This window comes from Brevundimonas sp. FV1ye7S (assembly GCF_058680995.1).
Map to the genome: position 1 here is coordinate 57,672 of NZ_CM178726.1, position 55,843 is coordinate 113,514.

A 55,843-nucleotide genomic window follows, 5' to 3' on the forward strand; every position below is an offset into this window, starting at 1 on the left:
ACGGCGACGATCAGGACGCCGCCGATCGGCAGCAGGGCCAGGACCGCCAGGGCGATCAGGGCCGCGCGGAACCAGGCCTTTTTGCGCCCACGCGCCATTACAGGATCGCCACGCCGGCGGCGCCGTCCTCGTCGGCCCAGGCGACCTTGTCGGCGGCCGGGCTGAGGGACAGGGCGACGATGGAGGGGCCCTTCTCGGCCTTGACGAAGTTCAGACCATGAGAGGCCGGATGGGCGACCCAGACCCGGCCATCGGTCAGGCCGGCGGCCAGCAGGCCGTGCTCGGTCCGGGCCGAGACCAGATTGACCAGGGTGGTGTCGTCATAGCCGATCTCGGTCGCCTCGCGTCCCATGGGTCCGTTCGAGCCGATGAAGGGCCACAGAACCGCGCCCTGGGCGCCCGAGGTGGCCAGCAGCTGGCCGTTGGCGAGGAAGGCCAGCGACCGGACCTTGGACGGATAGCCGCCCATGCGCAGGTTCTTGGCGTCCTTCAGCCGCCAGCCGTGCAGTTGGCTGTCCTGCATGGTGGTGACCACGAAGGCCCCGTCGGGTGAAAAGGCCACGGCGGTGTGCGAGCCGGCCCAGGCCAGTTTGACCGGCTGCTGCTTCTCGATCCGGGCGTACCAGAGGGCGGCGCCGCCGTAGGTCGAGGCGGCGATACGCCGGCCCTTGGGATCGAAGGCGACGCCGGAAACGGTGCGTTCGTGCTGGAAGTCGCGGCGGAAGCCGGCGTCCTTCGGATCAATCACCGACAGGGTGCGCCCCCAGGAGAAGGCGACCAGGCCGGAGGCGGCCGAGGCGTCGATGGAGTCGATCCACTGGTTCTTTGCGGTGGCCAGGACCATGGCGTCCTCGCCGCGGCGGCTCCAGACCACCTGGCCGTCGTCGCCGCCGGTGACGACGCCCTCGCCGGTCGGATGGACGGCGGCGCAGAGCACGGCGCCGTCATGAGCCTGGACCGTCGCGCCATCCTCGAACCGGACCGAGCCGTCGCCGAGGGCGAAGACGGCGCCGGTGCTGTCGAACAGGGCGGCGGTGACCTGGGCGTCGAAATCGAAGTTCATGCGGGACGCGTTAGCGGGTTGCGGCAGCGGGGGCAAATGGGGGCTTCTTCTCCTTCCCCTTTATGGGGAGGGAGAAGATTATACCGGATCTGTGGGCTTGGGCTCGACCGGCGCCGGCGCGGCCTGGGCCTTGGCGGGTTCGTCCGGCAGGGGAATGAATTCCAGGTCGTCTTCGCTGGGCAGGGCCATGCGGCCGGCTTTCCAGTCGGCCTTGGCCTGGTCGATGCGGGCCTGGCTGGAGGCGACGAAATTCCACCAGATCAGGCGTTCGCCGACAGGCTCGCCGCCCAGGACCATGACGGTGGATTGGACCAGGGCCTTGATGGTCGGCTCGGCCGTCGGTTCCAGCACGATCATCTGGCCGTCGTGGAAGGTGCGGTCGCCGACCTCGATGGAGCCCTTGGCCACATAGAGGGCGCGCTCGCTCATGCCGCCGGCGCCCTTGCCGGGAGGCGGCGCGGTGCGGACGCCGGGCTGAAGCTCCCAGTGCACATAGAAGAGGGGGGAGGACACCGGGACGGTCGCCTTGGCGCCATAGGCTTCGCCCGCCACCAGACGGGCAAACAGACCGCCGTTTTCGTAGGCGGGCTGGGCGTCCTCATCCAGGTGATGGAAGGCGGGATCGATCTCCTCGGCCTCATCGGGCAGGGCGACCCAGGCCTGCATGCCGTGCATGGGGCCGCCGCGGCTGCGCTTCAGCGGATCGGTGCGCTCGGAATGGACGATGCCCTTGCCGGCCGTCATCCAGTTCACCTCGCCGGGACGGATGACCTGATTATAGCCGAGGTTGTCATGGTGCATGATCTCGCCCTCGAACAGGTAGGTGAGGGTCGACAGACCGATGTGCGGATGCGGGCGCACATCGATGGCGTCCGAGCCCGGCGCGAACTCGGCCGGCCCCATCTGGTCCAGGAAGATGAAGGGCCCGACCATCCGGCGTGAATGGAAGGGCAGGACGCGGCCGACCTCGAACCCGCCCAGGTCCTTGCGGCGCGCGTCGATCACCAGTTCGATCATGTTCGGCATCCCCCCGGCGGACCAGGGCCCTCAGTGGAAAGGTCCGCCGAACGGTCTTATCCGACGTGAGGGGTCACTATGCCAAGAGGCAGGGCGGTCACATTCTTCACGCCGCGCGTGACGATATGGCTCTCGCAGTCGGAGACGATGCCCAGGGCCAGCAGCTTCTCGCGCAGGAACTTGTCGAAGGCGTGCATGTCCGAGGTGATGATGCGCAGCACATAGTCCTCGCGCCCCGTGATGGTGGCGCACTGGACCACTTCCGGCCATTTGGCGACGGCGCCTTCGAAGATGTCGAGATTCTCGGCCGACGGCAGCATCAGTTTGACGATGGCGTAGACTTCGAAGTCGAGACCCAGAAGCTTGGCGTTCAGCAGGGTGACCCGCTTGGTGATCAGGCCGGAATCCTCCAGCCGCTTGATCCGACGCCAGCAGGGCGAGGCCGACAGACCGACGCGATCCGCGACTTCCGCGACCGACAGACCGGCGTCTTGTTGCAGGATATCCAGGATCCGAGCGTCAATGGGATCGAGTTCGTCCGCCAATGCGTTTCTCCGATTATCGTTATGGCGAAATAAAATACCCTAAATCGGGATTTCGCAAGGTCAAATTGAGCGAGCACCTGCTTAGGCGCCGTGTTATCAAACGTCCAGAGGAAACACGGACGGACCCCCGAACGGACATGGACGCCCGCATGAACGACAAAATGAGCCAAAAGAACAGCCGCCCGCTGTCGCTGCGCGTGCCCGAGCCTTCGGGCCGGCCGGGCGACGCGCCTGACTTCAGTCATCTGTTGATGGACGCCCCCGGCGCCGTCGAACGGCCCGAGGTGGGCACGACGCCTTACGAGATGCGCGACCTTGCGTTCCGGTTGATCCGGGTGCTGGACGACGAAGGCCAGGCCGTCGGTCCGTGGAATCCGCGTCTGGATCCGGACACCCTGCGTCGCGGCCTGAAGGCCATGATCCTGACCCGCGCCTTCGACGACCGGATGCACCGCGCCCACCGCCAGGGCAAGACCAGCTTCTACATGAAATGCACCGGCGAGGAGGCCATCGCGGTCGCGCAAGGCATGCTGCTAAGCCGCGAGGACATGGGTTTTCCGACCTATCGCCAGCAGGGGCTGCTGATCGCGCGCGGCTATCCGCTGGTCGAGATGATGAACCAGATTTATTCCAATGCTGCGGACCCGATCAAAGGGCGTCAGCTGCCGATCATGTATTCGGCCAAGGACTATGGCTTCTTCACCATCAGCGGCAATCTGGGCACCCAGGTGCCCCAGGCCGTGGGCTGGGCCATGGCCAGCGCCTACAAGGGCGACGACAAGATCGCCATCAGCTGGATCGGCGACGGCGCCACGGCCGAGGGCGATTTTCACAACGCCCTGACCTTCGCCTCCGTCTATCGGGCGCCGGTCATCCTGAACATCGTCAACAACCAGTGGGCCATCAGCTCCTTCCAGGGGATCGCCGGCGGGCTGGAGACCACCTTCGCCTCCAAGGCCATCGGCTATGGACTGCCGGCCCTGCGGGTGGACGGCAACGACTTCCTGGCGGTCTGGGCGGCGACCCAGTGGGCCGAAGAGCGCGCCCGGTCGAACCAGGGGGCGACGGTGATCGAACTGTTCACCTATCGCGGCGCCCCGCACTCGACCTCCGACGATCCCAGCCGCTACCGCCCCGGCGACGAGCACGAGAAATGGCCGCTGGGCGATCCGCTGGAGCGGCTGCGCCAGCATCTGACCGTCATTGGCGAGTGGGATGACGAGCGCCACGCCACGGCCCTGCGCGAGGCGGTCGAACAGGTCCGCGCCGCCGGCAAGGAGTCCGAGGCCATCGGCACCCTGGGCCAGTCGCGCCCCAGCGTGAAGACGATGTTCGAAGAGGTCTATGCGACCGAAGACTGGCGGCTGATCGAACAGCGCCGCGAGGTGGGGGTCTGACCATGGCTGAGCAAACCACCTTCACCGACGCCGATCGCAACGACGGCGTCGAGCCGGACATGGTCGACCAGAACGCCGCCCCCGCCTCGGAAGCGACGGGATCCGGCGTACAGCCGATGAACATGATCCAGGCCCTGAACTCGGCCATCGACGTCAAGATGAGCGAGGACGCCAACGTCCTGTCGTTCGGCGAGGACGCGGGCTATTTCGGCGGGGTCTTCCGCGTCACCGACAAGCTGCAGCAGAAGCACGGCCTGACCCGCAGCTTCGACGCACCGATCAGCGAATGCGGCATCGTCGCGACCGCCATCGGCATGGGCGCCTATGGCCTGCGCCCGGTCGTGGAGATCCAGTTCGCCGACTACATCTATCCGGCCTACGATCAGATCGTCTCGGAAGCGGCCAAGATGCGCTATCGCTCGGGCGGCCAGTTCACCAGCCCGATTACGATCCGCAGCCCCTACGGCGGCGGCATCTTCGGCGGCCAGACCCACAGCCAGAGCCCCGAAAGCCTGTTCACTCATATCGCGGGTCTGAAGGTCGTCATTCCGTCCAACCCCTATGACGCCAAGGGCCTGTTGATCGCCGCCATCGAGGACGACGATCCGGTCATCTTCTTCGAGCCGAAACGCCTCTACAACGGCCCTTTCGACGGCTGGCACGAGAAGCCGGTCTCGCCGTGGAAGGCGCAGGACCTGGCCCAGGTTCCGACGGGCAAATATGTCGAGCCCATCGGCAAGGCGCGGGTCATGCGCGAGGGGAACGACGTCACCATCCTGGCCTATGGCACCATGGTCTGGGTGGCGCTGGCCGGGGCAGAGCATGCGGGTGTGGACGCCGAGGTCATCGACCTGCGCAGCCTGGTGCCGCTGGATATCGAGGCCATCGAGGCCAGCGTGAAGAAGACCGGCCGCTGCGTCATTGTGCACGAGGCGCCCAAGACCTCGGGCTTCGGCGGCGAACTGTCGGCCCTGGTTCAGGAGCGCTGCTTCTATCATCTGGAGGCGCCCATCGCCCGCGTCACCGGCTGGGACACGCCCTACCCCCATGCTTTCGAATGGGAATATTTCCCCGGGCCGCAACGGGTCGCAGACGCCTTGAAGAGCGTCATGACCGGAGGACGCTGATATGGGTCGTTTCGTCTTCAAACTGCCCGACGTGGGCGAAGGCACCGCCGAGGCCGAGCTGGTCGGCTGGCACGTCAAGGTCAGTGATGTCGTCGCCGAGGACCAGATCGTCGCCGACGTCATGACCGACAAGGCCACCGTCGAGATCACCGCCCCGGTGTCGGGCAAGGTCATCGCCCTGCACGGCGAGCCCGGCGCCATGGTGCCGGTGCGCGGGCCGCTGGTGGAGTTCGAGGTCGAGGGGGCGGGGAATGCGGAAGAAGCGACGCCCCCCTCCCCGGCTTCGCCGGTACTCCCCCCAAGGGGGGGAGATCGCGCAGCATCCAAATCTCCCTCCTTGGGGGAGGTGGCGCCGAAGGCGACGGAGGGGGCTGACGCCGCACCCACCGGCAACTACGTCTTCAAACTGCCCGACGTCGGCGAAGGCACAGCCGAGGCCGAACTGGTCGGCTGGCACGTCAAGGTCGGGGATGCGGTCGAGGAAGACCAGATCATCGCCGACATCATGACCGACAAGGCGACGGTGGAGATCACCTCGCCCATCGCCGGAACCGTGGTCGCCCTGTACGGCGATGCGGGCAAGTCGGTGCCGGTCGGCGGGCCGCTGGTGGCGTTCGATGTGGCGGGCGCCGGCAATGTTCAAACCTCCGTTCAGGCCCCCTCCGTCGCCTCCGGCGACACCTCCCCCAGGGGGGGAGGATCCGCGCCGACGCTCGCACAAAAATCTCCCCCTCCTGGGGGGAGCACCCGCGCAGCGGGGGAGGGGGGCAAGTCCGTCGCGCCTCCCGCCCTGACCGGCCGCGCCCCCGGCGAACGCCCGTCCGCATCGCCCGCCGTGCGTAACCGCGCGCGGGATCTGGGCGTGGATCTGACCTTCGTGCCCGGCACCGGCCCGGCCGGTCGGATCACCCACGAGGACCTGGACGGCTTCATCGCGCGTGGCGGTCAGGTTCCTGCGTCCGCGCCTTCGGCCGGCAGCTCGACCTTCGCCCGTGCCGAAGGAGCCACCGAGGTCCGCATCATCGGCCTGCGCCGCAAGATCGCGGAGAAGATGGCCGACAGCGTGCGCCGCATTCCCCACATCACCTATGTGGAGGAGATCGACGTCACGGCGTTGGAGGAGCTTCGCGCCCACCTGAACGCGACGAAGCAAAAGGATCAGCCCAAGCTGAACCTGCTGCCCTTCCTCGCCCGCGCCATCGTCGTCGCCCTGCGCGACCAGCCGCAGATCAACGCCCACTATGACGACGAGGCCGGCGTCCTGACCCAGCATGCCCCGGTCCATCTGGGCATCGCCGCCCAGACGCCGAACGGCCTGATGGTGCCGGTGGTCCGCCACGCCGAGGCGCGCGACGCCTGGGATACGGCGCTGGAGATCGCCCGCGTCTCCGGCGCGGCCAAGGACGGTTCGGCCAAGCGCGAGGAGCTGTCGGGCTCGACCATCACCATCACCTCGCTGGGGACTCTGGGCGGGGTGGTCCACACCCCGATCATCAACCACCCCGAGGTCGCCATCATCGGCCCCAACAAGATCGCCGAACGGGTCGTGGTCCGCGACGGCCAGATGGTGGTGCGCAAGATGATGAACCTGTCGTCGTCGTTCGATCACCGGATCGTCGACGGGCATGATGCGGCAGTGTTTGTTCAGCGGATCAAGGGCTTGCTTGAGCAGCCGGCGACGCTTTGGATGGGGTGAAGGATGTCGGCCGTCGCTGCACTGTTCGCCATCACGTCGCTAGTCGCTGGCGATGAACCGTTGCGTTGCACGGACTTGGATATGAGCCAAGTGAGCGTCTTTACAGGTCGGGTAGAACGCCAGACGATTAGACGAGAACAGCCAGTTTGGTGGACTCCCTTTGGTGACATCTATTACGAGGTCGTTGCCACTATTCGCCCAATCCGAGTTCTCCGGGGAGCCCCGATTACACGTCCTGTTATCGTGCGGGTTGGGTGCACAGCTTCGAAGACGGATTTTGCCGGGCGACGCATATGCGCGAACCTTTTTAACCCGGGTCAAGTCGACACTTTCCAAGTCGATCGTCGAACCTATTTGGGCAGTCGGAATCCTGATCGCGATGAAGTCGCTGACTACGATCGTGCGATGGCCCATCCTCTTCCACTCTGCGAGCGTTGATGACCCAGACCCTGAAAACCAAAGTCCTGATCATCGGCGCGGGCACCGGCGGCTATGTCGCCGGCATCCGTTGCGGCCAGCTGGGCCTCGACACCGTGCTGGTGGACGGCGGCGATGGGCTGGGCGGGACCTGCCTGAACGTCGGTTGTATTCCGTCCAAGGCCATCATCCATGCGGCGGGCAAGTTCGAGACGGTGGCCAAGGCGGCCGGGGGCGGGACGCTGGGCATCACGGCGGCGGCGCCCGCCATCGATCTGAAACAGACGGTCGAGTGGAAGGACGGCATCGTCCGTAAGCTGAACGCCGGCGTCGCGGCCCTGCTGAAGAAGGCCAAGGTCAAGGTCATCAAGGGCTGGGCGGCCTTCGAGGACGCCAAGACCTGTATCGTCAAGACGGACGAGGGCGAGATCCGCATCACCGCCGAACACGTCATCCTGGCCACGGGATCTGAGCCGGTCGAACTGCCCTTCCTGCCGTACGGCGGCGACGTCATCTCCTCGACCGAGGCGCTGAGCCTGTCGGAGGTCCCCAAGAAACTGGTCGTCGTCGGCGGCGGCTATATCGGGCTGGAGCTGGGCATCGCCTTCAGGAAGCTGGGCGCGGAAGTGGCCATCGTCGAAATGGCCGAGCGGATCCTGCCGCTCTACGACAAGGCCCTGACCGATCCGGTCGCAAAGTGGCTGGAGACGCACGGCGTCGAACTGCACCTGGGCGCGCGCGCCGGCGGGTTCGGGAACGGTAAGCTGAACGTCACGACCAGGGACGGCGAACCGCTGCAACTGGACGCCGACAAGGTGCTGGTCACCGTGGGCCGTCGTCCGCGCACCCAGGGCTGGGGTCTGGAGAACATGGGCGTGGCCATGGCCGGTCCGTTCGTGAAGATCGACAACCGCTGCGCCACCTCAATGAAGAACGTCTGGGCCGTCGGCGACCTGACCGGCGAGCCTATGCTGGCCCACAAGGGCTCGGCCCAGGGCGAGGTGGTCGCGGAAATCATCGCCCATTCTTCAGGAAAGGGTGGCCACGACCGGGTGTTCGATCCGGTCGCCATCGCCGCCGTCTGTTTCACCGAGCCGGAGATCGTCTCGGCCGGTCTGGGTCCGAACGATGTCGCGGGCCGTGACGACGTGATCCAGTCGGTCTTCCCCTTCGCCGCCATCGGCCGGGCCCTGGCCATCGAGGCGGGCGAGGACGGCGGCTTCGTGCGGGTCATCGCCTCCAAGTCGGATCACCGCATCCTGGGCGTCCAGGCGGTCGGACAGCATGTGTCCGAACTGAGCAACAGCTTCGCCCAGATGCTTGAGATGGGGGCGGTGCTGGAGGATGTGGCGGGAACCATCCACGTCCACCCGACCCTGGGCGAGGCCTTCCACGAGGCGTCTCTGCGCGCCCTGGGGCACGCGATCCACATCTGACGGCTAAAGCCGGTCCAGCCGCCTGGCGTGGTTCGCCACCATGCGCAGCGCCAGGCCGTCGGGCAGGAAGCGGGCCAGGCCGGCCATCAGATTGTTCATGACGCCGGGGGTCACGCTGGGCCGGTTCGCCTCGCAGGCGTCGTAGCCGATGCGGGCGACACGGTCGGCGTCCATCCACATCCAGGCCGGATAGGCGCTGGACACCTGGTCGCGCGAGCCGTTGACGTCGTGAAACTCGGTCAAGGTGTAGCCGGGGTTCAGCACCGTGACGTGGACCCCGGTTCCCAAGGTTTCCAGATACAGGCCCTGGGACGCCTTGATCAGGAAGCTCTTTATGGGTCCGTACAGGGTGTCGCCGCCGGTCGCGGGCATCTGGCCGGCCAGGGAGGCGACGTTCAGCACCCGGCCGAAGCGTCGCTCGACCATGCCGGGCAACAACAGGCGCGACAGCTCGACCGGCGCCGTCAGCATGACCTGAATCATGGCGCGGTGGGCGGCCAGGTCGGTGTCGAGAAAGCCGGTCACGCGGCTGAAGCCCGCATTATTGACCAGGCCGTCGACGGTCAGGCCGCGCGCCGTGACGGCGGCGATCAGACGTTCGGGCGCCGCTGGGTCCGACAGGTCTTCGGGAAGGACGGTCGCGACGACGCCATGGGCGGCGGACAGGGCCTCGGCCAGGGTCACGAGCGGCCCTTCTCGCCGGGCGGTCAGGATCAGGTCCCAGCCCTCGGCGGCGTAGGTGCGGGCCAGGGCCGCGCCGATGCCGGCGGAGGCGCCCGTGATCAGCACCGTCCGCTTCATGCGTCGATCCGGCGCCGCCCAGGTCCCATGCTCATGCCGCGACGGGGCAGGAGGCGTGGGGCGTATAGGCGGCCAGGGAGAGGGGGTTCTCGTCCAGCAGGTCGGCGATGGTGATCTTGGACAGGGCCTCGGTCGCGGCCTCGTCGGCGGCGGTCAGGGCCTTGGCGACCTGGCGGGGAATATGTTCGCTGATCGGGCAGCCCTTGGCCCCAGCGGGGGGCGAACCGATGTGGGCGCAGCCGTTCACCGCCTTCAGCACCTCGTCCAGTCGGATGTCTTCCGGTTGGCGCAGCAGCCAGGACCCGCCGGTGGCGCCGGGACGGGTGGCGATCAGTCCAGCCTTGGCCAGCAGCGCCGTCACGCGCCGCACCACGACAGGATTGGTCGGGACGGACGCCGCCAGCAAGGCGCTGGGCGCCGCCTGGGCAGGCGAAAAAGCGCCCTTGTGGGCCATATAGGCCAAGGCGTGGGCGGCGACGGGGAAGCGCTGGCTGTCTGACATGGTTGTGTTCCTGTAAGGAAAATAGGCGCTCCTGGACCGAATCACAAATCCTTGTGGTGCAAGGGGAAACCGAATCCCCGCGCCCACGATTGAAGCGGGCGCGGAATGGGCCTAAAGGCTCGCCGCTTTGAAGGGCTCGACCTGTCGTCGGAGACCCGGAGGATACGCATGGCCGGGGATACTCCCCACGACGCGGGCGCTCTCCCCGCCGCGTCGAACACGCCGGACAAACCCACCCACGCCACGGGACCCGAGTCCCACGCTCCAGGGGGCCAGATCGCCAAGCACGGCGGCTTCTGGGCCCTGACCCTGGGCGCGATCGGCGTGGTGTTCGGCGACATCGGCACCAGCCCGCTTTACGCCCTGCGTGAAGCCATCGCCCACGCCCAGTCGGGCGTCGGCGGCGACCTGGCCGTGATCGGCGTCGTCTCCCTGGCCTTCTGGGCCTTGATGGTGGTGGTGACGTTCAAATACGTCTTCTTCCTGATGCGCGCCGACAACAAGGGCGAAGGCGGCACCCTGTCGCTGATGGCCCTGGCCCAGTTCGCGGTCGGCCGGCGCAGCGCCTGGATCTTCATCCTGGGCGTCTGCGGCGCGGCCCTCTTCTATGGCGACGGCATCATCACGCCCGCCATTTCGGTTCTGTCGGCCGTCGAGGGCCTGCAGGACGCGCCGGGCCTGTCGGGCAAGCTCGATCCGTTCATCGTGCCGATCTCGGCCGGAATCCTGATCGCCCTGTTCATGGCCCAGTCGCGCGGCACCGCCAGCCTGGCCAAATATTTCGGCCCGATCACCGCCGTCTGGTTCCTGTGCCTGGGCGGGCTGGGCCTGTACCACATCTTCGACGACGTCAGCGTGCTGCGCGCCCTGTCGCCCCACTATGGCGTCATGCTGCTGTTGAAGGACGGTTTCCTGGGCTTCATCATCCTGGGCAGCGTCTTCCTGGCGGTGACCGGCGCGGAGGCCCTGTATGCGGACATGGGCCATTTCGGAAAGGCCCCGATCCGCATGGGCTGGCTGGCCTTCGTCCTGCCCTGCCTGACCCTGAACTATCTGGGCCAGGGCGCCCTGATCCTCGACAATCCCGGCTCCGCCGAGAACCCGTTCTGGAACATGGTGCCGGAGTTCGCCTATTGGCCCATGCTGATCCTGGCCACGGCCGCCACCGTCATCGCCTCGCAGGCCGTGATCACCGGCGCCTTCTCGGTCACGCAACAGGCGGTCCAACTGGGCCTGCTGCCGCGTATCGACATTCGAAACACCTCCGAGACCCAGGCCGGCCAGATCTTCGTGCCGGCGGTCAATACTTTCCTGATGGTCGGGGTCCTGGTGCTGCTGGTCGTGTTCCAGAGCTCGCATAACCTGACCGCCGCCTATGGGGTGGCTGTCACGGGGACCATGCTGGTCAATACGCTGATGAGCTATTCCGTCATCACCAAGGGCTGGAAATGGCCGATGTGGGCGGTGGCGGGAACCCTTATTCCGTTCGCCTTCATCGACAGCGTCTTCCTGACGTCCAACCTGCTGAAGATCCCCGACGGCGCCTGGATGCCGCTGGTGCTGGGGGCCTGTCTGGTTTTGATCATGTGGACCTGGGTGCGCGGCACCCAGATCCTGACGACCAAGACGCGCAAGGACAGTCTGCCGCTGAACGACCTGATCGAGATGCTTCAGGCCCGGCCGCCGCACCGCGCGCCCGGCACGGCCATCTTCCTGACCAGCGATCCTGACGTGGCGCCGGTCGCCCTGATGCACAATCTCAAGCACAACAAGGTGTTGCACGAGAAGAACGTCATCCTGACCGTGCGCACCTCCGAACGGCCGCGCGTCAAGGAAGCCGACCGGGTGCGGATGGAGCCGATCAACGACGACTTCAAGAAGCTGACCATCACCTATGGCTTCATGGAGACGCCGAACGTGCCCCGCGCCCTGGGTCTGTGCCGCAAACAGGGGCTGAAGTTCGACATCATGTCGACCAGCTTCTTCCTGGGCCGCCGCTCGCTGATCCCGTCGGCGCGCCAGGGCATGCCCCTGTGGCAGGACCGGCTGTTCATCTTCCTGATGCGCAACGCCGCCAATCCGACCGACTTCTTCCATATCCCGCCCGGCCGTGTGGTCGAGCTGGGCGCGCAGGTGGCCGTATGAGTTCCGAAGGACGCGGTTCTGAAGGACGGGGCGGCGGTCACAGCTCACAGGCGCGCGGTCGCCGTATGGCGACCAAGGGCCGGCCGCGCCCGGCTCCGGTCGAGGTGGCGCAAGCTCCATCGCAGGACGACATCGGCGTTGAGGCCCGGGTGGTGGCGGGCATCCTGCTGAACGCCGCGCTTGAGAAGCGCAACGGCCTGGACGAGGCCCTGTCCCAGCCCGCCGCTCGCGCCCTGGAGCCCGTTGACCGCGCCTTCGCCCGCGCCGTGGCCATGGCCGCCCTGCGCCGCCTGGGCGAGATCGACCAGATCCTGGACCGCCGCCTGCAGAAGTCGCCGCCCGAGGCGGTCCGCACCCTGATGCGCATCGCCCTGGCCCAAACCCTGGTGCTGGAGACCCCCGCCTTCGCCGCCGTCTCCACGGCCGTGAAACTGGCCGAGCGCGATCCCAAGACCCGGCCCTACAAGAATCTGGTCAACGCCGTGCTGCGCGGCGTCGGCCGCGACGGCCCCGGCCTGACCACGGCCGAGAGCAATCTGCCCGACTGGATCGCCGCCCGCTGGAAGGCGACCTATGGCGAGGCCGCCCTGACCGGCCTGGCCCTGGCCGCCCGCGAGGAGCCGGCGACGGATCTCAGCCTCAAGCCCGGCGTCGATCCTGCCGCCGTGGCCGCCGCCGTCGAGGGCGAGGCGCTTGAGGGCGGCACTGTCCGCACCGGCCGTCGCGGCGACGTGGCGACCTGGCCCGGATTCGACGACGGCGACTGGTGGGTCCAGGACGCCGCCGCCGCCGTTCCCGGCCGTCTGCTGGACGTCAAGCCCGGCGAGACCGCCCTGGACATGTGCGCCGCCCCCGGCGGCAAGACCCTGCAACTGGCCGCCGCCGGCGCCTCGGTCGTGGCCCTGGACCGCTCGGCCCCGCGCCTGAAACGCCTGACCCAGAACCTTGATCGCACCGGCCTGACCGCCGAGGTGATCGCCGTTCCCGCCGAGGACTGGGAGGACGACCGCACCTTCGACGCCGTGCTTCTGGACGCCCCCTGCACCGCCACAGGCACCTTCCGCCGCAACCCCGAAGTCCTGCGCGCCACCAAGCCGGCCGAGGTCGCCAAACTGGCCGATGTCCAGCACCGGCTGCTCGACGCCGCCGCCGAACGGGTCAAGCCGGGCGGCCGTCTGGTCTATTGCACCTGTTCGCTGGAGCGCGAGGAGGGCGAGACCCAGGTCATCGCCTTCCTGCGCCGCAACCCCGGTTTCCGCACCGTTGCGGCGGACCCCGCGGCCCTGGGCGCCCCGCCCGAGGCCCTGACGCCCGAAGGCTGGCTGCGCATCCTGCCGTCCATGTGGCCCGAACACGGTGGCCTGGACGGCTTCTTCGCCGCCAAGCTGGAACGGGTTTCCTGAGCGGGAGCGGCTTGCTCCCGCCCGCAAGCCGTCCTATCCGAGGGGCCATGGCCGTTACCCCCCTGATCTGCCCGTCCATCCTCGCCAGCGACTTCTCGCGCCTGGGTGAAGAGGTCCGCGCGCTGGAAGCCGCGGGCGCCGACTGGATCCACATCGATGTGATGGACGGGCATTTCGTGCCCAACATCACCCTGGGGCCGGACATCGTGAAGGCGATCCGTCCGCACACCAGCCTGCCGTTCGACGTGCACCTGATGGTGGCGCCGGTCGATCCCTGGCTGGAAGCCTATCGCGACGCCGGGGCGGACCTGCTGACCGTCCATCCCGAAAGCGGGCCGCACCTGCACCGCACCCTGGGCCGCATCCGTCAGCTGGGGGCCAAGGCCGGGGTGGTGTTCAATCCGGCCACCCCCCTGTCGATCCTTGAAGAGGTGGTCGATCTGGTGGACCTGGTGCTGATCATGTCGGTCAATCCCGGCTTCGGCGGACAGAAATTCATCGACAGTTCGCTGCGCAAGATCGCCGGCGCCCGCACCATTCTGGACCGCGCCGGATCGACGGCCCATCTACAGGTGGACGGGGGCGTGACCTCGGCCAATGCGGCGGCCTGCGTCGCGGCCGGGGCCGACGCCCTGGTCGCCGGCTCCTTCGTGTTCAAGGGCGACTATGCGACCAATATCGCCGCCCTGAAGGCCGTCCCGGCCGCCGCGTGAGCCCGATCAGTCCCTTCGCCCCGCGCGGCGCCGAAGCCACGCCCGACGTGGCCTCGGGTCAGATCCCCGGTCTGGCCGGCGCGCCGGTGCGGACCCCGGTGCGGTCGGGCGAGACGGTGACGGGACCGGGCCTGTGGCCGGCCATCGCCGGACGCCTGGTCACCCGTCAACTGTGGATCGAACTGTACGGCCTGCCGGGTTACAGCCTGACGCTGAGCCCGTTCCTGGGCGGGGGCAAGGTCACGGCCTTCGCGGCCACGCCCCGCGATTTCCGGCCCCACGATCCCGCGCCGGGCAAGAATCTGCTGGTCGGTCGTTTCGTTCTGGCCGGCGCCTCGATGGAGGTCGAGGCGCCGGCGGATCCGTGGAACCGCCCCAGCCCGTCGCGTCCCTTCGCCGTAGAACTCCATGCCTTCAACTGGCTGCCGGCCTTGATGGCCCAGGGGGAGCGGGGCGCGTGCGAGGCCTTGCGTCTGACGCTCGCCTGGGCGGACACCTTCGCGCGTTGGTCGCCCTTCGCCTGGGGTCCCGAAATTCTGCCGCGCCGGGTGATCAACCTGGCCTGCGCAGCCCGCAAGATGGGCGCGGTGGCGACCGAGGCCGAACGGCTGAAACTGGCCGACAGCCTGGCGCGCCAGACCCGACAGCTGCTGCGCCCGCCCGGCGGTCTGGCGACCCGGGCCGAACGACTGACGGCGGCGGCTGTCGGCGGCTGCGTCCTGGCCGGGGCGCCGGGTCAGGCCTTGCGGCGTCGCGCCCTGTCCGGCCTGACGAGCGCCTTGAAGACCACGGTCCTGGACGACGGCGGCCATGCGTCACGCAGTCCCGAGGCCGGGTTGGAGCTGTTGCTCGACCTGCTGACCCTGGACGACGCCCTGGCCCAGCTGTCCGAGCCGACGCCAGACGCCGTGTCGGGCGCCATCGCCCGCCTGACGCAGGGCCTGCGGCTTCTGACCCTGCCCGACGGCCGCCTGGCCAGTTTCCAGGGCGGGGGACCGTCCACCGTCGCCCGTGTCGCCGCCGCTCGCGCCCATGACGAGACCGCCGCGACCAAGGGCGATCCCGCTCATCCGCCGACCGGAACCGTCGCCGGCCTGACGCGGATCGCCAGCCCCTTGCTGGCCATCATCGCCGACGCCGCCTCGCCGGCCGGGGGCGCCTGGGGGGCGTCCGCCTGCGCCCAGCCGATGGCGCTGGAGATCGCCTGCGGCAAGGATCGTTTGGTGACCGGCTCCGGCTGGACCCCGCGGGCGACGGATCGTCAGGCCCTGCGGCTGACGCCCGGCCATTCGACCCTGACCCTGGGCGAGCGGTCGCTGAACGAGCCGCTGGGCGGCTGGAAGGGCGAGCTGCTGGGTCCACGCCTGGTCGGGCCGCCCATCCATGTCACCACCGATCAGCGCGACGGCGACGGCGCCGTCTGGCTGGACATGGAGCATGACGGCTGGAACGAGGCCTTCGGCCTGAACCACCAGCGCCGCCTCTATCTGGACCAGCGGATGGACGAACTGCGCGCTGAGGAGAAGCTGTTCCCGACGCCGGGCCGCAAGGAGATGATCCGCCAGATCGCGGCCCCCTACGCCATCCGCTTCCATCTGGAGCCTGGAGTTCAGGCCTCGCTGGCGCGGGACCGTCGCTCGATCCTGTTGCGCGGCGCCTCGGGCCGGGGCTGGTGGTTCCGCACCGACGGCCCCGACGTGGCCATCGAACCCAGCGTCCATATCGACGCCGGCCTGACCCGCCGCTCGCTGCAGATCGTGGTGCGCGGCTCGGCCCGCACCGACAGCGAGAGCCGGATCCGCTGGAAGCTGAGCCCGGCGGGCGCGAGCGGCGATCCGACGTGACCGACGCCGGCCGCCTGTGGATCGTGCGCGGTCTGCATACGGCCATCTATATCGTCATGTCGGCGGCCTGTTTCGCCGTCCTCTATGCGGGGATCTCGGGCCAAAGCGGCCCCTGGCTTCACGTGGCCCTGGCCCTGGTGGCCATTGAGGTCGTGGTCTTCGTCGGCTGCGGCCTGAAATGTCCTCTGACCGCCGTCGCCGTCCGCTACGGCGCCCGCCCGGACGGCGCCTATGACACCTTTTTTCCCGAGCGACGCACGCGTCACACCTTTCGGGTCTTCGGTCCGCTGATCACGCTTGGGCTGGTCCTCAACGCGCTTCGCTGGTTCGGCCTGCTCTGATCCGTCCGCATACGGGGTGACGCACGGGCGCCCCGGTGCTAGACGCCGCGCCATCCTCCCCCAGCCTTTACGGACGCCGCCATGCCCGCCGCTCCCGACTTTCCGCCCGCCCCCGACCGGGTCAAGCCGCAACGCGCCCTGATCTCCCTGTCCGACAAGGCCGGACTGGAAGACGCCGCCCGCACCCTGAACGACCTGGGCGTCGAACTGGTCTCGACCGGCGGCACCCGCGCGGCGATCGCCAAACTGGGCCTGCCGGTCAAGGACGTGGCCGACCTGACCGGCTTCCCCGAGATGATGGACGGTCGGGTCAAGACCCTGCACCCCGTCGTTCATGGCGGCCTTCTGGGCGTGCGCGACGCGGCAGACCACGCCCAGTCAATGATCGACCACGGCATCGGCGCCATCGATATCGTCTGGATCGACCTTTATCCGTTCGAATCCACCGTTGCTTCCGGCGGTTCGTTCGAGGCGGCGGTCGAGAATATCGACATCGGCGGCCCGGCCATGATCCGCTCAGGCTCCAAGAACCACGGCTATGTCGCCGTCGCCGTGGACGGCGAGAGCATCGGCCTGATCATCGAGGCGCTGAAGGTCGAGGGTTCGACCGGTCTGGCCCTGCGCAAGCGGCTGGCCGCCCGCGCCTTCGCCCGCACCGCCGCCTATGACGCCGCCGTCTCCGGCTGGTTCGCAAGCCAAGTCGAGGACGCGGCCCCGGCCCGCAAGTCCATCGCCGGTTCTCTGGCCCAGACCCTGCGCTACGGCGAAAACCCGCATCAGACCGGCGCCTTCTACCGCAATGGAGAGGCGCGTCCCGGCGTGGCCCATGCGACCCAGATCCAGGGCAAGGAGCTGGGCTACAACAATATCGCCGACGCCGACGCCGCCTATGAACTGGTCGCCGAGTTCGAGGCCCCGGCCGTGGTCATCGTCAAACACGCCAACCCCTGCGGCGTGGCCGTGGGTAAGGACCTGTCGGAAGCCTACGCCCGTGCGCTGGAATGCGACGCCGTCTCGGCCTTCGGCGGCGTGATCGCGGTCAACCGGCCGCTGAACGGCGACGACGCCCGCGCCATCACCGGCATCTTCACCGAGGTCGTCATCGCCCCCGGCGCGGACGACGAAGCCAAGGCCGTCTTCGCCGCCAAGAAGAACCTGCGCCTGCTGATCACCGACGGCCTGCCCGATCCGCACGGGCCGGGCGAGGTGTTCCGCTCGGTCGCCGGCGGCTTCCTGGTCCAGAGCCGCGACCGGTCGCTGATCAAGCCCGAAGACCTGAAGATCGTCACGCGCCGCCAGCCGACGCCGACCGAGATCCAGGACATGCTGTTCGCCTTCACCGTGGCCAAGCACGTCAAGTCCAACGCCATCGTCTATGCCAAGGACGGCCAGACCGCCGGCATCGGCGCCGGCCAGATGAACCGCCGCGACTCGGCCCGCATCGCCGCGATCCGCGCCAAGGAGGCCGGCGAGGCCAAGGGACTGGCCCATTCCCTGGCCCAGGGTTCGGCCTGCGCCTCGGAAGCCTTCTTCCCCTTCGCCGACGGCCTGCTGGAAGCCGTCGCGGCCGGCGCCACCGCGGTGATCCAGCCCGGCGGCTCGATGCGCGACGCCGAGGTCATCGCCGCCGCCGACGAGCAGGGCATCGCCATGGCCTTCACCGGGGTGCGGGTCTTCCGGCACTGAGGATCGACCCCGGATGATCCTTATCGAGGACGCCGACCCCGACCATGCCGACGCCAAAGTCCTGATCGCCGCCCTGTCCCAGCGACTGGCGGCGATCACGGGCTCCAGCGGCCAGGCCTCGTTCGATGAGGACGATGTTCGGGGGGCGGGCGCCGCCTTCCTGCTGGCGCGGGACGAGCAGGGGCGGGCCACAGGCTGCGGCGGCCTGCGTCCGCTCCAGCCGGGCGTCGCCGAAATCAAACGCATGTATGCGGGGGTCGCCGGACAGGGCGTGGGTTCGGCCGTGCTCGCGGCTCTGGAGGCGAAGGCGAAAAGCCTCGGCTACGGCGAAATCCGGCTGGCAACGCGTCGCGTCAACACTTTGACCGTGCGCTTCTATCTCCGCGCCGGCTATCGCGAAATTCCGCCCTATGGCCGCTATGTCGGCCGACCTGAGGCTGTCTGTTTCGCCAAACCAATCGGATCGACTTCCGCCTAAGTTGACTGGACGCCCCCGGCGCGCCGTGATGGTCTGCGGCACCCCCGTTTCTGGAGCCGTCCCATGACCACCCTGATCCGTCCCGAAGGCCAGACCCCCGATGATCTGAAGCTGAGCCGCAGGGCGGTGGGCGCCCTGGGGGGGCTGCTCTTCTCGGGCTATGCGGTCGCGGCCCTGGCCAAGGAGGCCCGACCCATCACCACCGACGCCGCCGGGCTCGAGACCGCCGAGGTGACCTATCCGGCGCCGGACGGGTTCGAACTGCCGGCCTATGTGGCGCGGCCGGCGGGCGAGGGGCCTTTTCCAGTCGTGGTGGTGGTGTCCGAGATCTTCGGCGTCCACGACTATATCAAGGACATCTGCCGTCGCCTGGCCAAGCAGGGCTACGCCGCCATCGCCCCGGCCTTCTTCAACCGGGTCGAGGATCCGGCGCCCCTGTCCGACATGGGCCGGATCATGCAGATCGTCGGGGCGGCCGACTATGAGCAGGTGATGGGCGATCTGTCGGCGACCCTGGACTGGGCCAGTCAGCAGCTGTGGGCGCGGGACGGAAAGGTCGGGATCACCGGCTTCTGCTGGGGCGGCAAGGTGGTGTGGCAGGCGGCGGCGCGCTTCGCCGTCATCGGCGCCGGCGTGGCCTGGTACGGCCGTCTGGCGCCGGCCCCCGACGCGACGCCGGTGCAAATTTCATCCGGCCAGCCGTGGCCGGTCGATCTGGCCGATGACCTGAAGGCGCCCGTCCTGGGTCTGTACGGCGGCCAGGACCAGGGCATCCCCCTGGCCAGTGTCGAGCGGATGCGCGAGGCCCTGGCGCGAGCGGGCCAGACCGACAGCCGGATCATCGTCTATCCGGACGCGCCGCACGGCTTCCACGCCGACTACCGCGCCAGCTACGCCGAGGCGGACGCCCGGGACGCATGGGCGAAACTTCTGGCCCACCTCGACAAAGCGTTAAGGAGTTGAATTGTTACTGATGTGACGCATTGCGGAGGCTCTGCGTCAGGGAGGGTGACATGGGCGGTTTGCGGTTAAGCCGGGCGGTTCTGCTGGGTGCAGGCCTGTTGTTTCTTCCCCTTGCGGCCTGTGGGGGCGGGGGAGGCGGCGGCGGGGGCGTCGTAACGCCCGTCGTGCCGCCACCACCACCTCCTCCTCCCCCGCCCCCGCCCCCTCCTCCGCCGCCGCCCCCTTCGGTGTCCTCCACCGAGTATCTGCGGAACTACGGCCTGGCCAATATGAAGGCCGAGGTCGGGTGGCAGACCGGCGCCACCGGAAACGGCGTCACGGTCGCTGTGGTCGATTCCGGCGTCAGCAACAGCCAGGCCGATCTGGTCGGGCGGATCTCCACCGCCTCGACCGACGTGGTTCCGGGCCGCAACACCCCCTATGTCGCGAACGACAGCCACGGAACCCTGGTGTCGGGGGTGATCGCCTCGAACTTCAACGGACTGGGCTCGGTCGGCGTGGCCTATGAATCGACCATACTGTCGATCCGCACCGACATCTCCGACTGTAAAGATGAGGACGACGACGTCTGTTTCAGCAGTTCAGACCTGGTCCGGGCCCTGGACTTCGCCGTGGCCAACGGGGTCAAGATCATCAACATGTCCCTGGGCGGCGATGGTCGGCTGGGCTCCGCCTTCGAGGCGGCCCTGTTGCGCGCGGTCGATTCCGGGGCGGTCATCGTCGCCTCGTCGGGCAATGACGGCGAGGCCAATCCCGGCTGGCCTGCGCAATATGCGGTGGATCCCCGGTTCTCCGGCTCTGTCATCGCCGTCGGTTCGCACGGCGAGACCAATGTCATGTCCAGCTTTTCGAACCGCGCGGGGGCCACGGCCGCCGCCTATATTTCCGCGCCGGGCGAGGACGTCATCACCGGCTGCGACGGGACCCGCTGCTGGCGGATCAACGGCACCTCCTTCTCGGCGCCCCATGTCTCGGGCGCCCTGGCCCTGCTGATGGACGCCTTCCCCAATCTTTCGGCGCGTCAGGCCCTGGCCATCCTTCTCGACACGGCGCGCGACGCCGGGGACGCAGGGACCGACATCGTCTACGGCCGGGGCTTGCTGGACTTGGCCAACGCCTTCCGGCCGGTGGGAACGAGCTCGACCCCGATGGCCGACGGAGGCTCCATCGTCGCCGAGAGCGAGCCTGGCAGTTTCGTCGGCCCCGCCTTCGGCGACGCCTTCTCACGCCAGACGGCCTTGGGGACCGTCCTGTTCGATAGCTATGACCGGATGTTCGCCGTCCAACTGGGCGCGGCCTATCCGACGGCGCCGAGCCGCTCGTATCAGGCCGCGCCGTTCGCGCCGAGCCGGACGGCGACGACCCGGCTGGCCCTGCCGAACGGCGGCCGGCTGAATCTGACGGCGTCCCAGCCGGTCGAGACGCCCGAGCCCATCGCTGCGCGTTATGACCTGACCGACGCGCCCTGGCTGGGCGACGAACCCCGTCAGGAGGCCATGCTGGACCTGGAGATGGGCCGGCTGAGCTTCGCCACATGGCAGGGTCGAGGCGGGGCGCGGTCGCCCTTCGACGCGGCCGGCGACGGTTTCGCCGCCCTGGCCCAGGCGGACCATGCGGCGCGCGGCGCCCTGCGGTTCGGGTCGCTGACCCTTGCGGCCGAGAGCGGGGGCGGGGACCGGCGTATGCCGCTGAGGCGGGTCGAGGCGGAGGCTTCAAGCTACAGCCGCGCCACCCTGGCCTGGCGCGGCGTGGACGGCGGCCTGTCGGTCAGCATCGGCGGCCTGGACGAGCGTCTGGGGCCCTTGGGGGCCTTCCTGCCCGGCGGATCGGACTTCGCCCTGCCGTCGCGCACCCGCTTCTATGCGGTGGGCGGCGACTGGACCCTGAGGCCCGGCCTGGCCCTGATCGGCGAGGCCGGCGTCGGCTCGACCCGGAGCGAGGGCCGGTTCCTGTCGATGGACCAGGCCGCGATCAGTTCGAACTGGCGTCTGGGCCTGCTGACAGGGTGTTCGGTGCTCTGCGACCGGATCAGCTTCACCCTGTCGCAGCCGCTGCGGATCGAAAGCGGCGCCTTCTCGGCCTGGCTGGCGGATGTGCCGGTCGAGTATTTCGACCCCCTGACCTATTCGCGCCGCAGCTTCTCGGCCACGCCGAGCGGTCGCCAGATCGATTTCATCCTGGGCGGCGAGCGGAGTCTGTGGGACGGCTCAAACCTGACGATCCAGGCCGTGGCCAGCCGTCAGCCGCGCCACGTTGCGGACGCCGCGCCGGAATTCGCCTTGATCGGCGGATGGCGGCGGAGGTTCTGAGGGGGGAGTGACTGGTGAATGGTGAGTCGTGAGCAATAGGTGAGCGGCTTGCGGAGACACCGCAGCTCACTCCTCACCCCTCACCCATCACCACTCACGTCCTCACATCAGGCCTTGCCGTCGAAGGTCTGGCCTTCGGGCGCGGGGGCTGCGCCATAGGGGTTGGCGCCCTGCGCGCCCGATCCCTTGGCCGCGACCACGACCATGGCCGGGCGGATGGTGCGGCCGAACAGTTCGAAGCCGGACTGCATGGTCTGGAGCACGGCGCCGCCCGGAACCGTGTCCGACGGCTGTTCGATCATGGCCTGGTGCAGATGGGGGTTGAAGGCCTCGCCGGCCGAGGGCGCGACGCGCTTGAGCCCATTGGTCTCGAACGCCTGCAGCAGGGCCTTCTGGGTCATTTCCAGACCGGTCACGAGGGCCACGGTCGGGCCGTCCGTGTCCTTGGGCGCCGCCATCAGGGCGCGTTCCAGATTGTCGGCCACGCCCAGCAGATCCTTGGCGAAGCGCTGGATGGCGAAGGCGCGGGCGTCGTTCTGCTGCGTCTCGGCGCGGCGCTTCAGGTTCTCCATCTCGGCGGCGACGCGCAGGGCGCGGTCCTTCCACTCGTCGCGCTCGGCGATGACGGCGTCCAGCGGCGCGAGATTGTCCGAGGGATCGGCGTCCAGGCCGTGTTCGGCGTTCACTTCCGCCATATCGGCGTCCAGTTCGTTGAAGTCGTCGTTAAGGGGCTTGTCGCTCACTTGTCGTTCCCGTCCAGCATCCGGCCCAGCACCCGGGCGGTATAGTCCACCAACGGGATGACACGGGCGTAGTTCAATCTTGCGGGGCCTATGACGCCGATGGCGCCCAGGACCCGCTGTCGGCCGCTCATATAGGGCGCCGCGATCACGGCGGAACCCGAAAGTGAAAACAACCGCGTTTCAGCGCCGATGAAAATCCGCACGCCTTGCGCCGCATCCACCCCGTCCAGCAGGCCGATCAGTTGTTCCTTCTGCTCCAGGTCGTCGAACAGGACCCGCACCCGCTCCAGATCCGCCAGCCCCTCGCCGTCCTGCAACAGATTGGCGCGGCCGCGCACGATCAGGGCGCGCTCCCGGTCCGGCCCGCCGGACCAGGCGGCGAATCCGTCCTCGACCAGTCGGGCGGCGGTCTGATCCAGTTCACGCCGCGCGATCTCCAGCTCCTGGGTCATCTCGCGCTTGGCGTCGGCGAAGGGCCGGCCGCGCAGGCGGGCGTTGAGGAAGTTGGAGGCCTCGACCAGGGTCGAGGGCGTGACCCCGGCCGCCAGGGTCATGATCCGGTTCTCGACCGTGCCGTCGTCGGCGACGATGACCGCCAGGGCCTGATCCCCGCCCAGGGCGACGAACTCGACATGTTTGACGCCAGACTCGCGCACCGGGCTGGACACCACGCCCGCGCCCCCCGCCAGGCCGGACAACAGGTTCGACGCCTCGTCCAGGGCGGATTCGAAATTCCGCCCCCGCCCGGCCAGCCGCCCGTCGATCTCGCGCCGCTCCTCCTTCGTCAGGTCGCCGATCTCCAGCAGGCCGTCGACGAACAGGCGCAGGCCCGCATGGGTCGGGATCCGTCCCGCCGACGTATGGGGCGAGGCCAGCAGACCGGCCAGGGTCAGGTCCTGCATCGTATTGCGGATCGAGGCCGGCGACAGGGCGATCCCGCCCAGCGACAGGGTGCGTGACCCGACCGGCTCGCCGGTCTCCAGATAGGATTCGACGATGCGGCGGAAGATGTCGCGGGCGCGCGCATCCAGCCCCGCCAGTCCGGCAAGAGCCATGCCCGGGGATTGGGCGCCGTCGAACGGCGGGGTTTTGGGGGCATACAGGCTCACGGTTTCAGGATAAGCACCGCGGCCTCGGCTTCCAAGGACTCATCTCATGCGCCATTCGCAACGCACCGACGACCAACTGCGTCCCGTGACCATCGAGACCGGCGTCAACCGCTATGCCGAGGGTTCGTGCCTGATCACCTTCGGCCATACGAAGGTTCTGGTGACGGCCTCGGTCGAGGAGAGCATTCCCGGCTGGATGCGCGGCAAGGGCCAGGGTTGGGTCACCGCCGAATACGGCATGTTGCCCCGCGCCACCCACACCCGCGGCCGCCGCGAGGCCGCCGCCGGCAAACAGACGGGCCGCACGCAGGAGATCCAGCGCCTGATCGGCCGCTCGCTCCGCGCCGTTGTCGATCTGAAGGCCCTGGGCGAACGTCAGGTTGTGCTGGACTGCGATGTCATCCAGGCCGACGGCGGCACCCGCACCGCCTCCATCACCGGCGCCTGGGTCGCCATGGCCTCGGCCCTCAACTATCTGCGCGACGAGGGGGTGCTGAAGTCCGATCCGATCCTGGACCAGGTGGCGGCGGTGTCATGCGGCGTCTGCGACGGCGTGCCGGTGCTGGACCTGGACTATGAAGAGGATTCCGAGGCCGAGGCCGATTCCAACTTCGTCCTGACCGGCGCGGGCCAGATCGTCGAGGTCCAGGCCACCGGCGAGAAGCGCGGCTTCTCCCGCGCCGAGTTCGACCGCCTCTTCTCCTTGGCCGAGATCGGCTGCACCGAACTGTTCGCCCTGCAAAAGGCCGCGCTGGAGGCGGTGCGCCGATAGGGGCTTTCGCGCGTTAAGGGGACGGGTCATCGTCTGGGTGATCCCGTCCCTGCCCGGAGATGCCGATGCGCCGCCCCCTGTTCATCAGTTCCGCCTCAGCCGCCGTTCTGGCCTTCGCCCTGACGGTCGCGGCCTGTCAGCCCGGAAGCGACGCCCCCGACGTCTCTTCCTCTGACGCCTCTTCCTCTGGGACCGTTTCCTCGGCGGTCCCCAGCCCCGCCGCTCTTGGCCCCGCCCCGGCCGGGAACCCCGCAGCGCCGACGCCGGCGCCGTCGGAAGACGCTCAGGCCCGGATTCCGGAAGGGCCGGACATGAGGCCCGAGCGGATTCCCGCCAGTGAAATCCCCTGTCGTGAGCAGATCGGCGAGGCGGCGTCCGCGCGCCTGGTCGAACGCTGCATCCAGGTCAGCCCTGCGACCCACCCGCCCTGCAACGCCGCCAACCCCTGCGACCTGATCCAGGGCGAGATCGACCGGTCCTGCAAATTGTGGGCGCGCGACGGCGATCCGCCGGCGGCGTGCCGGTCTTAGGACAGGCCGCCATGAAAAAGGCCCCGCCGTCGCCGGCGGGGCCATCTCATTCAGCCGTGTGGCTCAGTCCTAGTCGCGACGGCGACGGCCGCGGTCGCCACCGCGATCACCGCCGCCTTCGCGCTTGGGACGGCCGCCGGTGTCGTCCGACAGGGGCTCTTCGCCGCGCTCGGCGCGTTCGGCGTTGATCTTGTCGGTCAGATCTTCACCCGTGGTCTGATCGACGACCTTCATCGACAGCCTGGTCTTGCCGCGATCGTTCATGCCGAGGAATTTGACGCGGACTTCCTGACCTTCCGAGACGACGTCGGCCGTTCTGACTTCGAGAACCCGGCGTCAGGCGACCATTCGCCGACGTTGCAGGTAGAGCGCCGCGGCTCCCGCAAGACTGAGGCCGAACAGGATCATCGCCCATTCGGAGATGGTCGGCACAGACGCAGGCGCCGCCGCGGCCGCATTTATCAAATTGACCGTGTAGCCCCCCTTGGCGACTTGCGTGCTCAGGATGTTATTGCCGCTCAGCGTGAATCCGTCAGAGTTAGCCGTGCCGGCCCAGAAGTTCAGGTCGGTAATCGTGCCTGAACCATTCCTGACGAGATAGAACCCGGAGAGTTGAGCACGGGTGAAGGTGGTCGTCGTGGGCGCCGTTCCCAGGTTATTCAGCGTCACGGTGGCCGCTATCAGTTCCGCAGGAAGCGTGGTGGAGGAGCCGCCATACGCGCCCTGAGCCAGTGTCACGTTGCTCAACTCCAGTTGCGCAGTACCCGTGACGCCGCCTGCGCCCGTGAAGCTGCGATAGAGGGTATAGGACTGTGCCGAGGCGCTGCCGGGCATGGCAGCCAGAGCGAGCGCCAGGAATGAACCAGACAGAGCGATCGCGAAAACTTTGAGCATTTTCATAATTTTAAGCATTTGAAGCACGATCCCCACCTAACCGGCGCTCTGTGGCAGATTGTCGCAGGGTTTGCAATAGTCCGCATGAGACGGTGGCCGTGTATGTGGCTGGGGATGAACTGAATGTTGACCGTGTGAACGACGTCTCATGCCGTCCACCGAACGCATAGGTCGCGAATGGCTCGATTTCGGCCATTGGCGTTGGCCCGGATAGCGGACATCCAGACGGAGCCGGCGCCTGATCGAGACGCCAAAGACAAAGGCCCCGCTGTTTCCAGCGGGGCCTCGTTCGTTCAGCGATCCGCCCGCAGACTAGTCGCGACGGGGGCGGCTGCGGCCGCGGTCGCCGCCGCGATCACCGCCGCCTTCGCGCTTGGGACGGCCGCCGGTGTCGTCGGACAGGGGCTCTTCGCCGCGCTCGGCGCGTTCGGCGTTGATCTTGTCGGTCAGGTCTTCACCCGTCGACTGATCGACGACCTTCATCGACAGCTTGGTCTTGCCGCGATCGTCGAAGCCCAGGAACTTGACCTTGACCTCCTGGCCTTCCGACAGGACGTCGGCCGGGTTGGCGACGCGTTCCAGAGCGATCTGGGACACGTGGACCAGGCCGTCCTTGGCGCCGAAGAAGTTCACGAAGGCGCCGAAGTCGACGACCTTGACGACCTTGCCGGAGTAGATGGTTCCGACTTCCGGCTCCGAGGCGATGGACTGGATCCAGGCCTTGGCGGCGTCGATCTTCTCCTGGTCGTTGGCGGCGACCTTGATGGTGCCGTCGTCGCCGATGTCGATCTTGGCGCCGGTCTTCTCGACGATCTCGCGGATCACCTTGCCGCCCGAACCGATCACTTCGCGGATCTTGTCGACCGCGATCTTGATGGTTTCGATCTTCGGCGCATGCTCGCCCAGTTCGGCGCGCGGCGCGTCCATGGCCTTGGACATCTCGTCCAGGATGTGGAGGCGGCCGGCCGAGGCCTGGGTCAGGGCCTGTTTCATGATCTCCTTGGTAATCCCGGCGACCTTGATGTCCATCTGAAGGCTGGTGATGCCTTCCGAAGTGCCGGCGACCTTGAAGTCCATGTCGCCCAGGTGGTCTTCGTCACCCAGGATGTCCGACAGGATGGCGAACTCGCCCGACGGCTCCAGGATCAGGCCCATGGCGATGCCCGAGACCGGACGGATCAGCGGCACGCCGGCGTCCATCAGGGCCAGCGACGAACCGCAGACCGTGGCCATCGAGGACGAGCCGTTCGACTCGGTGATCTCGGAGACCAGACGGATGGTGTAGGGGAAGTCTTCCTTCGACGGCAGCATCGGTCGGATCGCGCGCCAGGCCAGCTTGCCGTGACCGATTTCGCGACGGCCGGGCGAACCCATGCGGCCCGCTTCACCCACCGAATAGGGGGGGAAGTTGTAGTGCAGCAGGAAGCTTTCCTTGTAGGTGCCCTGCAGGCTGTCGATGTACTGCTCGTCCTCGCCGGTGCCCAGGGTGGCGACGACCAGGGCCTGGGTTTCCCCACGCGTGAACAGGGCCGAACCGTGGGTGCGCGGCAGGACGCCGACTTCCGACACGATGGCGCGGACCTTGTCGAGGGCGCGGCCGTCGACGCGGTGGGCGTTCTCGATGATGTCGCGACGCAGGACGTCGGCTTCACATTCCTTGAAGGCGGCCGCGAACTTGGAGCTGTCGACGCCCTCGGGGTTCTCGTCGGTCTTCACCAGGGCGGCGGCGGCGGTCTTCTTGGCCGCATCGACGCCCGAGCGACGGTCGTACTTGCCGGGGTGGGTGTAGGCGGCCTTGATGTCCTCGCCGACCAGCTTCTTGATCGAGGTGACGACGTCGGAGTGGTCTTCGGCCTGGAAGTCGAAGGGCTCCTTGGCGGCGTGTTCGGCCAGATCGATGATGGCGTCGATCACCGGCTGCATGCCGGCGTGCGCGAACATCAGCGCCTCGAGCATCTTCTCTTCCGACAGCTCCTTGGCTTCGGATTCGACCATCATCAGGGCGTCTTGCGTGCCAGCGACCACCAGGTCCAGGTCAGAGCCCGGGATCTGGTCGACGGTCGGGTTCAGAACCAGTTCGCCGTCGATCAGGCCGACGCGCGCGGCGCCGATGGGGCCCATGAAGGGCACGCCCGAGATGGTCAGGGCGGCCGAGGCGGCGACCATGCCCAGCACGTCCGGATCGTTTTCCATGTCGTGCTGCAGCACGGTGATGACGACCTGGGTCTCGTTCTTGAAGCCCTTGACGAACAGGGGGCGGATCGGACGGTCGATCAGGCGGGAAACCAGGGTTTCCTTCTCGCTGGGACGGCCTTCACGCTTGAAGTAGCCACCCGGAATCTTGCCGGCGGCGAAGGTCTTTTCCTGGTAGTTGACGGTCAGGGGGAAGAAATCCAGACCCGGCTTGGGCGAACGGCCATAGACGACGGTGGCCAGAACCACGGTCTCGCCGTAGGTCGCCAGCACGGCGCCGTCGGCCTGGCGGGCGATGCGGCCCGTTTCCAGGGTCAGCGGGCGTCCGGCCCACTCGATCGTCTTGCGTTTGATATCGAACATATTTCGTCTTTCGTATCCCGGACGGCGTATTCCGTGCGGGGTCCCATCATTGGGGGCGGATGCGTCGGCGTTCAGTCCTTCGATCCAGAGGTCGCCGCGCCATCGCGGTCGACCGGGAGAGGACCGGCATGGCCCTCGCAACTGCGCCGTAAGTCCTGCGGCGCACAGGTCGTCTCTAGTCGCACAACGAGGCGCGGACGTGACCGCCCGCGCCTCGAAAGCGTATTCTACACTGATCCGACGCCTTAGCGGCGCAGGCCCAGCTTGGCGATGAGCGCCTGGTAGCGACCGGCGTCGACCTTGTTCAGGTGGTCGAGCAGGCGGCGACGTTGCGACACCATCTTCAGAAGGCCACGACGCGAGTGGTTGTCCTTCTTGTGGGTCTTGAAGTGTTCGGTCAGGTTGGAGATGCGTTCCGACAGGATCGCGACCTGAACCTCGGCCGAGCCGGTGTCGCCAGCGGTGCGGGCGTTATCGGCGATGATCTCGTGCTTGCGTTCAGCAGTAACCGACATCGAAGAGTCCTTTCTTGGCCTATCGCGCTTCGCGCTACTTGAGGCCGTGGGGTCTCGGCCCTTGCCGGATGGCGCGGGCCTAGAGGTTGAAAACGCGGTCGGGTTCTAACCGGCCGGCCCGCAACTGGCAGAGTGCGACGAGGGTCTGGCCCTGAAAGGCTGAAACCGTTCGCGAACCGCCGGAAAGGCGATCCTTGAGGGTTTCCACCTGACGGGGGAGCAGAACGATCGGGCGTCCCTGCCGAAGCGAGAAGGCGTCCTGATCCGTCACGGCCAGCTCCGGGATGTCGTCCAGGGCGGTCGCAACGGGAAGCAAGCCTTCCGAGGCGGCGCCCCTATGCACCATTTCTTCCAGAGAATCCAGAGTGACGGCGTTTTCCGTGCTGAACGGGCCGACCCGCTCGCGGCGCAGGGCGCTTACGTGACCCTCGGCGCCTAGGGCGAGCGCCAGGTCGCGCGCCAGCGAGCGCACGTAAACGCCCTTGCCGGTGCGGATGGTCAGTTCGACATGGTCGGCGTCCGGGGCGTCGGTGACCTCGGCCGAATGGATGGTGACGCGGCGGGACTGAAGTTCGAACTCGACACCGTCGCGGGCCAGGTCATAGGCGCGGGCGCCGTCCACCTTGATGGCCGAGAAGCGGGGCGGGGTCTGGTCGATCTCGCCGACGAAGGCGGGCAGGGCGGCCTTCACCGCCTCGACCGAGGGGCGGACGTCGGACCGGCCGATGATCTCGCCCTCGCGGTCCACGCTGTCGGTCGATACGCCCCAGTTGATGGTGAAACGATAGACCTTCTGCGCCTCCATCATCATCGGCACGGTCTTGGTCGCCTCGCCGAGCGCTATGGGCAGGATGCCGCTGGCCAGCGGATCCAGCGTCCCGGCGTGACCGGCCTTCTGGGCGTTGAACAGGCGGCGGATGCGGCTGACCGCCTCGGTCGATCCCATCTCGAACGGCTTGTCCAGGCACACCCAGCCGTCGACGACGTCGCCCTTCTTCTTGCGGGCCATTATGCTTGGCCTACCGCGCTAGGCGCTACTTGAGGCAGCGACATCAGGAGTCGCCCTCTTCCTCGTCGCGGCGTTCCAGGTCGGCGCGGACGCGGGGGTCTTCGAACAGACGGTCGAGATGGCTGGCGGCGTCGAAGCTTTCGTCGTGGCGGAAGCGCAGGTCCGGCGTGAACTTCATGTCCAGACGCCGGCCCAACTGGCCGCGCAGGAATTTGGCGTGGACGTTCAGCGCCTTGATGATCTCGCTCTCGTGGCCCGTGGTCGGGGCGGCCTCGACGCCGGCGCCCAGGGGTTCGACGAAACAGGTGGCGTGTTTCAGGTCCGGCGACAGGCGGACCTCGGTCACGGTGACGGACACGTCGGCGAGGGCCTCGTCGTGGATGTCCTCCTCACGCAGGATGTCGACCAGGGCGTGACGGATCAGTTCGCCGGCGCGCAGCTGACGTTGGCTCGGACCGGCCGGGCCGGAGGAATTGCGGGAATGCTGTTTGTGGGCCATCGGCCGCTCCTTCTTGTTCGCCCGCCGGGGCTCGGACCCGGCCGGATAAGCGAAAGTCGGGCGGTCTAGGCGCGTGGAGCCGCCCTGTCCAGTTCCGCCGCTCTGACGGACCGCATCACCTCGCCCGAAAACGCCGAGCGCGCCGGGCGGATCGCCACCCCGCCGGCGTTCAGCGCACCGGCCGTCCAGTGGTTGCACAGGTGCAGGATCGAAAAGCTCTCCCGGCTGGCGAAGAAGCGGGCGTCGTCGCCGGCGCGAGCGGTCGCGACACGCGGCCCCCCGTCTGCGAGGTCGAGCGAGGACTCGATCCGTCCCGCCATTCGGTCGAAGGCGCCGGGCGGGAGGCGCAGGGCCGCGCGTCGATCGGCGGCGTGGCGGTCGCGGGGGTCCAGACTCTCCGGGTCCAGCATGACGACGGAGGGATTGCCGGGCCGGAAGAAGGCGCGCGCGCCGTCAGGCAGCCGGTCCGAGATCGGACTTTGATCGACATAGAAGGCGGCGTCGCCCCAGCCGATCAGAATCCAGTCGCCGGGCGCCAGGTCCGCGACGGCCTGTCCAAGCGGCCCGCCGCGTCGTTCCAGCGCCGTGCGGGGCACGGCCAGATCGGTGTGGAAGCCGTTGTCGAGCAGATAGACCGTGACCGGCGCGTCGGTGATCGACGGGATCGACGCGCCCGGCCGGGTCCAGGTCAGCAAGGCGGCGACCACGCCGATCAGAACCGCCAGGGGCAGGGCCCATCGCATCGCTGTCTCTCCGCACGCCTCTCCTGCCATGAAGATAGACGAGCAGGCGTGGCGGGCGAAAGGGCGCGCCGTCGGCGGAATGGGCTGGATCTAGGAGTCCGTGTCCGCAAACGGCGAGACCGGCGCCGTCTGCCATTCGCCGCGCCAGTCGTAACTCAGCGTCACGCAATGGCGGTAGGTCCCGTCGGCCCAGCGGCCGACCGCCTGTATCGTCAGCGGGCGGGGCGCGCGGATGCGGCTCATCACCAGCCAGACGTCGTTCGCGCCGGGACACAGGGCGCGGGCCAGACCCCGTCCGTCGCCGCTCTGTTCGATGGCATAGAGGTCGCTCTCGTTCGCCCCCTCGGGCAGGACGCGCCGCGCCTCGTTCGGCCCGCCCCGGGCGAAGTCGGCCGAACCGCGCGCGGTGGTCGAGAACAGCCGTTCCACGCTGATCGCCCCGAACAGGCCGCGCCGGACCTGGAGGGTGATCCCCTTGGTCAGGGCCTGGGTGATGCGGTCCGAGGCGTTGTAGGACAGATAGCGGGTGTCGGCGCGCGCGGGCGCGGCCGCCGACAGGGTCAGCAAGGCGATGAGAACGGGAGCGAGGGGCGAGCGCATGTCTCTTCCTTCCCCGGCCATTGCGGCGACTTTACGCCTCGCCCAGGCAGCGCAGGGCGACTTCCAGATTGCGCAGACCGTCTTCGCCCGTCACCGCCGGGGTTTCGCCGGTGTGGATGGCGCGGGCGAAGGCCTCCAACTCCTTCCTCAGCGGTTCGGCCGGCCAGGAGTTCAGCATCCGGGTGGAGTAGGAGCCGTCGGGCTGCTGGCCGAAATACTCCGTCACCTGGCGGGTGATCAGGTCGGCGACGATGAATTTGGTCTTGGTGGCGACCTGCAGGGTGCGGGTCTTGTAGGGGGTGACCCAGTTGGTCGTGATGTGGGCGATCACGCCGTTGTCCAGCCGGAACTGCAGCAGGGCCGTGTCCTCGCGCTCGGCGCGGGTGCGGGCCAGCTGCGGCTGGACCTCGACGATCTCGGATCCGGTCAGGTGGCGGATGATGTCGATGTCATGCACCGCCAGATCGATGACCACGCCGACCTCGCCCATGCGCGGCGGGAAGGGGCCGACGCGGGTGATCTGGATGGAGATGATCTCGTCGTCGGCGACGGCGCGCTTGACCGTGTCCACGGCCGGGTTGAAGCGTTCGACCTGGCCCACCATCAGGACGCGGTCGTTGGCCTTGGCGGCGTCGATCATCCGCTGGGCGTCGGCCACGGTGGCGGCGATCGGCTTCTCGACCAGGACGTGGACGCCCTTTTCCAGCAGGGCGACGCCGATTTCGGCATGGAATCGGTTGGGCGTGGCCACGACGGCGGCGTCCAGGCCGGCGTCGACGAAGGCCTGGGCGGTCGTGACCGGCGCCGCCTCATAGGCGGCGGCGACCCCATCGGCGACGACCACATCCGGGTCGAAGACCGTGGTCAGGTCGAACTCGCGCATCTCGGAGGCGACGCGCGCATGGTTGCGGCCCATGACGCCGACGCCGGCGACGCCGAACTTGAGGACGGGGGTGGTCGGCATCAGGCTTGGCCCTTGTAGCTGGCGACGGCGGCGATGACCTTGTCCTGGGTCGCCTCGTCCAGATCGGCGTGCATCGGCAGGCTGAAGACCACGTCCTTCAGACGTTCGGTCACCGGCAGGCCGCCGGCCCCTCGCGGGAAATGCGCATAGGCCGGCTGCAGGTGCAGCGGGATCGGATAATAGACGGCGGTCGGCACGTCATGGGCCTTCAGATGAGCGATCAGGCCGTCGCGGTCGGGGTGTTCGACCGTATATTGCGCCCAGTTCGAGATATTGCCCGCAGGGACGTCCGGAACCTTGGCGACGTGAGGGCGCAGGCCTTGATTGTAGCGGGCGGCGATCCGGTTGCGCCACGTGATCTCTTCACCGAACACCTTCAGCTTCTCGATCAGAACGGCGGCCTGGATCGTGTCCAGACGGCTGTTCAGGCCGATCCGCATGTTCAGATATTTGGGGTCGTGATCGAAGACGCGGTCCTTCAGGTCCACCGCCACGGCCTTGCCGTGCACGCGGACGGAATCGATCAGCTGGGCCAGTTCGTCGTCATTGGTCAGCACCGCCCCCCCGTCGCCGTAGCAACCCAGGGGCTTGGCCGGGAAGAAGCTGGTGGTGGTGATGTCGGCCCATTTCAGCGGATGTTCGCCGCCGATGGTGCAGCCGAAACCCTGGGCCGAATCCGCGATCAGTTTCAGGCCGTGTTTGTCGCAGATCGCCCTGATCGCCGGATAATCGGCGGGCTGGCCGAACAGGTCGACGGCGATGACCACGCGCGGGGTCAGGCGGCCCTCGGCCTTGATCCCCTCGATGGCGCGCTCCAGCGCGACCGGGTCCATATTGTAGGTGTCGGCGTCCACATCGACGAAGACCGGCTCGGCGTCGAACCAGGGCACGACCTCGGCGGTGGCGGCGAAGGTGAAGCTGGGCACGAAGACCGCGTCGCCGCGTCCGATTCCCCAGGCCATCAGCGGCAGGGCCAGGGCGTCGGTGCCGTTGGCGCAGCCCAGGGCGTGTTCGGCCCGGCCGAAGGCGGCGAGTTCGGCTTCGAACTGGCGGACCTGAGGCCCCATGACCCAGGCGCCGCCGACGACGGCCTCCTGAACGGCGGCCTCGATCTTGCCGGCGAGACGCAGGCGCTGGGCCTGAAGGTCGATGAAGGGGATCATGAACGCGCTCTCCACGAGGATCCGGAGGGGATCGGGGGCGGCGGGACGACGGGTCGGGCCGCGAGGGTGGCCGCCGTCCTAGCAAGATCGAACGCGGAGACCAAACCGGGCGGCGTCACTTCGCGTTGCCCATTGCAACGATCATGTTCTAAGCCGACGCCATGTCCGCTTTCGCCGCCGCCAAGACCAAGGTCTCCAACTGGTTGTTTCACCAGGCCCTGCCGTTGTGGGCCGAACAGGGCGTGGACGGCCAGGGGCGGTTCTTCGAACAGCTGGATTTCGAAGGTCGGGCGCGGACCGGACTGCGCCGACGCACCCGGGTTCAGGCGCGTCAGATCTATGTCTTCTGCGAAGCCGCCGCCCTGGGATGGGCGCCGGGGCGCGCGGTGGCCCAGGCCGGTCTGGACCGGATGATCGCCGCCTGTCGCCGCGACGACGGCCTGTGGGTCGCGGCGACCGATGACGCAGGCGCGGTCGTGGACGAGACGCCGGACCTTTATGATCTGGCCTTCGTGCTCTTCGCCCTGGCGGCCGCGCATCGGGTGCTGGGCGACGATCGGGCCCGGCCCCTGGCGCTGGAGACCCTGGGGGCGATCAATCGGTTGATGGCGGCCCCGCACGGCGGCTGGCATGAGGCCCTGCCGCCGAGTCTGCCGCGTCGCCAGAACCCGCACATGCACCTGCTGGAGGCCATGCTGGCCTGGCAGGCGGCGGCGCCCGACCCGGCCTTCGAGACGGCGGCGCGCATGGCGCTGGACCTGTGCCGCGACCGTTTCCTGATCGACGGCGCGATCCGCGAATATTTCACCGAGGATTGGCGACCGGATCCGGCCGTCGGGCATATCGTCGAACCCGGCCATTTCGAGGAATGGGCCTGGCTGTTGCGTCAGGCTGAAATCGCCGGTCTCGACGCCGGCCCAGGCCTGGATCAGGCGGCGGAGGCCCTGCATCGCCGCGCCGTCGCCCAGGGGCTCAAGGCCGGCTTCATGATCCGCGAGATGGACGCCGACGGTGCGCCGATCCACGCCGGACGCCGTCTTTGGGCTCAGACGGAGGCTGTCCGCACCGCCCTGACCTTCGGGGACGCCGCCGCCGCAGACCTGATCGAGGCGACCTTCGCCACCCATCTGGCGACAGCCGTTCCCGGCCTGTGGGTCGACAGCTATGAGGCGGACGGGACGTCGTCGGACAAGGCCGCGCCCGCCTCCAGCCTGTATCACCTGATGACCGCCTTTTCCGAACTGCTGAGACACGACGCATGACCGGTCTGCCCGCCGTCTTTCTGGATCGCGACGGAGTCCTGATCGAGGACTCCGGCTATCCCCATCTGCCCGAACATCTGAAACTGATCCCGGGCGCGACGGCGGCGGTGCGGCGGTTGAACCGGCTGGGCTATCTGGCGGTGATCGTCACCAACCAGTCGGGCGTGGCGCGCGGTATGTTCGATGAGGCCCAGATGAACGGGTTCAACGCCCTGCTGGTCAAACGCATGGCCCAGGACGGGGCTGTGATCGGGGCGGTCTACGCCTGCCCCTTCCATCCGGAGGCGCGAGACGAACGCTATCGCCATCCCGACCATCCCGACCGCAAACCCAATCCCGGCATGCTGCTGCGGGCCATAGCCGATCACGACATCGATCCGGCGAAGTCCTTCATGATCGGCGACCAGCCGCGCGACATCGAGGCGGCGCAGCGGGCGGGCGTGTCGGGCTTCCTGTTCCAGGGCGGCGACCTGGACGTCTTCGTGCGTGAACTGATCGGCGCCTGACCATCGCAATTCTTCGTGCGGTGAATTAGTTTCCTCCTTCTTGGTTGAAGGAGCGCCCCGTGACCCTCGTCGCCGCCTATGTCGAACGTCGCTGGAAATCCCCGGACGGTCTGGACCTGTTCGCGCGCGATTATGCGCCAGGGCCCGGCGTCGCGCGTCCGCCGATCATCGCCATTCACGGCCTGACCCGTAACAGCGCCGACTTCGGCGCTCTCGCGCCGTTTCTGGCCCAGAGCGGACGGCGCGTCCTGGCCGTCGATGTGCGCGGGCGCGGCCTGTCGGATCGTGCGTCTGACCCGATGACCTACCAGCCCGATGTCTATGCGAAGGATATGTTGGCCCTGATGGATCAGGCGGCGATCGACCGCGCCGTCTTCGTCGGCACCTCGATGGGCGGGCTGATCACCATGGCCCTGACGGCCTTGAAGCCCCGGGCGGTGGTCGCCGCCATATTGAACGACATCGGTCCCGAGGTGGCGCCCGAAGGTCTGGCGCGCATCGCGTCCTACAGCGGCCAGCCCGTCGAGATCGGCTCATGGGCCGATGCGGCGGCCTATGCGAAACGAATCAATGGGGTCGCCTTTCCCCACTATTCCGACGCCGACTGGGACGGGTTCGCGCGGCGCATCTTCCGCCAGCAGCCGGACGGGGAGATCGAGCTGGACTATGATCCGGACATCTCGGTTCCGATCCGGGCGGCGGGGGCCAAGGCCCTGGTTCCCAACCTGTGGCCCATGTTCCGGCGTCTGGCGAAGACCAAGCCGACCCTGCTGGTGCGGGGCGGGGAGTCCGACCTTCTCAGCCTCGCCATCGCCGAGAAGATGAAGAAGGCCGCGCCGGCCATGGCCTATGTCGAGGTCCCCGGCGTCGGCCACGCCCCGATGCTGGACGAAGCCGAGGCCAAGGCGGCGATCTTCGAATTCCTGGCGGACGTGGATTAGTCCTTCGTCGGATCGACCTGGCTGGCGTCGCCATAGGTCAGGGCCAGGAAGACGTCTTCCAGGTCCGGGTCCTCGGTGGTGATGTCGGCGATGGTCACGCCGGCGGCGCGGACGGCGTTGATGACCTGTTCCACCGACGATTGCCCCTTCTTGTAGGTCACGGCGAAGGCGCCGCCGGGACGCGGCGTGACCTGGAAGCCGTCCAGAACCGGGGGCGTCGCCTGGGGCGTCTCGGGCGTGACGACCACATTGCGGCTGTCCAGACGGCGCAGCAGTTGCGGCGTCGGCTCGCAGGCCACCACCTGGCCCCGGTTGACGATGGCGATCGTGTCGCAGAGCTCCTGCGCCTCTTCCAGATAATGGGTGGTCAGGACGATGGTCACACCCTCGGCGTTGATCTGGCGCACATAGGCCCACAGCTGGCGGCGCAGTTCGACATCCACCCCCGCTGTCGGCTCGTCCAGGATCAGGATAGGCGGATTGTGAACCAGGGCCTTGGCCACCATCAGGCGGCGCTTCATTCCGCCCGACAGGGCGCGGACATAGGCGTTGGCCTTGTCCGACAGGCCCAGCGCCGCCAGCAGTTCGTCCGAGCGGCGTTCATTCTTCGGCACGCCGTAGAAGCCGGCCTGGACCTCCAGCGACTCGCGCGGGGTGAAGAAGACGTCGGCGACGATTTCCTGCGGGACGACGCCCAGGGCCGCGGCGGCGTCGCGCGGCTCCTTGTCGATGTCGCGGCCCCAGATGGTCACCGTGCCTTCCGACTTCTTGACCACCCCGGCCAGGATGTTGATCAGGGTCGATTTTCCGGCGCCGTTGGGCCCCAGAAGCCCGAACACCGAACCGCGCGGAATGATCAGGTCGACCCCGCGCAGGGCCGTCTTGGGTGCCGACTTCTTGGAGCCGGCGTAGGTCTTCTTCAGCCCGCGCACCTCGATGGCGTTGTCGGGCAGGGTCGTCGCATCGGTCATTCGGGGCGCTTTGATCGAGAAATCGGGTCGCGCGGCGGTTTGACGCCGCCGGACGGGCCGCATAGGTATGCGCCCGACGCCTCCTCGCCAAGATACGAGCCGAATAATGCCGCCCCGCCATCCCGACGCGATCATCCCTCCGCCCGAAGAAGTCGTGGTCTCGACCAAGCGCGTCGCCTGCGACGGCGGCGGCGGCGCCCTCGGCCATCCGCTGGTCTATATGGACATGGGCGAGGACGACTTCATCGAGTGCGGCTATTGCGACCGCCGCTTCGTCCTGTCGGCCGATCCGCACGACGAGAGCGAATATCTGAGCCCCGCCGCCCGCGCGCCCGAGGCCCATTGAATACAGGCCCGCTGAGCCTGTCACCTCAGTTGAATCGTGGTTTCGCCATCTGGCGGCTATAGAGGGCGTCAACCGCGCCTCCCGGACGGAGACACACGCTTGCGTTATCTGCACACCATGGTCCGCGTACAGGACCTCGACGCCTCGTTGCATTTCTATTGCGACCTGTTGGGCCTGCAGGAGGTGCGACGCACCGAGAACGAGAAGGGCCGTTTCACCCTGGTCTTCCTGGCGGCGCCCAAGAATCTGGAACAGTCGGCGGCGGAATGCGCCCCCGAGGTCGAACTGACCTTCAACTGGGATCCGGAAACCTATCAGGGCGGCCGCAACTTCGGCCATCTGGCCTACAAGGTCGATGACATCTACGCCGCCTGCCAAAGGCTGATGGATGGCGGAGTGGTGATCAATCGTCCGCCGCGCGACGGCAATATGGCCTTTGTCCGGTCGCCGGACGGTATCTCGATCGAACTGCTGCAGGAAGGCGAGCCCCTGGCCCCTGCCGAGCCCTGGGCCTCCATGGACAATACCGGAACATGGTGATGCGTCACCTCGCACTGGTATCGACGGCGGCCCTGGCGTTGTCGGCCTGCGCCTCGACCACCGAGACCTATATCGGCCGCACCGCGACCGAACAGCTGCTGATGGCGCGGGCGTCGGACAAGGCGGTGGAGGGTTTGTCCCTGCCCCTGCCGACGGCGGCGTCGATCTTCGTCGATGAGTCCTATTTCCAGGGCGAGGGCTCGCGCTACGCCATCAGCGCCATTCGCGCCGCCCTGTCCGACGCCGGATACCGCCTGGCGCGCAACAAGGACGAGTCCGACGCCGTGTTCGAGATCCGGCCGGGCGCCCTGTCGCTGGAACAGATGCGCCGCGTCTTCGGTCTTCCGGAAATGCGGATTCCCATAAACGAGACCCTGAACGTCGTCTCGCTGCCGGAACTTTCGGTCTACAGCAATCGCGACCGGGTGGGCGTCGCCGAGTTTTCCGGCTTCCTGTACGAGGCCAAGACCGGGGCTCCCCTGGGCGCGGTCCTGCCCATGATCGGCGAGTACAGGATCCGCAGTCACAAGCTGCTGATGATCGTCAGCTGGGGTCAGCAACAGGCCCAGCCGGGACGGCGCGACCCTGGATCCAGCTGGACCGAATTCTGACGGCTGACGCGGCGGCTCCGGCCGCCTATGTTCCGGCCATGACCGACGCCTCCGCTCCCCAGACCGCCCCCGAACAGGATCGCCCCCTCACCCAGGACGGCCCCGCCCTGCGGCTGTGGATGATCGACGCCTCGGCCTATATCTTCCGCGCCTATCACGCCCTGCCGCCGCTGACGCGCAAGTCCGACGGCCTGCCGGTCGGGGCGGTCCAGGGCTACTGCAACATGTTGTGGAAGCTGCTGAAGGACATGAAGGGCGCCGACGGCCCGACCCATCTGGTCGCCATTTTCGACCACTCGGACAAGACGTTCCGCAACACCCTGTATGACCAGTACAAGGCCCACCGCCCGCCGGCGCCCGAGGATCTTGTCCCGCAGTTTCCCCTGGTGCGCGAGGCGACGGCGGCCTTTGGCGTCCATTGCGTCGAACTGCCCGGCTACGAGGCCGACGACCTGATCGCCACCTATGCCTGCAAGGCGCGCGACGCCGGGGGCGAGGCGGTGATCGTGTCCTCCGACAAGGATCTGATGCAGCTGATCGGCGGCGGCGTCGTCATGTGGGATCCGATGAAGGACCGGCGGCTGGCCGAGCCCGAGGTGTTCGAGAAGTTCGGCGTCGGCCCGGAGAAGATGATCGATCTTCAGGCCCTGATCGGCGACAGCGTCGACAATGTTCCCGGCGCCCCGGGCATCGGACCCAAGACGGCCGCCCAGCTGCTTGATGAATACGGCGACCTGGACGCCCTGCTGGCCCGCGCGGGCGAAATCAAACAGCCCAAGCGCCGCGAGACCCTGATCAATTTCGCAGATCAGATCCGCCTGTCGCGCGAGCTGGTCCGCCTGACCTGCGACGCCCCGGCGCCCGAGCTGATCGAGGATTTCGCCGTGCGCGATCCGGATCCCGAGACCCTGTCGGCCTTTCTGGACAAGATGGAGTTCCGGTCGCTGCAACGTCGTGTCGGCGACGGCAAGGCCGGCCCCAGCGAGACTTCCGCCTTCGCCCCCAAGCGCGCGCCGAACCTGAGCGCCCCGGTCGCCACGCCTCGCTACGGGCAGGTGGTGGAAGGTCCCGCCGAGGCCCAGAGCTTCGACCTCGAGGCCTACGAGTGCGTCCAGACCGAAGAGGCGCTGGATCGCTGGATCGCGCGGGCAACCGAGGCGGGCGTGGTGGGTTTCGATACAGAAACCTCGTCGCTGTCGGCGACGCATGCGGGGCTGTGCGGGGTGTCGCTGGCGGTGGGGCCGAATGAGGCCTGCTATATCCCGCTGACCCATGAGCATGAGCCCCAGGCGGGGGAAGGGGGGCTGTTCGGGGAGCCGGGGGAGGCGCGAGAGCCGCTCCAGCAGTTGGACAAGACGACGGCCCTGGCGAAGCTGAAGGGGTTATTGGAAGATCCTAGTGTATTGAAAATCTTGCAGAATTCCAAGTACGATCTTGCCGTCATGGCGCGGCGGGGGATCCGGGTCGCGCCCTATGACGACACCATGCTGATCTCATACGTGCTGGAGGGCGGGCTGCACGGGCACGGGATGGATGAGCTGGCGCGGCTGCATCTGGGGCACGACCCTGTGCCGTTCAAGAGCGTGGCGGGGACCGGCAAGAGCCAGAAGTCGTTCAGACACGTCGCCCTGAAACCGGCCACCCAGTACGCCGCCGAAGACGCCGACGTCACCCTGCGCCTGTGGCGCATCCTCAAGCCCCGGCTGGCGCGCGAGGGCCTGTCCACCGTCTATGAGACCCTGGAACGCCCCCTGCCCGCCGTCCTGGCCGAGATGGAGACCGCCGGCGTCCGCATCGACCCCGACCGCCTCAAACGCCTGTCCAGCGAGTTCGGCCTGCGCATGGCCGAGCTGGAGGCCCAGGCCCACGAGATCGCCGGCCGCCCCTTCAACATCGGCTCCCCCCGCCAGATCGGCGAAATCCTGTTCGGCGAGCTGAACCTGCCCGGCGGCAAGAAGACCGCCAGCGGCCAATGGGGCACCGACGCCAGCGTGCTGGAAGACCTGGCCGCCACCCACGCCCTGCCCCGCGTCCTGCTGGACTGGCGCCAGCTGTCCAAGCTGAAGGGCACCTATACCGACGCCCTGACCGCCGCCGCCGACCCCGCCACCGACCGCGTCCACACCAGCTACCAGCTGGCCGCCGCCACCACCGGCCGCCTGGCCAGCTCGGACCCCAACCTCCAGAACATCCCGATCCGCACCGAGACCGGCCGCGAAATCCGCCAGGCCTTCATCGCCGCCCCCGGCCATCTGCTGATCAGCGCCGACTACAGCCAGATCGAACTGCGCCTGCTGGCCCATATCGGCGACATCCCCGAGCTGAAACGCGCCTTCAAGGCCGGGCTCGACATCCACGCCGCCACCGCCAGCGAAATGTTCGGCGTCCCCGTCGAGGGCATGCCGTCCGAAACCCGCCGCCGCGCCAAGGCCATCAATTTCGGCATCGTCTACGGCATCAGCGCCTTTGGCCTGGCCGCCCAGCTGGGCATCGATCAGGGCGAGGCCGGCGCCTATATCAAGACCTATTTCGACCGCTTCCCCGGCATCCGCACCTATATGGACAAGACCAAGGCCGAGGTCCGCCAGGCCGGCTTCGTCTCCACCGTCTTCGGCCGCCGCATCCACATCCCCGCCATCCACTCGAAATCGGGCGCCGAACGCCAGTTCGGCGAGCGCGCCGCCATCAACGCCCCGATCCAGGGCGCCGCCGCCGACATCATCCGCCGCGCCATGATCCGCATGCCCGCCGCCCTGGCCGAGGCTGGGCTGACCACCCGCATGCTGCTGCAGGTTCACGACGAACTGGTCTTCGAAACCCCCGAGGCCGAGGCCGACCGCGCCATCACTACCATCAAACGCGTCATGGAAACCGCCTCAGACCCCGCCGTCGCCCTGACCGTCCCCCTGGTCGTCGACGCCCGCGCCGCCCCCAACTGGGACGCCGCCCACTAGCGGCGAACCCGCCGCGGGGAATTGACCCGAGGCTCGGCGGTTGGGGTGGTGCGTTAGTAAAGGGCGGGACTTGATCGTAACGGGTTAGCGGGGCGTCGCTTTGTTCGATGGCCTCCCTGGCGTATACTGACTGTCCCGGTCCGACCGTTTGGGAGGCTGGTCTTTTCGCGTCCCGCAACTTGGCCCCGAGGCATTGCGGTGGCCTAGGAGAGCTGGCTGACAGAGATTATTTGTGTGAGATGGAAGGCGACTCCGCTTACATGCAAAATCCCGGTGAACTTCCGAGCGACCCACCCTTTATGCTGACTTACCGTCGAACCAGTGTCATGGACTCACCAGCGCAAACGCTGGTCAACACGGTCAACTGCGTCGGTGTGATGGGCAAGGGCATCGCCAAGGCCTTTCGCGACCGCTATCCGGCGATGTTCGCTCCCTACAAGCGCCTCTGCGACGAAAAGCTGTTGCAGCCAGGAAAACTTTGGCTCTGGCAAGGTGAGGATCATGCGGTCCTCAATTTCCCGACCAAAGTACATTGGCGCAACCCTTCGCGGATCGAATGGATAGAGGAGGGGTTGCAGAAGTTCATTGAGTCTTATGAAGCCCAGCGCATTACCTCGATCTCCTTTCCGCGCCTCGGCTGCGGCAATGGTGGTCTCGATTGGGACGACGTACGCCCGCTGATGGAGCGATACTTGGCGCCCCTGCCGATCGACATCTTCATTCACGACTACGAAAAGCCGATAGGCCTCCCCGAACACCGAGAGGCGGATCTCGCCGAACGCTTTGGCGACGTTAGTCCGCTCCTCGTTTTCGAGGACTTCTTGAGCCAGATGAAAGAAGTGATTGAAGTGTCCGGTGGACGCTTCGCGATGCTCAATTCGCAGCGGCAGTTCAGTGCGAACCTCGATGATTCGGCTCTGCGCCTGACTGCTGAGGATCGAAACTCCGAGCTCGAAATGGAGGCGCTGCGCGGCGTCTGGCTAAGCCTAAGCGCTGGCCTTGTGACTACCCGGGATGCTGGCTGGTCCGACGCAAAGAGCGGGCCGATGGTCCTGTCCCTACTCAGTCTCTTGCCCCAAGTGCGTGCTTTGGAAATCCAGAAGGCTCATCATGGCGATGCCGAGATCGCGCTTGAGCTAAAGAGATACCCGACGACGGCGACGCCGGCGTCGGGAGGACAGCAGGAGATGGCATGGGGTTGACCGCTCAAGCTGCGGACGCCCACATCGCCCGTTGGCAAGCGGAACTAGGCAAGCCCTACTATCCGCACCGGGTGCACTGGCCTTCGATGCTGTTTCATCATGCCCCGATCGAAAATGCAGTCGGGATCATCCAGACTGGTGAGATTCGCTCGCGTCGGCAGTCCGAGGGCCATCGCCCGCTCGACGTCGCCGCTGCAGGCGTGATTGATAACCGGGACCGCGCGCATGAGTTCTCGCGGCTGTACTTCCGGCCTCGGACGCCGACCCAGTACCATATTGAGGGCATACGCCGGCCGAACGAGTGTCAATATGGTCCGGCCGCCCACGCTCCAGTGCTGGTGATGTTCGCTCTAGACGCTCGGTCGATCCTTACAATGCCGAGTACGCGGTTCTCGGACATCAACATGCAGAACGGCGCTGCGCGCGACGGGGATGACGACGCCTTCTTTTCCACGATCAACTTCGCCAAGACCTATCATGAGGGCGCGACGGGAGGTGATATGTCTATCATCAACCATCGGGCGGCCGAGGTGCTCTGCCAATCACCGCTGGTCCTGGCTGAGCACCTCAAATGGGTCATCTGCCGCTCGGAAGCTGAACGTGAAACCCTGATCCATATGGCCGGTCCGGCCGCTCGTTTGCTTCGTCCCAAGATCGTCACCTCGGATGACGGCAGGGTGTTCGAGAAGCGGTTCGCGTTCGTCGAGAAGGTCTACGCCTCGCCCGAGGGAGTTACCTTCAGCATCAACCCTCGGCATGACACGGCTAAACTCAAGGTGCGTGTTCAGGTGCAGACTGGCGATGATACTGTCGTGTTCGATCAGACATACAATCAGCTGCTTGCGCGACCGGAGAACGGCGGAAATTGGATTTCAAAGGTAAAGCTAATTGACGGCTTGTATCGAGTCACTATTCAGATCGACGATCACAATGCCTACGATAACCTATTCTATGTCGGTGAGGTATTGTTCTAAAAATAAGCGCAATGTAGCCGGAGAGCTTCGTCGCTCGCTCAATCTGATTGCAAGCGGTCCTTCATGGCTCGGTCGAAGCCACGGCGGGGTGAGCGCGCGTCTAAGGAGGCGGAGCTTCCTTTCCAGACCCCTAGGGACAAGCCTTGGGATGACGAAACCAGGGGGCTTGGATCGACAACCTCCGCGCCTTGTGGTCAGTGCGGCGGAGATTTGGGGGATGAGGGGTCATCATGTTCATAGCGCCGCTGCTGGCACTCGCTGTTCTGGTTCCGGATCCGGGGACGCCCAAATTGTGGGAGCAGGAGGCGCCCGCCACCAACTGGGCGCGGACGCCTGATCCCGAAGTGACCTCTGACCTGATGCCGGGGTTCGCGGCGCAGTTGGACCTGCGGGGCTGGGCCATTGTTCGCTGTTATCAGGAGACGGACGGCCATCCCTACAACTGCAGGGTCGTCGAAGAACGGCCGCAGGGCTTGGGATTCGGGTCTGCGGCGCGCGTGGTGGTCGCCAGCGGGGAACTGAGGCTAGGGCGGGTCGCCGGTATACCGATGCCGGGCGAGGTGCAGGCCAGAGTGCGTTTCCGCGTGGAGGATGAGGCGGATGAAGGCGGGTGGAGCGGGCCGGAGCCGTCCGAAATCCAGCTGAAGCTTGCGCGCCAGATCGTCGATGGCGCCTATGAGGACGGGGAGCCGGAAGAGGACAATTTCCTCGACGGGCTGGATTTTGACAGGCGGGCGGTCGTCCAGGCCTGGGTCGATGAACTGTTCGTCGAGGTGCGCGCCGAGCGGCGCGAGGCCCTGGTGTTGCAACTGGCCCGGCTGGCGAGCGAGAGCGACCTTCGTCGTCTGCTGGCCGGCGACTATGTGTCGCCGCCGGATATGGACAAGTTTGAATCGGCCTTTCCGGAATCCAAGGCCGCCAAGGCGGCGGTCGCAGAACTGAGACGCCGATACTGCGAACGGTACAGCTGCGACGCCAGCGAGGTGAAGACGGACGAGGCGGGCGGTCGGTAGGAATTGCGGGCGCTGGGCGGGCTGAACGCACGCAATTCTGGAAGCGAACGCTTTTGAAATCAGCCTGTTGAACTCCGAATTTCCCAATCGGCGCGCCTGAGGAGCGGGCGGGGTTAGGCTTCGCCGCATGGGAAAGCCGAGCAAGCTGAGCGATGAGGAATGGGAGGCCTTGTTCGACCGCGATGCGCGGGGCGAGCGGCGGTCGGATCTGGCGCGGATCTATGGGGTGTCGATCTCGACCATATGCTGGCAGGCGAAGAAGCGCGGGCGGATGAAGGGGCAGGCGCCGGATGCGGTGGATCATCGCCGGCGGCCGGCGGAGGGCTGGCCGGCGGATCATGTCTTTCCTCAGAGCCGGTCGGGCATGACGCCCGCGCGCTGGCGCGAGCTGTTGGCGCGGCGGAATGCGGGCGAGACCAGTGCGGTCCTGGAGGCCGAGTACGGGGTGACGGCGGGGGCCATCGCCTGGGCGGCGAAACGCTATGGCCTGCGGAAAATGGACACGCCGGGGGCGGTGTATCAGCCGCGCGGACCGGCGGCGGGGGCCTATGAGTATGGCCGGGGGGAGCCGGCCCTGACCATCGAGATCGACTGGAGCGATCCGGTGGGGACGGTGCGCGAGCTGCACGCCGATGTGCTGAAGCGGTTGAGCGACGGGGACGAGCCGGAGGCCGCGCGGCTGTGGCGCTGGTCCCAGAGGACGCGGGTCATGGCGGGCGTGGGGGCGGCGGATCTGCGGGCGTTCTGGAAGAGAAACGCTACTTCTCGTGGGGGCTATCGCCCTTCGGGCTACTTGAGCCCCCAGACCCCCGGTGGGTTTGAGGGCGGTCAGGGCGCTGGGGGGCTGGTTTTGCGGCCGGCGCAGCGGCCGCCGGAGGGGGCGTGGTCGACCTGGTTGTTTCTGGGCGGGCGGGGGGCGGGCAAGACTCTGGCGGGGGCGTCTTGGATCGCGGACATGGCCGAGCGGCTGGGGGCGGGCGGGCGGCTGGCGCTGATCGGGCCGACCTTGCACGATGTGCGCGAGGTGATGATCGCCGGGCCGTCGGGGGTGATGAGCCTGCCGCGCTGGACGGGTGTGGGAGGGGACGGAGAGGTGGAGTGGCGGGGGCCGGAGTATCAGCCGTCGCGGCGGCGGCTGGTGTTTCCGAACGGGGCCGAGGCCTTCGTCTTCTCGGCCGAAGACCCCGACAGCCTGCGCGGGCCCCAGTTCGCCGCCGCCTGGGCCGACGAATTCTGCGCCTGGCGCAACGGCGGGGAGACGCTGGCCCTGCTGCGGATGGGGCTGAGGTTGAGGTTGCCAGAGCCGGACTCCCCAGCCGTCGATCCAAGCGCGGCGCATGACGGAGGAGTGGGGGCTCAAGGAGCGAGGCTCCGCGAGCCGAGCGATAGCCCCCGGCTCGTTGTTACGACGACCCCTCGCCCGACCAGGGCGCTCAAAGCATTACGCGCCGAAGGCGCGTGTGCGCTCACCCATGCGACGACGCGGGACAATGGGGATCATCTGGCGCCGGGGTTTCTGGAGGGGCTGGAGCGGCTGTACGGCGGGACGCGGCGGGCGGCGCAGGAGCTGGAGGGTCTGGTGGTCGAGCCCGAGGGCGGGCTGTTCACCGCCGAGATGATGGCGGCGGCGCGGGGGGCGGCGCCGGTGTCGGTTGAGGGGCGGCCGGTCTATGAGCGGGTGGTGGTGGGGCTGGACCCGACCTGTTCGCGCGGCGGGGACGCCTGCGGCATCGTGGCGGTGGGGCGGCGCGGGGAGACGGCCTGGGTGCTGGCCGACCGCTCGATGCGGGGGCTGTCGCCGCAGAAATGGGCCGAGCGGGCCATGGAGACGGCGCGGCTGTTCGGCGCCCGATGCATCGTCGGCGAGGTCAACCAGGGCGGGGACATGGTCGAGGCGGTGCTGAAGGCGGCCGGGTGCGGGGCGGATGGGGAGAACATCGGCTTTACGGCGGTGCGGGCCTCGCGCGGAAAGGCGGCGCGGGCCGAGCCGGTGGCGGCCCTGTATGAACAGGGGCGGGTGCGGCATGCGGGCGCGTTCGCGGCGCTGGAGGAGGAGCTGATGGAGCTGGGCGCCGAGGAGGAAGGGCAGGCTGCCGGATCGGGGGAGGGGCATTGGGACCGGGCCGACGCCCTGGTCTGGGCCGTCACCGACCTGATGCTGGACGGCCGGGGGGAGGGGCCGCGGGTGCGGGCGCTTTAGGCCGCCATCATGCCGATGTCGTCGGGGCTCTCGCCCCGGCCCAGAAGCCCGGTCTCGAAGTCCATGAAGATGTCCATCAGCTCCTCGACGCTGGCCGGATGGGCCGACGGGCCGAAGCGGAAACGCCAGTAGCTGACGATATGCTGGACCGCGCCCAGCTGGTCGCCCAGCTTGGCGAACATCGAGGGGGCGTCCAGCAGGAAGTCGCGGAAGGCGGTCGGGCGGCCCTCCTGCGTCAGGCGGGCGTAGGCGTCGTCATAGATGCTGAGGGTGCGGCTGACCTCGTCGCAGGTGCGGATGATGCGGCCGCGCAGGACGGCGCGGCTGCGGTCCAGATATTCGCGGGCGGGGCGGTCGATCCTGCCGCTCGGCTTGATGGTGCGCACGGCCTCGGCCACGGCGGCGACCTCGCCCAGCAGGGTGGACAGGGTCCATTTGTAATAGAGGAAGCCCTTCCAGCAGAAGACCCCCTCCTGATACTGTTCCGGCGCCAGGCGCAGGGTCAGGCGCAGGGCCTCCAGCTGGTCGCCGGGCGTGTTGGACAGGATCTTGGCCGCCATCCGCGCCGCCGAGTCCGAGGCCACCGCGAAGGTGTCCGCCCCCAGGCTGAGGGTGACCAGGGGCTCGACCTCGCTATGGACGAAGGCCACCATCCGCTGCAGGTCGCCGTCGCTGATGGAGAAATAGCAGGGGGCCGGATCCAGTCCGCCGCGCCGCAGCTGCTCGCGCAGCAGGAAGGGGTCCAGGGACGGCAGCTTGTCGATCAGGCGCAGGGTCTCGATATCCGGGTGGGTAGGGGCCACGCCGAAGGCCTCGATCATCATCCGCTCGAAGCCGATCTGATTGACGAAGACATAGCGCCCTCCGGTCTTCAGATCCTCGTCGTCGATGGGGATGACCACCTTGGTGGCGACCTGGCGGCGGCCGGTGAAGAGATCGGTCTCGTTGCGCCGCAGCCGGTGCTTGATGATCAGGGACCGGTTCAGGGCGTGGGTGCGGAACACCGGCCGCGCGGCCCAGTCGGGATTACGCACGGCGCCGTCCGATCGGCTGTCGCCGTTTTCCTCCCACACCCGCAGAAGGTTCAGCACGCGGGCGGTTGAGGCGGAGCCCCGGAGGTGTTCGAGGTTGCGGACGGCGCGATCAGTCATGCCGCGCAGATTGCAACGCCAATCGTGACTAATGGCTTAGCTGTCGCGCAGAAAAACCGGGGGTCGGCGAATCCATCCCTGGCTCCGGCGGGATCAGGACGGGCTCGGTCGCTGGCGTCCGACGCGCGCGGGGACTAGAACAGGGCCATGCAGATGTTCGACATCCTGGTCGTCGCCGCCATCCTCGCCGTCACGGTGACGCTGGGTCTGGGCCTCTATTCGCTGTTCCGGGGCGGGGACTACGCCCGGAGCCATTCCAACAGGCTGATGCGCTGGCGGGTCGGGCTTCAGGCCGTGGCCGTGCTGATCCTGGTCGTCGGCATGGTGTGGAAGGCGACGCAGGGGGCCTGATCCATGGTGACGCTGAACAAGATCTACACCCGCACCGGCGACGACGGACAGACCCGGCTGGCCTCGGGCGCCCCGGTGTCCAAGGCTGATCCCCGGGTCGAGGCTTACGGCGCGGTGGACGAGCTGAACGCCGTCCTGGGCGTGGCCCGGCTGAACAGCGGCCAGAACGACCGGATCGACGCCATGCTGGCCCGGATCCAGAACGAACTGTTCGACCTGGGCGCCGACCTGGCCACCCCGCTGGACCCGCCGCCCGCCTGGGAAGCGCTGCGCATCCTGGACAGCCAGGTCGAGCGGCTGGAGCAGGAAATTGACTGGATGAACGAGAGCCTGAAGCCGCTGGACAGTTTCATCCTGCCCGGCGGTTCGCCCTTGTCGGCCCATCTGCATGTGGCCCGGACCGTGTGCCGCCGGGCCGAGCGCGAGGCGGTGCGGCTGGTCGAGGCGGGGGAAGCGGTCAACGGCGCGGCGGTGCGGTATCTGAACCGGCTGTCGGATCATTTGTTCGTCGCGGGGCGGCGGGCGAATGCGAACGGGGCGAACGACGTGAAGTGGAAGCCGGGGGCGACGCGGTAGGGGCCGTAATTTCCTTTCGTCACTCCCTTCCTTTCGTCATTCCGGGCGAAGGGCCGCTTGGCCCGTAGACCCGGAACCAAGCGGCGCCGAAGGCGAAATCCATCCGCCGCAAGGCGCCGAAAGACCAAATCCGCGACAGTTTCGCGCTCGCGCGCGCCGCTGGGTTCCGGGTCTCCGCTTCGCTGCGCCCGGAATGACGAAAGGGAGAGGCTCGGAATGACGAAGGGCGACATATGGTTTAGGTTGTGCGCATGGCGACGCACCGCACCTTTATCGCGACCTATATCATGGCGAGCGGACGGAACCGGACGCTGTATGTCGGGATGACGTCAAACCTTGTGGCGCGGGCCTGGAAGCATCGGAACGGGACGTTCGAAGGCTTTGCCAAGGACAACGGCTGCACGCGGCTGGTCTGGTTCGAACAGCATGTGTGGGTTGTGGACGCCATCACGCGCGAGAAGCGGATCAAGGGCTGGAAGCGGGATTGGAAGCTGAAGCTGATTGAGGAGATGAACCCCGATTGGCGGGATCTCGCGGAAAGCTGGTACGAAGCAACCGACCCGAACTGGACGCCGCCGGAGGAGGATTGACGCCCTCCCTCTTTCGTCATTCCGGGCGAAGCGTAGCGGAGACCGGGAACCCAGCGGCGCCGAAGGCGAAATCTCTCCGCGGGAAAATGCTCGAAAATCAGAGTCCGCGACAGGTTCGCGCTCACGCGCGCCGCTGGGTTCCGGGTCTTCGGGCCAAGAGGCCCTTCGCCCGGAATGACGAAAGGAAAGGCGCGCGTGCCTTACGTCGCCGGTCTGGCCGCGGCCAGGGCCGCCTTCTGGCGGGTGATTTCGGCGACGCGGGCGCTTCGCATCTTTGTCGCCATCCTCCTCAGTGCGGAAGCGTCGCCGTCCAGGCCTCAAGCGCCGCCGTGTCGTTCATGTCTCCGTCAAAGCGATGGAGGGGCGTCACGGGCTGATTATGTCCCCGCTCCCGGCCGATATAGAATTTCATCGGCAGGGACATGGCGCCGAGGCCGCTGGGGACCCGGACGGATCGCACTTCCATATAGACGGTATCGGCCCCGGTCTCGCGTCCGATGGGTTTTGCGCCGAGACGAACCCACAGGTCCACGGCGTCCAGGCAGGCCGACATGCAGGTCTCGTCCGTCAGCACGAACACGGTCCCCCCCGGCGGCTGAAAGGCCAAGGCCTCGGGGGCGGTCGCCGAGCCGCCATTGAGATCGGGCCTTATGATCCAGCGATCATCGCCTCTCGCCAGCGCATGCTCCAGACCGGCGATGGAATTCCGATACCAGTCCCTGGCTTCGCTTGAGAGGCTTCCATTCGCGTCGCGCTTTTCCAGGTTCGCGCGCATGGCCTGCAGATTGTCGTGCGAGGCGCGCCAGACGACTGTCATCGGGGGCTCGGGCGCATGCTGAAATGCGCCGGGGCCCCATAGGTTATCGGCGATCTGATGCGACCAGAGGGATGATCCGCCGCCATTGCCGCGAAGGTCGAAGACAACCGCTGGGGCTGAACGCAGGGCGTCGGCCTGTGCCGCGATCTGCGTGATCAAGCCGCCCAGACCGCGCCCGTCTTCACTTTCCGGGTTGCCGTTGAAGGTCGGAAGCCTGATCCAGTAGCGACCGTCGTCCAGGCGGCGCATCCCGATCGCACCTCGCGTGCGGGCCGGAAAAACATCATAGCGGGAATAGAAGTCGGGTCCGGCCGGTCGCCAGTCCAGATCGACTGCGTGGGCGCCGGCGGGGGTTTCGAAGACGCAGTTTTCGATGGGGGCGACGTAAGGGTCGCCCGTATCGATCATGACCCATCCGCCGAACGACAGGCGTTGGGACGCCAGTTCCCAGCGTCCGAAGCGGGCGCCGATACGTTCATTCCCGATCTGAAAGGCGTCGCGACCGTCGCATGACGCGATTTTGGCGCCCGCAGGCACGCCCGCCCACGGCTCTGCAAACGTCACCACCAGGCCTCGGGCTCCGTCGTCCCGCGCAATAAAGCCTGGCCAGGTCTTCCCCTGGTCGGGCGTCGATCCGTAGACGCCGAAGCCGAGATGGCCGTCATCGAACGCCGCCACATAGTGCTGCAGGGCATAGAAGTAGTCGGCGAAACTGTCGGCGGCGTCGGCCCGGGTCAGAGCCAGGGCGTATTGCGCCTCGTTCAGGCGCGCGAACTGGGGGTCGTCGGGGTTGACCATGCCGGGATGACTGGAGGCGATGGCGTCATGGATCGCTGTCGCGTCCTCGCGCAGGGTTTTGCCCCAGTCTCTGTCTGCCGGGGATTGAGTCGACGGCGGGACGGCGTCCTGGGCTCCGGATCCGGAGAGCGAAGGGGCGGCTTGGGTCTGGGCGGGGAAGGTTGCGGCCGATAGGGCCAAGGCTCCCGCCGCGACAAGCGCAAGGCGACGAATAGACGGCATAGAAGTCCCCCCTTCGGCCGCAACCTCCGGGCGGCGTGGCCGGTTCCTAGAGTAGGCGGGCGTCAGGGGGCGGGCAAGATGTCGCTCGCCCGGCGGGGCGAGCTGAGCGACGCGGTAGGGCTCCACCGCCCATACAGGACGAAAGAAGAGAGGGCGGCGTCACCTCTCCGCGCGCGAAGGCGCGGGGGGGAGGTGAATCGTGGTCACAGATCTTCCCCCGCTTGCGGGGGAAGTGTCAGCTCGTCGAGCGGAGCGAGACGGCTGACGATGGGGGGCGTTTTGCTTTGCTGAAAAAAGACTTCCCTCTCCGACCCTGGTTCGCTTCGCGAACGCCGGGCCACCTCTCCCGCAAGCGGGAGAGGGTCTGGTTCCACGCGCCTTCGCGCGTGGAGAGGTGACGTTATCCGATCAGGTCGCCGGTCGGGCCGCAGCCAAGGCCGCCTTCTGGCGGGTGATTTCGGCGGCGCGGGCGCGGTCCTGGGCGGCGAGCTGGTCTTCGATGCGGATCAGTTCGCGGTTCTTTTCGTCCGAGGCCTGGGCGCGGGAGACGCCGTTGGGGCGGCCGGTGATCTGGGCGATGGAGATGGGCTGGGCGCAGATGCGGTTTTCCATGTCGTACCATTTGCCCGCCGCCTCGCAGCGTTCGCCCGGCGCGACCCAATAGGCCTGGACCGCGAAAACGCCCGCGATGGACACGCCGAACAGGGCGAAGAAGATCATGGCCAGGCGGGGAAAGGTCAGAAAACGCTTCATCTCAGGATCCGTTAGGCGGGTTTTGCACGGGAGCTTGACCCCGCGTTACGTTGACAGGCCTTCGCGACCGCTCCATGTCCTGCCCCTACATTCAGGCGAATTCACGGATAGACCCATGAAGGTTCTCGTCCCCGTCAAACGGGTGATCGACTATAACGTCAAGGCCCGCGTCAAGGCTGACCAGTCCGGCGTCGATCTGGCCAACGTCAAGATGAGCATGAATCCCTTCGACGAAATCGCCGTCGAAGAGGCGGTTCGTCTGAAGGAAGGCAAGGAACATCACGCCGCCGGCACGGCGACCGAGATCGTCGTGGTCTCCATCGGCGTGACCCAGGCCCAGGAAACCATCCGCACCGCCCTGGCCATGGGCGCGGATCGGGGCGTTCTGATCCAGTCGGATGCGGACCTGGAGCCGCTGGCGGTCGCCAAGCTGCTGAAGGCGGTGGTCGAGGAAGAAAAGCCCGACCTGGTTCTGATGGGCAAACAGTCGATCGACGGCGACAATAATGCGGTGGGCCAGATGCTGGCCGCCCTGCTGGACTGGCCCCAGGCGACCTTCGCCGGGAAACTGGTCATCGAAGGCGGCAAGGCGACCGTGACGCGCGAGGTCGACGGCGGCCTGCAGACGCTCTCGGCGGACCTGCCGGCCGTGGTGACGGTGGACCTGCGGCTGAACACGCCGCGCTATGCGTCGCTGCCGAACATCATGAAGGCCAAGAAGAAGGAGATCGCCATGAAGGCGGTCGCCGACTATGGCGTCGATGTCGCCGACCGTCTGAAGGTCCTGAAGGTCACCGAGCCGCCGAAACGCTCGGCCGGCGTCAAGGTGGCCGATGCGGCCGAACTGGTTTCCAAGCTCAAGTCCGTGGGAGCGCTGTAATATGGCTGTCCTCGTCATCGCCGATCACGACGGTTCGACCGTTCGCGACACCACAAACAAGACCGTGACCGCCGCCCTCGCCCTGTCGTCCGATGTGGATGTTCTGGTCGTCGGGCAGGGCGTGCAGGCGGCCGCCGACGCCGCTTCGAAGATCGCCGGCGTCCGCAAGGTGCTGCTGGCTGAGAGCGCCGGCCTGGGCCACGGCCTGGCCGAGGCGGTGACGGACACCGTCCTGCCACTGGCCGCCGGTTACGACGCCATCCTGACGCCCGCGACCACGGACGGGAAGAATTTCGCCCCCCGGATCGCCGCCAAGCTGGACGTCGCCCCGATCTCGGACATCATCGAGGTGGTGTCGGCGGATACGTTCGTGCGGCCCATCTACGCCGGCAACGCCCTGGAGACGGTCCAGTCGGCCGACGCCAAGAAGGTGATCACCGTGCGCCCGACGGCCTTCGCCGCCGCCGCTGAAGGCGGTTCGGCCGCCATCGAGAGCGTCACGGGCGCCGATGCCGCCAAGACCGCCTTCGTCTCCGAGGAAATGGTCAAGTCGGACCGCCCGGACCTGGGCGCCGCCAAGATCGTGGTCTCGGGCGGTCGCGCCCTGGGCTCGGCGGACGAGTTCCACGCGGTTCTGGAACCCCTGGCCGACAAGCTGGGCGCCGCCATCGGCGCCTCGCGCGCGGCGGTGGATGCGGGCTATGCGCCGAACGACTATCAGGTCGGCCAGACCGGCAAGGTGGTGGCCCCGGCCCTGTACATCGCCATCGGCATCTCGGGCGCCATCCAGCACCTGGCCGGGATGAAGGACTCCAAGACCATCGTCGCCATCAACAAGGACCCGGACGCCCCGATCTTCCAGGTCGCGGATTATGGCCTGGTCGGCGACTACAAGACCGTCGTGCCGGAACTGATGGCCGCCCTGGGCTGAGGCTCGAATGAAGCTGCCTGGCGGTGGGCAGGCGGTCGTTCCGGAGGGAAAGATCGAAGCCTACTGCCTGTCGGCGGACCACCCGGAAGGCCGACACAAGGCCCGGGTCTTCGCGTCCGCCCTGGGTCTGACCCGGGCGGACGCTCCCTATCTGAAACGCCGGCTTCTGGAAGCGGCCAGGGAGGCCGAGGCCGAGCCGGTCGGGACGACGCCGTTCGGGACTCTGTACCGGGTCCGCTTCATGCTAGAGTTCCGCGGTCGCACGGCGCTGATCCGCAGCGGCTGGATCGTAGGATCGGACGGGGTTCCCCGTCTGACGACCGCGATGGTGGAGTGACGACCATGATTGAGGAACTCGACGTCGTGGCCCTTCTGGCCGATCTTCCGGATCTGGGCCTGAAGAAGGGCGAGCGCGGCACGGTCGTGATGATGTTCGACCCGGCCCGCTTCCTGGCGGAGTTCGCCGACGAGAGAGGCGTGGAACGGGCGACCCCGACCCTGAGCGCCGAAGATGTCGAAGTGGTGTGGCGCGCCGCCGATCATCGCGCCCCGGATCGACGCGCCGCCGGTTGATCCCCTGTCCCGACTTCCGATCAAGCTACAGCCCGGCGCGTCCAGCGACCGGATCGACGGCTGGGACACAGATCCCGAGGGCCGGCCCGTGCTGAAGGTGCGGCTGCGCGCCCGGCCGGTGGACGGCGAGGCCAACGCCGCCCTGGTCAAGTTCCTGGCCAAGGCCCTGGGGGTGTCGAAGTCGTCGGTCGTGCTGGAGCGGGGCGGGCAGTCGCGGCTGAAAATGGTCTCCGTCGAGGGACTGGACGAGGCGGGGCTGAAGGCGCGGATCGACGCGGCCACAGGCGAGGCGGGCTGAACCGCCCAGAGCCGCCCAACCGCCCAGAACCGCCCAGAACCGCATCGCCGCCGGGTCGGGGGACGGCGACTGTCACAGGTTCGCGGTAGACAGGCCGGGGCGGATCGGGGGACGCGGGCGGCCTTGTCTGATTTGCTGGACCGACGCCCATGACCCCTGTCTCCCTCCGCTTGGTTTCCGCCCTCGCGCTTGCGATCGGTCTTTGCGCCTCTGGGGGCGCCTCGGGGGGCGCCTCTGGAGCCTCGGCGCAGGCGGCGGCCCGTCCGCCGGTCGAACAGAGCCAGAGCCAGGGCCGGGCGAAGAATGTGATCCTGTTCCTGGCGGACGCCGGGGGCGTGGCCTCGGTCCATGCGGCCAGCGTGATGGCCTATGGCGAGCCGCTGAAGCTCCATATCCAGCAGTG

Annotated in this window: 56 protein-coding genes and 1 pseudogene (2 of these 57 only partly in view); 35 read left to right on the plus strand and 22 right to left on the minus strand. The window is 67.6% G+C overall.

Annotation, left to right across the window (positions count from 1 at the left end; all coding sequences use genetic code 11):
* From mtgA to ACW18C_RS00270, 4 genes are all read right to left on the minus strand, one after another.
* Positions 1–98, minus strand: the 5' portion of a protein-coding gene (gene mtgA / locus ACW18C_RS00255) for a monofunctional biosynthetic peptidoglycan transglycosylase (protein WP_492072132.1). The gene continues 598 nt to the left of window position 1, outside the view; the window shows 98 of its 696 coding nt (coding positions 1–98); the start codon lies at positions 96–98; its stop codon lies beyond the left edge, outside the window.
* Positions 98–1,063: a WD40 repeat domain-containing protein gene (locus ACW18C_RS00260; protein WP_492072133.1), complete on the minus strand. Its 966-nt coding sequence runs from the start codon at positions 1,061–1,063 to the stop codon at positions 98–100. Before ACW18C_RS00260 ends, mtgA begins: the two co-directional genes overlap by 1 nt.
* A gap of 78 nt (positions 1,064–1,141) precedes the next feature.
* Positions 1,142–2,080 (minus strand): pirin family protein, encoded by a 939-nt coding sequence (locus tag ACW18C_RS00265; RefSeq protein ID WP_492072134.1) that lies wholly within the window; start codon positions 2,078–2,080, stop codon positions 1,142–1,144.
* Between the two features lie 56 nt (positions 2,081–2,136).
* Positions 2,137–2,625, minus strand: coding sequence for an Lrp/AsnC family transcriptional regulator (locus tag ACW18C_RS00270; protein ID WP_008259105.1), 489 nt, complete (start codon positions 2,623–2,625; stop codon positions 2,137–2,139).
* 149 nt (positions 2,626–2,774) lie between these two features.
* Between ACW18C_RS00270 and ACW18C_RS00275 the strand changes: the two genes are divergently transcribed.
* The 4 genes from ACW18C_RS00275 (at position 2,775) to lpdA (ending at position 8,698) form a co-directional block, all read left to right on the plus strand.
* Complete coding sequence (locus ACW18C_RS00275) at positions 2,775–4,022, plus strand: thiamine pyrophosphate-dependent enzyme (protein ID WP_492072136.1); 1,248 nt, start codon at positions 2,775–2,777, stop codon at positions 4,020–4,022.
* A 2-nt stretch (positions 4,023–4,024) separates the two neighbouring features.
* On the plus strand, positions 4,025–5,149 hold the full coding sequence (locus ACW18C_RS00280) for an alpha-ketoacid dehydrogenase subunit beta (RefSeq protein WP_492072138.1): 1,125 nt from the start codon (positions 4,025–4,027) through the stop codon (positions 5,147–5,149).
* 1 nt (position 5,150) lies between these two features.
* Entirely contained in the window at positions 5,151–6,845 is a 1,695-nt protein-coding gene (locus ACW18C_RS00285; RefSeq protein ID WP_492072139.1) for a dihydrolipoyl dehydrogenase family protein, read from the plus strand.
* A gap of 437 nt (positions 6,846–7,282) precedes the next feature.
* A complete protein-coding gene (gene lpdA / locus ACW18C_RS00290) occupies positions 7,283–8,698 on the plus strand; it encodes a dihydrolipoyl dehydrogenase (protein WP_492072141.1) in 1,416 nt (471 codons plus the stop codon).
* A 3-nt stretch (positions 8,699–8,701) separates the two neighbouring features.
* On the opposite strand, the gene ACW18C_RS00295 is transcribed toward lpdA, so the two are convergent.
* Both ACW18C_RS00295 and ACW18C_RS00300 read right to left on the minus strand, forming a co-directional pair.
* Positions 8,702–9,499: an SDR family NAD(P)-dependent oxidoreductase gene (locus tag ACW18C_RS00295; RefSeq protein WP_492072142.1), complete on the minus strand. Its 798-nt coding sequence runs from the start codon at positions 9,497–9,499 to the stop codon at positions 8,702–8,704.
* 31 nt (positions 9,500–9,530) lie between these two features.
* Positions 9,531–10,001 carry an Rrf2 family transcriptional regulator gene (locus tag ACW18C_RS00300; protein WP_035308233.1) on the minus strand — a complete coding sequence of 157 codons (471 nt, stop codon included), beginning with the start codon at positions 9,999–10,001 and terminating at the stop codon, positions 9,531–9,533.
* A gap of 168 nt (positions 10,002–10,169) precedes the next feature.
* Here ACW18C_RS00300 and ACW18C_RS00305 point away from each other — a divergent pair, with 168 nt between their 5' ends.
* From ACW18C_RS00305 to ACW18C_RS00345, 9 genes are all read left to right on the plus strand, one after another.
* Complete coding sequence (locus ACW18C_RS00305; protein ID WP_492072143.1) at positions 10,170–12,146, plus strand: potassium transporter Kup; 1,977 nt, start codon at positions 10,170–10,172, stop codon at positions 12,144–12,146.
* Between the two features lie 65 nt (positions 12,147–12,211).
* Positions 12,212–13,549: an RsmB/NOP family class I SAM-dependent RNA methyltransferase gene (locus ACW18C_RS00310; protein WP_492072144.1), complete on the plus strand. Its 1,338-nt coding sequence runs from the start codon at positions 12,212–12,214 to the stop codon at positions 13,547–13,549.
* 47 nt (positions 13,550–13,596) lie between these two features.
* Positions 13,597–14,262, plus strand: coding sequence for a ribulose-phosphate 3-epimerase (gene rpe, locus ACW18C_RS00315; RefSeq protein ID WP_492072145.1), 666 nt, complete (start codon positions 13,597–13,599; stop codon positions 14,260–14,262).
* A complete protein-coding gene (locus ACW18C_RS00320) occupies positions 14,259–16,106 on the plus strand; it encodes a heparinase II/III family protein (RefSeq protein ID WP_492072146.1) in 1,848 nt (615 codons plus the stop codon). Before rpe ends, ACW18C_RS00320 begins: the two co-directional genes overlap by 4 nt.
* The gene (locus ACW18C_RS00325) at positions 16,103–16,447 is read left to right on the plus strand and encodes a hypothetical protein (protein WP_492072147.1); all 345 of its coding nucleotides are present in this window, start codon (positions 16,103–16,105) and stop codon (positions 16,445–16,447) included. Before ACW18C_RS00320 ends, ACW18C_RS00325 begins: the two co-directional genes overlap by 4 nt.
* Positions 16,448–16,528: 81 nt before the next feature.
* A complete protein-coding gene (gene purH / locus ACW18C_RS00330; protein ID WP_492072149.1) occupies positions 16,529–18,133 on the plus strand; it encodes a bifunctional phosphoribosylaminoimidazolecarboxamide formyltransferase/IMP cyclohydrolase in 1,605 nt (534 codons plus the stop codon).
* Between the two features lie 13 nt (positions 18,134–18,146).
* On the plus strand, positions 18,147–18,611 hold the full coding sequence (locus tag ACW18C_RS00335; protein WP_492072151.1) for a GNAT family N-acetyltransferase: 465 nt from the start codon (positions 18,147–18,149) through the stop codon (positions 18,609–18,611).
* A gap of 63 nt (positions 18,612–18,674) precedes the next feature.
* Complete coding sequence (locus tag ACW18C_RS00340) at positions 18,675–19,574, plus strand: dienelactone hydrolase family protein (protein WP_035311114.1); 900 nt, start codon at positions 18,675–18,677, stop codon at positions 19,572–19,574.
* A 227-nt stretch (positions 19,575–19,801) separates the two neighbouring features.
* Complete coding sequence (locus ACW18C_RS00345) at positions 19,802–21,883, plus strand: S8 family peptidase (protein ID WP_492072152.1); 2,082 nt, start codon at positions 19,802–19,804, stop codon at positions 21,881–21,883.
* Positions 21,884–21,990: 107 nt separating this feature from the next.
* Here ACW18C_RS00345 and grpE read toward each other — a convergent pair whose 3' ends face one another.
* Together grpE and hrcA are read right to left on the minus strand one after the other, a co-directional pair.
* Complete coding sequence (gene grpE / locus ACW18C_RS00350) at positions 21,991–22,578, minus strand: nucleotide exchange factor GrpE (RefSeq protein WP_492074058.1); 588 nt, start codon at positions 22,576–22,578, stop codon at positions 21,991–21,993.
* 44 nt (positions 22,579–22,622) lie between these two features.
* Positions 22,623–23,681, minus strand: coding sequence for a heat-inducible transcriptional repressor HrcA (gene hrcA / locus ACW18C_RS00355; protein WP_492072154.1), 1,059 nt, complete (start codon positions 23,679–23,681; stop codon positions 22,623–22,625).
* A gap of 100 nt (positions 23,682–23,781) precedes the next feature.
* Between hrcA and rph the strand changes: the two genes are divergently transcribed.
* Together rph and ACW18C_RS00365 are read left to right on the plus strand one after the other, a co-directional pair.
* Positions 23,782–24,507: a ribonuclease PH gene (gene rph, locus ACW18C_RS00360; protein WP_267514951.1), complete on the plus strand. Its 726-nt coding sequence runs from the start codon at positions 23,782–23,784 to the stop codon at positions 24,505–24,507.
* A gap of 65 nt (positions 24,508–24,572) precedes the next feature.
* Positions 24,573–25,037: a hypothetical protein gene (locus ACW18C_RS00365; protein ID WP_492072157.1), complete on the plus strand. Its 465-nt coding sequence runs from the start codon at positions 24,573–24,575 to the stop codon at positions 25,035–25,037.
* 69 nt (positions 25,038–25,106) lie between these two features.
* Here the strand turns inward: ACW18C_RS00365 and ACW18C_RS00370 are convergent.
* From ACW18C_RS00370 to ACW18C_RS00415, 10 genes and pseudogenes are all read right to left on the minus strand, one after another.
* Positions 25,107–25,349: pseudogene (locus tag ACW18C_RS00370) on the minus strand (polyribonucleotide nucleotidyltransferase); the annotation flags it as partial.
* Between the two features lie 24 nt (positions 25,350–25,373).
* The gene (locus ACW18C_RS00375; RefSeq protein WP_492074060.1) at positions 25,374–25,949 is read right to left on the minus strand and encodes an IPTL-CTERM sorting domain-containing protein; all 576 of its coding nucleotides are present in this window, start codon (positions 25,947–25,949) and stop codon (positions 25,374–25,376) included.
* 294 nt (positions 25,950–26,243) lie between these two features.
* Entirely contained in the window at positions 26,244–28,487 is a 2,244-nt protein-coding gene (gene pnp / locus ACW18C_RS00380) for a polyribonucleotide nucleotidyltransferase (protein WP_492072158.1), read from the minus strand.
* A gap of 245 nt (positions 28,488–28,732) precedes the next feature.
* A complete protein-coding gene (rpsO, locus tag ACW18C_RS00385; RefSeq protein ID WP_008261985.1) occupies positions 28,733–29,002 on the minus strand; it encodes a 30S ribosomal protein S15 in 270 nt (89 codons plus the stop codon).
* 79 nt (positions 29,003–29,081) lie between these two features.
* Positions 29,082–30,011 (minus strand): tRNA pseudouridine(55) synthase TruB, encoded by a 930-nt coding sequence (truB, locus tag ACW18C_RS00390; protein WP_292150339.1) that lies wholly within the window; start codon positions 30,009–30,011, stop codon positions 29,082–29,084.
* Between the two features lie 43 nt (positions 30,012–30,054).
* Positions 30,055–30,510, minus strand: coding sequence for a 30S ribosome-binding factor RbfA (gene rbfA / locus ACW18C_RS00395; protein ID WP_492072159.1), 456 nt, complete (start codon positions 30,508–30,510; stop codon positions 30,055–30,057).
* Between the two features lie 65 nt (positions 30,511–30,575).
* Entirely contained in the window at positions 30,576–31,253 is a 678-nt protein-coding gene (locus ACW18C_RS00400; protein WP_492072161.1) for a DUF2459 domain-containing protein, read from the minus strand.
* A gap of 90 nt (positions 31,254–31,343) precedes the next feature.
* Entirely contained in the window at positions 31,344–31,853 is a 510-nt protein-coding gene (locus tag ACW18C_RS00405) for a hypothetical protein (protein WP_492072162.1), read from the minus strand.
* A gap of 31 nt (positions 31,854–31,884) precedes the next feature.
* Complete coding sequence (locus tag ACW18C_RS00410; protein ID WP_492072163.1) at positions 31,885–32,817, minus strand: Gfo/Idh/MocA family protein; 933 nt, start codon at positions 32,815–32,817, stop codon at positions 31,885–31,887.
* Entirely contained in the window at positions 32,817–33,980 is a 1,164-nt protein-coding gene (locus ACW18C_RS00415; RefSeq protein WP_492072165.1) for a DegT/DnrJ/EryC1/StrS family aminotransferase, read from the minus strand. Before ACW18C_RS00415 ends, ACW18C_RS00410 begins: the two co-directional genes overlap by 1 nt.
* A 161-nt stretch (positions 33,981–34,141) precedes the next feature.
* On the opposite strand from ACW18C_RS00415, the gene ACW18C_RS00420 reads away from it, so the two are divergent.
* Genes ACW18C_RS00420 through ACW18C_RS00430 form a run of 3 tightly spaced genes read left to right on the plus strand, consistent with a single transcriptional unit; the run spans position 34,142 to position 36,689 of the window.
* Positions 34,142–35,242, plus strand: coding sequence for an AGE family epimerase/isomerase (locus ACW18C_RS00420; protein WP_492072166.1), 1,101 nt, complete (start codon positions 34,142–34,144; stop codon positions 35,240–35,242).
* Positions 35,239–35,748, plus strand: coding sequence for a D-glycero-alpha-D-manno-heptose-1,7-bisphosphate 7-phosphatase (locus ACW18C_RS00425; RefSeq protein WP_372704883.1), 510 nt, complete (start codon positions 35,239–35,241; stop codon positions 35,746–35,748). Before ACW18C_RS00420 ends, ACW18C_RS00425 begins: the two co-directional genes overlap by 4 nt.
* A 59-nt stretch (positions 35,749–35,807) precedes the next feature.
* Positions 35,808–36,689: an alpha/beta fold hydrolase gene (locus tag ACW18C_RS00430; protein ID WP_492072167.1), complete on the plus strand. Its 882-nt coding sequence runs from the start codon at positions 35,808–35,810 to the stop codon at positions 36,687–36,689.
* Here ACW18C_RS00430 and ACW18C_RS00435 read toward each other — a convergent pair.
* On the minus strand, positions 36,686–37,660 hold the full coding sequence (locus ACW18C_RS00435; protein WP_008264330.1) for an ABC transporter ATP-binding protein: 975 nt from the start codon (positions 37,658–37,660) through the stop codon (positions 36,686–36,688). The genes ACW18C_RS00430 and ACW18C_RS00435 overlap by 4 nt on opposite strands.
* A gap of 106 nt (positions 37,661–37,766) precedes the next feature.
* Here ACW18C_RS00435 and ACW18C_RS00440 point away from each other — a divergent pair, with 106 nt between their 5' ends.
* From ACW18C_RS00440 to ACW18C_RS00475, 8 genes are all read left to right on the plus strand, one after another.
* Positions 37,767–38,006, plus strand: a complete 240-nt coding sequence (locus ACW18C_RS00440; RefSeq protein ID WP_008263386.1) for a zinc-finger domain-containing protein — start codon at positions 37,767–37,769, stop codon at positions 38,004–38,006.
* 99 nt (positions 38,007–38,105) lie between these two features.
* Positions 38,106–38,546: a VOC family protein gene (locus tag ACW18C_RS00445; RefSeq protein ID WP_008259598.1), complete on the plus strand. Its 441-nt coding sequence runs from the start codon at positions 38,106–38,108 to the stop codon at positions 38,544–38,546.
* Positions 38,546–39,157: a DUF6655 family protein gene (locus tag ACW18C_RS00450; RefSeq protein ID WP_230307713.1), complete on the plus strand. Its 612-nt coding sequence runs from the start codon at positions 38,546–38,548 to the stop codon at positions 39,155–39,157. Before ACW18C_RS00445 ends, ACW18C_RS00450 begins: the two co-directional genes overlap by 1 nt.
* 38 nt (positions 39,158–39,195) lie before the next feature.
* Positions 39,196–42,111: a DNA polymerase I gene (polA, locus tag ACW18C_RS00455; RefSeq protein ID WP_492072169.1), complete on the plus strand. Its 2,916-nt coding sequence runs from the start codon at positions 39,196–39,198 to the stop codon at positions 42,109–42,111.
* Between the two features lie 260 nt (positions 42,112–42,371).
* Positions 42,372–43,313: a macro domain-containing protein gene (locus tag ACW18C_RS00460; protein WP_492072170.1), complete on the plus strand. Its 942-nt coding sequence runs from the start codon at positions 42,372–42,374 to the stop codon at positions 43,311–43,313.
* The gene (locus ACW18C_RS00465) at positions 43,304–44,287 is read left to right on the plus strand and encodes a DarT ssDNA thymidine ADP-ribosyltransferase family protein (protein ID WP_035310568.1); all 984 of its coding nucleotides are present in this window, start codon (positions 43,304–43,306) and stop codon (positions 44,285–44,287) included. Before ACW18C_RS00460 ends, ACW18C_RS00465 begins: the two co-directional genes overlap by 10 nt.
* Before the next feature lie 230 nt (positions 44,288–44,517).
* The gene (locus ACW18C_RS00470; RefSeq protein WP_492072172.1) at positions 44,518–45,300 is read left to right on the plus strand and encodes a hypothetical protein; all 783 of its coding nucleotides are present in this window, start codon (positions 44,518–44,520) and stop codon (positions 45,298–45,300) included.
* Between the two features lie 127 nt (positions 45,301–45,427).
* On the plus strand, positions 45,428–47,500 hold the full coding sequence (locus ACW18C_RS00475) for a phage terminase large subunit family protein (RefSeq protein ID WP_492072174.1): 2,073 nt from the start codon (positions 45,428–45,430) through the stop codon (positions 47,498–47,500).
* Here the strand turns inward: ACW18C_RS00475 and ACW18C_RS00480 are convergent.
* Positions 47,497–48,651, minus strand: coding sequence for a hypothetical protein (locus ACW18C_RS00480; protein WP_492072176.1), 1,155 nt, complete (start codon positions 48,649–48,651; stop codon positions 47,497–47,499). The two genes, ACW18C_RS00475 and ACW18C_RS00480, sit on opposite strands and share 4 nt — an antisense overlap.
* Before the next feature lie 147 nt (positions 48,652–48,798).
* On the opposite strand from ACW18C_RS00480, the gene ACW18C_RS00485 reads away from it, so the two are divergent.
* From ACW18C_RS00485 to ACW18C_RS00495, 3 genes are all read left to right on the plus strand, one after another.
* Entirely contained in the window at positions 48,799–49,002 is a 204-nt protein-coding gene (locus ACW18C_RS00485) for a twin transmembrane helix small protein (RefSeq protein WP_008261253.1), read from the plus strand.
* 3 nt (positions 49,003–49,005) lie between these two features.
* On the plus strand, positions 49,006–49,578 hold the full coding sequence (locus ACW18C_RS00490) for a cob(I)yrinic acid a,c-diamide adenosyltransferase (RefSeq protein WP_426025678.1): 573 nt from the start codon (positions 49,006–49,008) through the stop codon (positions 49,576–49,578).
* A gap of 251 nt (positions 49,579–49,829) precedes the next feature.
* Positions 49,830–50,168: a GIY-YIG nuclease family protein gene (locus ACW18C_RS00495; protein ID WP_492072177.1), complete on the plus strand. Its 339-nt coding sequence runs from the start codon at positions 49,830–49,832 to the stop codon at positions 50,166–50,168.
* 289 nt (positions 50,169–50,457) lie between these two features.
* On the opposite strand, the gene ACW18C_RS00500 is transcribed toward ACW18C_RS00495, so the two are convergent.
* Complete coding sequence (locus ACW18C_RS00500; RefSeq protein ID WP_492072179.1) at positions 50,458–51,963, minus strand: S41 family peptidase; 1,506 nt, start codon at positions 51,961–51,963, stop codon at positions 50,458–50,460.
* A 450-nt stretch (positions 51,964–52,413) separates the two neighbouring features.
* Positions 52,414–52,758, minus strand: coding sequence for a hypothetical protein (locus tag ACW18C_RS00505; protein WP_492072180.1), 345 nt, complete (start codon positions 52,756–52,758; stop codon positions 52,414–52,416).
* Between the two features lie 115 nt (positions 52,759–52,873).
* Between ACW18C_RS00505 and ACW18C_RS00510 the strand changes: the two genes are divergently transcribed.
* The 6 genes from ACW18C_RS00510 to ACW18C_RS00535 all read left to right on the plus strand — a co-directional run.
* Positions 52,874–53,638: an electron transfer flavoprotein subunit beta/FixA family protein gene (locus tag ACW18C_RS00510; RefSeq protein WP_492072181.1), complete on the plus strand. Its 765-nt coding sequence runs from the start codon at positions 52,874–52,876 to the stop codon at positions 53,636–53,638.
* A 1-nt stretch (position 53,639) separates the two neighbouring features.
* On the plus strand, positions 53,640–54,569 hold the full coding sequence (locus ACW18C_RS00515; RefSeq protein ID WP_008261292.1) for an electron transfer flavoprotein subunit alpha/FixB family protein: 930 nt from the start codon (positions 53,640–53,642) through the stop codon (positions 54,567–54,569).
* Positions 54,570–54,576: 7 nt separating this feature from the next.
* Positions 54,577–54,906, plus strand: coding sequence for a DUF6883 domain-containing protein (locus ACW18C_RS00520; RefSeq protein ID WP_492072182.1), 330 nt, complete (start codon positions 54,577–54,579; stop codon positions 54,904–54,906).
* A gap of 5 nt (positions 54,907–54,911) precedes the next feature.
* Positions 54,912–55,142 carry a DUF4926 domain-containing protein gene (locus tag ACW18C_RS00525; RefSeq protein WP_492072183.1) on the plus strand — a complete coding sequence of 77 codons (231 nt, stop codon included), beginning with the start codon at positions 54,912–54,914 and terminating at the stop codon, positions 55,140–55,142.
* Positions 55,081–55,440: a DUF167 domain-containing protein gene (locus ACW18C_RS00530; RefSeq protein WP_492072185.1), complete on the plus strand. Its 360-nt coding sequence runs from the start codon at positions 55,081–55,083 to the stop codon at positions 55,438–55,440. The genes ACW18C_RS00525 and ACW18C_RS00530 overlap by 62 nt, the downstream gene beginning before the upstream one ends.
* 149 nt (positions 55,441–55,589) lie before the next feature.
* On the plus strand, positions 55,590–55,843 hold the 5' end (the start) of the coding sequence (locus ACW18C_RS00535; protein WP_492072187.1) for an alkaline phosphatase. 946 nt of this gene lie beyond the right edge of the window; 254 of the gene's 1,200 nt are visible here — the first part of the coding sequence; the start codon lies at positions 55,590–55,592; its stop codon lies off the right edge, out of view.

Bases quoted from the DNA above. Each gene is read 5' to 3' on its own strand.
- ACW18C_RS00485 (WP_008261253.1), top strand. From the start codon at position 48,799: ATGCAGATGTTCGACATCCTGGTCGTCGCCGCCATCCTCGCCGTCACG.
- ACW18C_RS00525 (WP_492072183.1), top strand. From the start codon at position 54,912: ATGATTGAGGAACTCGACGTCGTGGCCCTTCTGGCCGATCTTCCGGAT.
- ACW18C_RS00480 (WP_492072176.1), bottom strand. From the start codon at position 48,651: ATGACTGATCGCGCCGTCCGCAACCTCGAACACCTCCGGGGCTCCGCC.
- grpE (WP_492074058.1), bottom strand. From the start codon at position 22,578: ATGGCGGAAGTGAACGCCGAACACGGCCTGGACGCCGATCCCTCGGAC.
- ACW18C_RS00465 (WP_035310568.1), top strand. From the start codon at position 43,304: ATGGGGTTGACCGCTCAAGCTGCGGACGCCCACATCGCCCGTTGGCAA.
- ACW18C_RS00530 (WP_492072185.1), top strand. From the start codon at position 55,081: ATGTCGAAGTGGTGTGGCGCGCCGCCGATCATCGCGCCCCGGATCGAC.
- ACW18C_RS00260 (WP_492072133.1), bottom strand. From the start codon at position 1,063: ATGAACTTCGATTTCGACGCCCAGGTCACCGCCGCCCTGTTCGACAGC.
- ACW18C_RS00280 (WP_492072138.1), top strand. From the start codon at position 4,025: ATGGCTGAGCAAACCACCTTCACCGACGCCGATCGCAACGACGGCGTC.
- ACW18C_RS00285 (WP_492072139.1), top strand. From the start codon at position 5,151: ATGGGTCGTTTCGTCTTCAAACTGCCCGACGTGGGCGAAGGCACCGCC.
- ACW18C_RS00265 (WP_492072134.1), bottom strand. From the start codon at position 2,080: ATGATCGAACTGGTGATCGACGCGCGCCGCAAGGACCTGGGCGGGTTC.
- pnp (WP_492072158.1), bottom strand. From the start codon at position 28,487: ATGTTCGATATCAAACGCAAGACGATCGAGTGGGCCGGACGCCCGCTG.
- ACW18C_RS00410 (WP_492072163.1), bottom strand. From the start codon at position 32,817: ATGCCGACCACCCCCGTCCTCAAGTTCGGCGTCGCCGGCGTCGGCGTC.
- ACW18C_RS00475 (WP_492072174.1), top strand. From the start codon at position 45,428: ATGGGAAAGCCGAGCAAGCTGAGCGATGAGGAATGGGAGGCCTTGTTC.
- ACW18C_RS00515 (WP_008261292.1), top strand. From the start codon at position 53,640: ATGGCTGTCCTCGTCATCGCCGATCACGACGGTTCGACCGTTCGCGAC.
- ACW18C_RS00420 (WP_492072166.1), top strand. From the start codon at position 34,142: ATGTCCGCTTTCGCCGCCGCCAAGACCAAGGTCTCCAACTGGTTGTTT.
- ACW18C_RS00300 (WP_035308233.1), bottom strand. From the start codon at position 10,001: ATGTCAGACAGCCAGCGCTTCCCCGTCGCCGCCCACGCCTTGGCCTAT.
- ACW18C_RS00400 (WP_492072161.1), bottom strand. From the start codon at position 31,253: ATGCGATGGGCCCTGCCCCTGGCGGTTCTGATCGGCGTGGTCGCCGCC.
- ACW18C_RS00505 (WP_492072180.1), bottom strand. From the start codon at position 52,758: ATGAAGCGTTTTCTGACCTTTCCCCGCCTGGCCATGATCTTCTTCGCC.
- hrcA (WP_492072154.1), bottom strand. From the start codon at position 23,681: ATGGCTCTTGCCGGACTGGCGGGGCTGGATGCGCGCGCCCGCGACATC.
- ACW18C_RS00305 (WP_492072143.1), top strand. From the start codon at position 10,170: ATGGCCGGGGATACTCCCCACGACGCGGGCGCTCTCCCCGCCGCGTCG.
- ACW18C_RS00435 (WP_008264330.1), bottom strand. From the start codon at position 37,660: ATGACCGATGCGACGACCCTGCCCGACAACGCCATCGAGGTGCGCGGG.
- ACW18C_RS00520 (WP_492072182.1), top strand. From the start codon at position 54,577: ATGAAGCTGCCTGGCGGTGGGCAGGCGGTCGTTCCGGAGGGAAAGATC.
- ACW18C_RS00440 (WP_008263386.1), top strand. From the start codon at position 37,767: ATGCCGCCCCGCCATCCCGACGCGATCATCCCTCCGCCCGAAGAAGTC.
- ACW18C_RS00340 (WP_035311114.1), top strand. From the start codon at position 18,675: ATGACCACCCTGATCCGTCCCGAAGGCCAGACCCCCGATGATCTGAAG.
- ACW18C_RS00295 (WP_492072142.1), bottom strand. From the start codon at position 9,499: ATGAAGCGGACGGTGCTGATCACGGGCGCCTCCGCCGGCATCGGCGCG.
- ACW18C_RS00310 (WP_492072144.1), top strand. From the start codon at position 12,212: ATGGCGACCAAGGGCCGGCCGCGCCCGGCTCCGGTCGAGGTGGCGCAA.
- ACW18C_RS00470 (WP_492072172.1), top strand. From the start codon at position 44,518: ATGTTCATAGCGCCGCTGCTGGCACTCGCTGTTCTGGTTCCGGATCCG.
- purH (WP_492072149.1), top strand. From the start codon at position 16,529: ATGCCCGCCGCTCCCGACTTTCCGCCCGCCCCCGACCGGGTCAAGCCG.
- ACW18C_RS00365 (WP_492072157.1), top strand. From the start codon at position 24,573: ATGCGCCGCCCCCTGTTCATCAGTTCCGCCTCAGCCGCCGTTCTGGCC.
- ACW18C_RS00425 (WP_372704883.1), top strand. From the start codon at position 35,239: ATGACCGGTCTGCCCGCCGTCTTTCTGGATCGCGACGGAGTCCTGATC.
- ACW18C_RS00460 (WP_492072170.1), top strand. From the start codon at position 42,372: ATGCAAAATCCCGGTGAACTTCCGAGCGACCCACCCTTTATGCTGACT.
- ACW18C_RS00415 (WP_492072165.1), bottom strand. From the start codon at position 33,980: ATGATCCCCTTCATCGACCTTCAGGCCCAGCGCCTGCGTCTCGCCGGC.
- rpsO (WP_008261985.1), bottom strand. From the start codon at position 29,002: ATGTCGGTTACTGCTGAACGCAAGCACGAGATCATCGCCGATAACGCC.
- ACW18C_RS00375 (WP_492074060.1), bottom strand. From the start codon at position 25,949: ATGCTTAAAATTATGAAAATGCTCAAAGTTTTCGCGATCGCTCTGTCT.
- ACW18C_RS00275 (WP_492072136.1), top strand. From the start codon at position 2,775: ATGAACGACAAAATGAGCCAAAAGAACAGCCGCCCGCTGTCGCTGCGC.
- lpdA (WP_492072141.1), top strand. From the start codon at position 7,283: ATGACCCAGACCCTGAAAACCAAAGTCCTGATCATCGGCGCGGGCACC.
- ACW18C_RS00510 (WP_492072181.1), top strand. From the start codon at position 52,874: ATGAAGGTTCTCGTCCCCGTCAAACGGGTGATCGACTATAACGTCAAG.
- polA (WP_492072169.1), top strand. From the start codon at position 39,196: ATGACCGACGCCTCCGCTCCCCAGACCGCCCCCGAACAGGATCGCCCC.
- ACW18C_RS00450 (WP_230307713.1), top strand. From the start codon at position 38,546: ATGCGTCACCTCGCACTGGTATCGACGGCGGCCCTGGCGTTGTCGGCC.
- rbfA (WP_492072159.1), bottom strand. From the start codon at position 30,510: ATGGCCCACAAACAGCATTCCCGCAATTCCTCCGGCCCGGCCGGTCCG.
- rpe (WP_492072145.1), top strand. From the start codon at position 13,597: ATGGCCGTTACCCCCCTGATCTGCCCGTCCATCCTCGCCAGCGACTTC.
- ACW18C_RS00335 (WP_492072151.1), top strand. From the start codon at position 18,147: ATGATCCTTATCGAGGACGCCGACCCCGACCATGCCGACGCCAAAGTC.
- ACW18C_RS00495 (WP_492072177.1), top strand. From the start codon at position 49,830: ATGGCGACGCACCGCACCTTTATCGCGACCTATATCATGGCGAGCGGA.
- ACW18C_RS00490 (WP_426025678.1), top strand. From the start codon at position 49,006: ATGGTGACGCTGAACAAGATCTACACCCGCACCGGCGACGACGGACAG.
- truB (WP_292150339.1), bottom strand. From the start codon at position 30,011: ATGGCCCGCAAGAAGAAGGGCGACGTCGTCGACGGCTGGGTGTGCCTG.
- ACW18C_RS00405 (WP_492072162.1), bottom strand. From the start codon at position 31,853: ATGCGCTCGCCCCTCGCTCCCGTTCTCATCGCCTTGCTGACCCTGTCG.
- rph (WP_267514951.1), top strand. From the start codon at position 23,782: ATGCGCCATTCGCAACGCACCGACGACCAACTGCGTCCCGTGACCATC.